We start from the raw sequence: 47,295 nt of genomic DNA, 5'->3' as shown, positions 1-47,295 counted from the left end.
ACGCAAAAACACCTCCGATGCTAGCACTTTTTTTAAGTGTACCACTGCGAAGGTGTTTTTATATTGTCTCAAAAATTTAGGTTAGCCCACTCATCGACATAGATGAGGACTCGTTTTGGTATTAGCGATAACCGTTCGGGTTGCTCGATTGCCAGTTCCATGCGTCGCGGCACATGGCGCGGACGTCGTGTTTCGCTTCCCAGCCGAGCACACGTTTTGACTTCGATGGGTCGGCAAAGCACATGGCGATATCGCCCGGCCGACGTGGCGTCACTTGGTACGGGACAGTTTTTCCACTCTCGGCCTCGAAGGCCTGAACGAGGTCAAGGACGCTATAGCCGGTTCCGGTTCCTAAGTTGAACGCCTCGGCACCAGTATGATTCATGACGTAGTCCAGTGCTTTCAAATGACCTTCAGCCAAGTCGACGACGTGAATATAGTCGCGGACGCCGGTCCCGTCTGGTGTGTCATAATCATCGCCAAACACGCTCAGCTCGCTCAAACGCCCGACGGCGACTTGGGTGATATACGGCATCAAGTTGTTTGGGATGTCGAACGGGTCTTCACCGATTTGGCCCGACTCGTGGGCACCGATTGGGTTGAAGTAACGTAGGAGCGCAATGCTCCACGACGGGTCGGCGACAGCGATGTCGCGCATGATGTCTTCAATCATCAGTTTTGTCCGACCGTATGGATTCGTCGCACTGAGCGGGAATGATTCGTCAATCGGTGTCCGTTCCGGCATGCCATACACGGTTGCAGACGAGCTGAAGACGATTCGTTTCACATCGAACGCGTTCATCACTTCTAACAGGACGGTCGTCCCGACGACGTTGTTCTCGTAATAACGGAGCGGCTCGGACACCGATTCGCCGACAGCTTTCAGTCCGGCGAAGTGAATGACGGCATCAATCGTATGAGTCAAAAAGATTTGTTCGAGCAGTTCGCGGTCGAGGAGGTCACCGAGATAAAACGTGACCGATTTCCCGGTCAACGCTTCGACGCGGTCGAGCGCCTCACGACGGCTGTTTGATAAGTTGTCGAGGACGATGACGTCGTGGCCAGTTTCAAGTAACTGCAAGACAGTATGGGTACCGATATAACCGGCACCCCCTGTGACTAAAATCATGTTCATATAATTAACTCCTTCCAATAAATCCTGTACTGATTATTTTTCTGTCAAGCGTACCCGTGTTTGGCCGTTCGTGCCTTCGAATAAGCGGAGTGAGTACGTTTCACTCTCATATACCACCGCATCGTCCGTCTCAAGCACAGCTTCGCCGAGCGGACTGAAGGCTTCGCGCGTCGTTTGGGTGTTCGTCCAGTCGATAGCGTGTACCTTGTCGTCTTGAATCACGAAAAACCCACCGTTATAGAACACGTAAGCGTTCAACGCATCCGTCTCACGGCCGAACGGGGCGCCGATTGTCTCTGTGAGTGCCGCTTCGTTCATGGCGAAGAAATCAGGAATCGACTCACCGAGCCACTCGTTGTTCAAATTCGTGTTCACCCAGTCGAGTAAGGCACTATCCGTCAAATCACGCGTCGGCCAGTCGGTCGTGACGGCGTCGAGCGGGGCCCATGCTGTCGTCCCGTCCAAATTCACTTCGACGTGCTCATCTTGTTCCTTCACAACTTCGTACCGGTCGCCGATATCTCCTATGTAGGTGACCGTCGCGCCGTTCGGTTCCGAGACGAGATTGACGTTTTTTGAAGCGAGCCACACATAGTTCGTCTCCGGCTCTTGGACGACCGGTTCAGGGTCCGGCTTCGGTGTTTCCTCGACGACTTGGGCTTCTTGTTTTGGTTCTAACAAGTCCAAGACATAGGGATACCCGATATAGCCGCCTCCGATGAATAAGGCAAGGATGAACAGAATACCGATCCATTTCCCGGACTTCCGCCGTGGTCGTGCCGGTTCGATTGTCCGATGGTATTTTGCCCGTTCTGCCCGCGAAGGGACCGGGGCTTCCGGCATATACCTTGGTTTTGTGGCGGGTGGTTTCTCTTCTGGTGTTGGCGTTCTCACTACGGTCGGTTCAGGAGCGGGAATCACGGTTTGATCCATATGCGGTGCCTCATTGACCGATGTCTTGTCAACAGGTGCTGACTTTGGCACTGTCGATTCTTTATGAAATACGTCTTCGTGCATCTCTAGTAAAGACACATAGTATGGAAGGAACGTGGCATCTTTCTTCCCATCTTTAATCCATGCCGCGAAGTCGGCCGCCGATTTGGTCTCGGTCGAAAACGTTGGATTCGTTGTCCCTGTCAATTCTTCGAAGGACACGGTCAACGACTTCCCGTCCCCTAAATTTTGTTTAATCGCATCTTGCAATTTGATACGTGTCGTCGCATTCATATCTGCGTACAACTGGAGTAGGCGCTCACTAACGTGCACTATTGTCTCCTCCTTTTGTTAAGTTCTTCCTAACAAAGTTTATCAGATTTACATACCAAAAACCCCAAATTTTAAAAAATGGGTCATCAACTGTGAGGATTTTTGCTATAATGTTTTGGTATTGGCACTGTTAAATATTATCTGCGGAAATTTTCCAGTAGTGACTTTAAAAAACAGAGGAGAGAACAGACGAAGATGAAAGAAGAAACAATTTCCCTTGGAGAACTATTCTCCATTTTAAAACGGAGCAAATGGCTCATCGCAAGTTTAGCGATTATCGCGGCGCTCATCGCCTTTTTAGTGAGTTCATTCGTCATTAGTCCAACATATGAAGCATCGACGCAAGTTCTTGTCGCACCAAAACAATCTGAACAATCGATTGATTTAGGACAAGTTCAATCTTCGATCAACTTAGTAAACACATACCGGGTCATCATTCAAAGTCCAGCCATCTTAGAACAGGTACAGGAAAATGTAATTGGTGCCCCTGATAATATTGCAAACTTAATCACGGTCAACAGTGAACAAAACTCACAAGTCATCAACATTAAAGTTCAACATACGAACCCGGTGCTCGCCACCGATATCGCCAACGAGATCAGCGATGTCTTCTCGACAGAAGTACCAGAATTGATGAGCGTCGACAATGTCAAAGTTCTCTCGAACGCATCGGTCCCGATGTTCCCGGTTAGCCCGAATATCTTATTGAACACGGCCATTGCGGCAGTTCTTGGGATGATGATTGGCGTGGCTATGGCATTCCTGAGAGTAGTGCTCGATCGTCGAATTAAAACAGAACAAGATGTCGAAACGATTTTGGAACTTCCGGTTCTCGGATCGATTCCTGTCATCGATAAAGGCGAAATGCGTCAACAACGTCAAGCTAACGTGAAAGGTGAACGAGTCCATGTTTAAGTTCGGTAGAAAAAAACAGAAGCATACCCAATACGATAAGTCAGGTCGTGAGCTGATTACAGTGTTGAAACCGAAGTCGCCAATCTCGGAGCAGTATCGGACGATCCGCACGAACTTAGAGTTCACGGCAGTCGATGACGAGTTGCAGACGATGGTCATTACATCAGCCTCGTCCGGCGAAGGGAAATCGACGACTTCATCCAACCTCGCGGTGGTATATGCCCAACAAGGAAAACGAGTGTTGCTCGTCGACTGTGACATGCGTCGTCCGACGGCTCACTTCACATTCCGTTTGTCAAACGGGATTGGTCTATCAACAGTATTGGCCAAAAAAACGACGGTCGATAAAGCGACGCACACGACACAAATCGAGAACTTAGATTTGATTGCGGCAGGACCGATCCCACCAAACCCATCAGAGCTATTGTCGTCGAAGATGATGGATCGTGTGCTAGAAGAATTAAAAGCAAACTATGACGTCATCATTTTAGATGCACCACCAATGATGCAAGTGGCAGATACGCGCCTCTTGGCACGCAAAGTCGACGGCGTCGTCCTCGTTGTCGGTTGTGATAAGTCGGACCGCCAAATGGTCGTCAAAGCAAAAGAACAACTCATTTTGGCTGATGCACATATCCTCGGCGTCGTCTTGAACAAGCGCGAACCACAAGGTAGCGACGATCATTATTACTATTACGCATACGAATAAGAAGGAGAGCACGCTATGATTGATATCCATTGTCACTTATTACCGGCCGTCGATGACGGTCCGGAAACAGTCGAACAAGCGGTCGAAATGGCGAAGCGCGCAGTAAGTGAAGGGGTGACTGCAATCGTGGTCACCCCCCATGCGTTTCAGCCGCAGTTTGATACAAGTCAGCTTGATGTCGCAAGTGCTGTGACAAAACTACAAAACGTACTCAGACAAGAAAACATTAATCTCGATTTGTATCCGGGACAAGAGATTCGGATCTTCGGTGACCTCGTTGAATCGTTAGAGCAAGGAGAAGCACTATCACTTGCCGGATCTCGTTACGTGCTCGTTGAGTTCCCGAGTGACACGGTACCAGCTTATGCGGAACAGCTCTTCTTTGGCCTTCAAACGGAAGGGTATACACCGATTATCGCTCATCCAGAACGGAATAAAGAATTCGCAACGAACCCGCAACGACTGATGGATTTTGTATCGTCTGGGGCGCTGTCACAAATTACAACGAGCAGCTTGACCGGAGCATTCGGAAATAACGTCAAAGACCTCGCATTCGCGTTCCTTCGTAACGGTTTGAGCCATTTGATCGCATCGGATGCGCATAGCACGGGGCGCCGAACGTTTTATTGGACAGAAGTTGAAAAGGTCGTAGGCGATGAACTTGGCGCAGACAAATGGGAGAATTATGTCATCAATGCAGAAGCAGTCATCAAGGATGATTTTGTATTCATCGATCCGCCGACATTGCCTACGAAGAATTGGCGAGGCAAATGGAAAAAGTGAATTGTTCTGGATTTAACTTAAATTCATTGACTTAATAATTTGTAAATAGGCTATTTGTCGACAATTGTCGAACGATTTTAGGTTTATTTTACTCCTCGTATGTTTTTATATTAGGTCTAAAGTGATAATCTTAATTTATAATTTTGAAAAAATGTAAGTTAAATCCTTTTTTCTGTTAATCAGACAGATAATATATATTTATCCAAAGAGGAGTGTAGAAGATGACAACAAAACGAGTAAAAAAAGCCGTAATTCCAGCAGCCGGTTTAGGCACACGTTTTTTACCGGCAACAAAAGCGATGCCGAAAGAAATGTTACCAATCGTTGATAAGCCGACGATTCAATACATTATTGAAGAGGCCGTAGAGTCTGGAATTGAAGACATCTTGATTGTGACAGGTAAAGGGAAGCGAGCGATTGAAGATCATTTCGATTCGGTTCCAGAGCTAGAGCAAACATTGATTGAAAAAGGGAAATCTGAATTTTTGAAACTTGTTGAAGAGACAACGAATATCAATATTCATTTTATCCGTCAGTCAAAACCGATGGGACTTGGACATGCCGTTTTGCAGGCGAAAGCATTTGTAGGGAATGAGCCATTCGTAGTTATGCTCGGAGACGATATTGTTCAGGCTACAGTTCCTTGTACACGTCAATTGATTGAACAATATGAGATTACAAATAGCTCAATCATTGGTGTTCAACCAGTTTCAGATGAAGAGACAGAACGTTATGGAATTGTTGATTTAAGTTCAAGTGTTTCTGAAACGTTACACAAAGTAAAGTCTTTTGTAGAAAAACCATCCCTAGGAACGGCCCCTTCAAATTTAGCGATTTTAGGTCGATATTTGTTTACGCCTGAAATTTTCAAGTATCTTGAAACACAAGAAGTTGGTACAGGTGGGGAGATTCAATTAACTGATGCAATAACAAGATTGAATGAAATGCAAAGAGTATTTGCATTTGAATTTAGTGGTAAGCGTTACGATGTAGGGGAGAAATTGGGCTTTATTAAAACAACACTCGAATTTGCACTAGCAAGAAAGGATTTATCAGATGATGTAAGAAAAATAATGATAGAGTTATTGGAAGAAGAATCTGTAAAAAATTGAATTTTAAGGAGGCTATAAAAGTGAATGAAATTGGTTCAAATGAAGAAATTGCAACTACTGTTTTAGATTTAAAATCAGAAGAGATGATATCCACCAGCGTTGTCGATGTTGGCGAATACAATCGATATTTATCAGAAGGATCGAAATTTTACCGTTTGAATAAAAGAATGTTCGATATAATCTGTGCTTTAAGTGGACTAATTATATTAGCACCTCTCTTTTTGATTACCGCTGTATTAATTAAATTGGAAGATATTCATTCTCCTGTATTTTTTAGTCAAGAAAGAGTAGGGAAAAATGAAAAAAGATTCCGTATGTATAAATTCCGATCGATGGTAACAGATGCTGAAGTTTTACTGAATGATTTACTGCATCTAAATGAAGCTGAAGGTGCAATGTTCAAAATTAAGGGAGATCCAAGGGTTACAAAAATCGGAAAATTTATTCGTGCAACAAGCATTGATGAGTTACCTCAGTTATTAAATGTTTTAAAAGGCGATATGTCTCTTGTCGGTCCACGCCCTCCTCTTGTTAAAGAAGTAGAAGTTTATACAGAGTATGAAAAACAAAGATTAATTGTTATTCCTGGGTGTACAGGATTATGGCAAGCTACTGAAAGAAATAATGTAGGTTTTAAAGGAATGGTAAAACTTGATTTGTTATATATTCAAAAAAAATCTTTAATTTTCGATGTTGTAATAATTTTCAAAACTATTTTGTCTCTAGTTTTTAAGCGAGCCTATTAATAGAGGTGACAAATGTATTATTCAATTAGTTTGAAAAACTATATATATGCAAGTTTCTTTAGTTTAATTTCTTTGGTTCTTTTATTAGTGTCAGGAAAAATTGTTGGAGAGCACTTTTATTACGATAGTATAACATTGAAAGAATTTTTAAATGTTCCAATTAAAGACAACTTTGCGATAATAACTGAGAGTTCTTATGCAGCAACTGCTTTTGTTTATCAACTCGTTGGAATAGATGGTTCCATTTCTAATTTAACTCAGTTGTCTTTGAGTTGGATTATGTATCTAATCGTTATCTTTTCATATTTTAGTGGTAAAACTAGCTATATTGAGAGAATTCATTATTTTGCTTTTCTGGCTCTAATTACATTGTTTTATAGTGTTTATATTGGACAAATCTCTAAAGAAACCCTAGTCGTAGTTATGATGTGGTTAATATTTCGTAGTGGAAAAATAAACCTTCTTTTAGCTACTTTCTTAATAACAGTATATGGACTTTATATTCGAGAATATTGGTTATTAATAGGTGTGTTATTTTTAATTAACTATTTTATATTAACTAAGACAGAAAAAATAAATTTAATTAAACTATTTATTATAAATTTTTTTGGGATTTTTTTAATGTCAGTAATTCATATCATCTTATTTAATGACAATTTAACTTCTTATAGATACCAAGTTAATGAGTATAGAATGTTTACTGGAGATGTGAATACTATATTACTGAATCCATTTACTACTATCAACCCTATTCATGATGTAGGAAATTTTTTATTTGGGTTAGGTAATATATTCATACCACTTGACGGATTAAACTCGATGAATGAGTTAGTCTACTACATCTGGATAGTAATAGTTATTAGTGTGTTGTACTCAAAAGTAAAAAAAGTAGTAAATAGAAATCATCTTATTGCTCCTTTTGCTTTGTTAGTCTCTTTTGTATTTGTTCAAGCAATTTTTGAACCAGATATGGGATCTATTCTGAAACATCAAATAGGGCTCTTTCCAGTGTTTTTAAGTATATTGAGTATTGAAGAGGGATGAAGATATGGGAAAAGTGTTAATGATAACTGAAGCGTATGGTGGAGGAATTAAAACCCATTTTGATTTAATTAGCAAATATAAACAGGAGTTTTATGATTATGAGATTCTGTTTTATATTAGTGAAAAAAGACTTGAAGCTAATCAATCTAATTCATTGGTAAATTGCATTGTAAATAACGAATTAAGTAACTTTAAAAATATCTTTTCTTTCTATAAAAATTTAAAAGAGTTGAATAGAATTATAAATGAAAATCAAATAACCATTATTCATTCACATAGCACTATTGCTGGTATATTATGTAAATTTTATAAAATGATTTATGGAAGAAAGTTGAAATTTGTGTATACTCCACATGGATATTATTCACAAGGCAAACATTCCTTCATTAAAAAGCGCATAATTGTTTTAATAGAAAGATTTATTGAAAAAAAAATCAAACCATTCATGTATCTAAGGGAGAAAATATTCATGCAAGTTTAAATAAAATATCAGATTCTTCTAGTATTATATTTAATGGAACCGAAATTCCGAAGCAAGAGAGTTATAATCTCGCTAACAATGAAGTTATAACTATTGGATATTTAGCAAGAGCGGAAGAGCCTAAGAACGTTGAAAGATTTATAGAGATTGCTCATGCTTTTCGATTAAAGTATAGCAATAAGAATGTGAGATTTATTTTTGGAGGATCCGGGAAAAATATCTCTTACATTGAAGAACAGGTAAATAAAGAAAAAGAAAACAGTAATATACAATTAATGGGCATGGTGAACAAAGAAAAATTTTTTAATCAAATTGATCTTTATATGTCTACTTCAAAATATGAAGGTCTTCCTTTTTCTGTTATAGAAGCGATGTCCTATAAGAAACCTCTTTTTTTAAGTGAAATTAACGGACATATTGATTTTAGACAAAGCGAAGCTACTCAATTATTTAAGCTAAATGAAAGTGATTCAAATATTGTCGATCAAATCAATGAATTCATTTATGACGAAGATTTTCCTAAATATAAAAATGATATTTATGATGAGTTCTTGAACAGTTTTTCAGTATTAGATATGGTTTTTAAAATCAGAAAATTATACGATTCATTATAGGCCTTACTTGGAAATACACTAGTTTTCCTGTGTATATGTTTGTTTATAATCTATGTATATTAAGTGTCGATAAAAAGTGAGTGATATGCAATGGGTAAAATCGCAATTGTTATTTTTCTTAGTTCAATTCTTTCTAAAGTAATCGGTTTTTTTAGAGAAGTACTTATTGGTACTTTATATGGAGCTTCAGCTGTCACAGATGCCTTTTTTATTTCTTTGGCAATCCCCTGGACTTTATTCGGAGTTATTAGTGCAGGTTTATTGTCTGCGTATTTACCTGTTTATAGCACATTAAATGAAAAAAACAAAAATGATGCTGAAATGTTTACTTCAAATCTGATTACGATTGTAACTTTTGTTATTGTACCTGTTTTTTACATTTTAATTTTCCTATTTTCTTATGAATTAATTGGGTTATTTAGTGGGAATTTTAGCGAACAAGAAATAAGGATGGCAGTTTTATTTTTACGAATTACTTCATTTGTACTATTTTTCACAGGGATATTAGCAGTTTGGACTGGGAAATTACAGTACCATAACCTTTTTTTAATTATTCCACTTAGTGGTGTGATCCTTAATTTAATTGTGATTCTTTTCGTTTATTTAAGTAAAAGTTATTCAATACTATTTTTACCCCTTAGTATCGTAGTGGGAAACTTGTTTCAATTTATTATTGTATTGGTTTATATGAGCAAGAAAAAAAAATTGGATTTTAAATTTCATATAAATTTTAGGGACAAAAAATTAGAAGAATTCTCAATTTTGATTATACCGATTATGATTAGCGCTTCAAGTGCCCAAGTAGTTTATTTTATTGATCAGATAATAGCCTCTAAAGTAATTGTCGGAGGTATATCTTTAATTAATTACACGCAAAAAGTAAGCGAAGTTTTCTTACAATTATTTATTGTGACGTTAATCTCATTGATTTTTCCTAAATTAGCTAAAATCAGTAGTGATTATTTATTATTTAATGCTTTTTTAAGGAAATCGATTGATATAATGTCGTTTATTTGTATACCTCTAGTGATTTTTTCTACTATGAATACTGAAAGTATCATTAAAATCATATATGGTAGTGATTCGTTTTCGTTTGAGCAGCGGCAAACTATGTCCCTCTTATTATCACTTTATATATCATCATTAGTTATGATCGGATATAGAGAAGTTTTAAATAAAGCACTTTTTGCATTAAAAAATTCTAAAGTTGCAATGTATCTTTCAATATTAACTCTTATTGTTAACGTATCTCTTAGTTTATACTTATCGAACTATATAGGGATTTATGGAATTCCAATTTCGGGTTTTGTTACAAACTTTATAGCAGTTTTTGTTCTCGGTTACTATCTCAAAAGTAAGAATAATTTTGTTCTCTTGAACAAAAATAGTGTGAAATTATTTGTTAGTATACTGTTAAGTAGTATTGTTTCAACTTATATTTCTAAGCTTTTTGAAGAACTGTATTTGGCTGATAAACATCCTGCGATTTTGCTAGTCTCTAATTTAATCATATTTCTATTACTATTCTTTATTATTAATTTCCTGAATAAAAATATAAAATATGTAAAAAAAATAATTAATGAATAAATGACTGAATTATTAATTGATTTAGTCTAAGAAACTGTTACCTAACTAAATAATAAATTTTAAAAAACGAGGTAATTAGATGTTAAGAAAATACTTTCCAGAATTTATATTGAATGAAATTAAAATTTTGATTTATCGATTTAAGTATCATAACAGTTTTATTCTTTCTTCTCATATTGATAAAATTTCCTCGTTAAATGGCTATAACAAAATTTTAAGGGGGGCAGAAATTCATAGAAGTGAACTTGATAAATATTCTTATATTAACTCTAATTCAATTGTATCTAACGCTTATATTGGAAAATTTACTTCTATTGGCTCTAATTGTACAATTGGCGCACCTGAGCATCCTATCAATTTTTTGAGTACCTCTCCATTTACTTATAATGAAAGTGAGCATGAAATAAATAGAAATATGTTTGGGTATAAATCTACTTTTGAAAGTTACTCTAAAAAGACTTTTATAGGTAATGATTGCTGGATAGGTAATAATGTTGTTGTGATGCAGGGAGTAAAAATTGGTAATGGAGCTATAGTTGGAGCAGGAGCGATTGTAACTAAAGATGTGGACGAATATAGTATTGTAGCTGGAGTACCTGCAAAATATATAAGAAGTAGATTTTCTGAAGAAAAAATTAATTTTTTAAATCGTAATGGATTAAAGGATTGGTGGGATTTGGATGAAAATGAGTTAAGGAGATTACATATTTATTTTGACAAAGGCGAGGATTGGTTTAGATAGTCTGAAACAGCTAAGCTAATTCGAAATAAAATATACGGAGGTATTGTTATTGAAAAAAAAAATCTTGCACCTCTTGAATTCTGGATCTTTCTCGGGAGCAGAAAATGTTGCACTTACAATTATACAAAATACAAATAATGAAGAATATATTAGTTATTACGCTTCTCTGGATGGTAGTATCCGAGAGGTAATGAAAGAAAACCAAGTAAATTTTGTTGCTTTTCAAGAGATGAATATTAGTCAGATAACAAAGGTAATTAATCAAATTGAACCAGATGTTATACATGCGCATGACTTTACTGCAAGTATTGTAGCCTCTCTAGCAACTATAAAAATTCCGATTATCTCACACATACACAATAATGTTCCATGGTTAAAAAAGATTACTATAAATTCTTTTGTGTTTTTATTCAGTTCATTGAGATCTAAAACAGTTTTAGGTGTGTCTCCTTCAATAATAAATGAATACGTTTTTTCAAAATTAATAAAACAAAAATTTACTAATGTAGGAAATCCAATCGATAGAAAAAAAATTATACAAAAGTCAAAATCTATCTCATCTGTTAATAAAGCGTATGATTTGATTTTTATTGGTAGACTAAGTGAACAAAAAGATCCTTTTACATTTATTAAAATTGTAAAAGAGGTAAAAGAATACATTCCAAATATCTCGGTGGCTATGGTTGGAGATGGCCATCTTAAAGATGAGTGTATGAAAATAATCAATGAGTTAGGATTAAACAGTAATATTGAGATGCTGGGTTTCATATCTAACCCTTATATGGTACTAGATGAGAGTAAAATATTATGTATGACTTCGAAATGGGAAGGCTATGGCTTAGTTGCTGCAGAATCATTGGTTTTAGGGAAACCAGTAATAGCGCATCCTGTAGGGGGACTGCCTACAATTGTAAATGATTCGTGCGGACTTTTAACAAAATCAATACCTGATTATATTGAAGAGGTTGTTAAATTATTGCAGAACGATGCTTATTATAATGAAAAAGTCAATCAATCTCTAAAAAGATCAGAAGAGCTAGACAATCTTCAGACTTACATGGAAGTGATTACAACTCTATATAAAAAATATAGTAATTAAGTGAAAATATACAAGGCACATGGTATTGCATTTTTTACTAAGAGGCTTTAAGTTTAGCGTAAAACTCAGTTTTAAGAAGATTTCGCGTGTAGTTTTTCAATTATACATTTACAGGGATGTTCATTGTTTTTTGCGAATACTTTAACGACTTCAGAGTCACGTATCTCAGAGAAGTATTCCTAGAGATTTGTAAAAATATAAAAAATGTGGCTAATTTCGCTCTTTGTATCTGAATCTTTGTGTGCAATTTCATTTTTCACAAGACCGTCCATAGTGACTCTTTGTATTTGCTTTCAAGCATTGTAATAAATATTATGACTGATTTCATTAAAGAAACAGGAGTGCAAAAGTGTGCAACGGAAACGTACACAATCCTGCACTCCTATTTTGCACTACATAGTCAGGTCGAAGTGCGACTGACAGAACAGTTGGTCGAGGCCTGTTTTAACGATATGCGGATGGCCTCACACAAACACATAATCGGACGTTTCGGACAATTATCGACCAACCTTGACCACATGCCTGACAATCATAGGCTTTACGTCGACCAGATCCCGGAGAACGCAAAAGATTGGGCAAATGGGACAGGGTGTGAACGCTAGAATAAAATTGAAAGTTTTTGCTTGATACGATTTTACACTATTGCCGAAAAATCAGAACAGAACTCCGATAGATTAGTTGAGGATATTTTATTTGAAAGGCACGAGTCTGCGTGAAAGTTAGTAATTCGCATCAAGGTTCATCTACTTTCCTTATTCATTCAAGCTATCAATCAACTTACGACTTTGTTCTCTAGACACATGAAGGTAGCGCTCAGTCGTATTGATCGACTTATGTCCGAGGAGTTCGGATACACCGAGAATATTTTGACTCTTATTGTACAATGTCGTCGCAAAACTGTGACGTAACATATGGCTCGTCAGCTTCACGCCGAACTGTTCTTGCGCGATTTTCTTCAAATCATGGTTCACGAAGCCGGGTTGGACGATGCGTCCGGTTGGCATCAAGAAAATACGATTCGAGTTCCCGACGTTCGGTCGGTGCGTGACGATATACTTCTTTAATTCTGTGGTGAGTCGGGGCGTCATCGGGACATGACGTGTTTTATCCCCTTTTCCTTTTCGAACCGTCATCAACCGATCCTCGAAATTGATGTGGTCGAGTTCCAAATTCAGAATCTCACTGATTCGTAATCCGGCATCACCCCCGACGAGATAAATCGTATAGAGGGTGTAGTTGCGGGCGTGATACAACACCGTGTTCAATTGGTCGCGTGTAATGATCGTTGGTGGTTCGCTGACACCCTCCCGTGTGACGATGCGACCAAATGGATTATGTTGCAGCCACTGCTGCTCGATGGCGAACGTGAACAGCCCGCGGATGCGCATGATATAGGATTTGACCGTATTGTCGGCCATCCCGCTGAGGTGTTTCTTGTACGGGATTGCATGGTTCGTCTCGTTAATTTCTTGGATGTACACCGCACCGTACTCGGCTGCATAGAGGGCAAAGCGCAGTAACGAATTGCGCGTGCTCTTCAGCGTCGTCTCGGGTGCTTCTTTTCGTTCTCTCATGTCTGTCAAGTACATGTCAATCGCATCAGTCAGTAACACGTGTTTCATGTCAATCACTCCTTCAAGTTGATTGCCTCTTTCAGTTCCCGTTGGACGTCGGCCTTATATGCCCGCAAACGACTCGGAGAATAAAACAGCGTCTGTTCGGTCCCATCGATCAAGTGGCAGAGGAGTTCGAAATGGCGGGGCGACAGCAACAACCGCTGCTCATCGAGCCAGTCGAAGAGATTGCGCTCGGACGTCATACATTGTTCCGGGATCCGTTCGGCCGCGACCTCGTGCTTTAAATGGCGGGCGTTCTTTTGTTGGTGATTCAGGATGGCGCCCCGGATGCGCTGGAAGCAATACGTCTTGGACAGCGTGCAGCCGCGATTCAACGCTTCCCATAGTTGCGATCCTTGCGATTTGGGCACAGTCTTCCTGTTCGTTCGGGTGAATCGATAGGTGGCGGATGACGTAGTGAATCATCGGTTCCCATTCGTGGATTTGATCATCGATTTGATTCATGTGGCAATTCATTTCCGAGCGCTCTGTTGATTTTCCTAGGTTAATTCGAGTATAGTCATCGATATTCGACGATTGGTTGTTGCTGTACGTTCGCCTTCCGACTCCATTCGTTATTGTAAGCCGATATTTTAATCAAGCCCTAGGCTTACGTGTAATAAGGGCGCTATTCCATCTCGGATATCGATGAATATCCGGTGAATGTGAAACGATACGGACGAGGATAAGGGGGTTCACGAGTTTTACCGCATTCATGAACGCGTTTTTGAGTCACGTCGATAAAGTGGAGTACGGGACGACGACTACGGGAATGAACAGGTAAACGAATCGAAGTAGGTGAGCCAGTTGAGAGAAGCAACGATTGAAAACAAGAACGGCATGCGCTTGTCGGCCATTTTGTACGGATGTGCCATGACCGAGTTGACGGCACCGGACCGTGACGGGAACATGGACTCTGTCATTTTGAAGTATGCCAGTCCCGAGCAATACCTTGAGAACCCGGTCTATCTCGGTTCTGTCGTCGGACGGATTGCCGGACGGATCCGCAATGCGGAGATTGATGGTGTGGCCTTGACCCCAAGCGAGGCCCCGCATCATATCCACGGTGGAGACGACGGCATCACGTCCCGGCACTGGGACATGGACGTCGAGGAGCAGGCGATTACGTTTACTTATCTCAGTCCGGATGGGGAAGAAGGCTATCCCGGTAACGTCACGTTCAAAGTCGTCTATGAGTTGACGGACGACAACGAGCTCGTCGTCACGATGACGGCCCAGACGGACGAACGGACGTGGGTCAACTTGAACCATCACAACTACTTCAATCTCGGCGGACGGCCGACGATTCATGACCATGTGTTGACGCTGCCGGCCGAGCACGTCGCGAAGCTTGATGACGAGTCGTTGCCGACGGGCGAGTTGCTTGAGGTGGATGCGACCCCGTTCGACTTCCGTGACGGGAAGCCAATTGGTGAGGCGATTTCGTCGGAGGACGAAGCGATTGTTCAGGCTGGGGGACTGGATCACCCGTTCATCTTGAAGGACGGGGTGACCCGTTTACATGATCCGGTGAGCGGACGCGTCATGGACGTCGAGACGAACCAACCGGTCATGGTCGTATATACAGCAAACTTTCTCAGTGAAGAGACACCGGTCACGCTCGAGGGACGACAGAAGCATAGTGCAATTTGTTTAGAAGCACAGGCGTTCCCGGACGCACCGAACCATCCAGACATCGCCACATCGATTGAACTGAAACCCGAGGAGTTGTATCACTCGAGGACGGTTTATCGGTTTGGGGTGGAGTCAAAGTAAAGTATTTATGTAACCACTACGCATTATTGCGTGGTGGTTTTCTAATATAAACATTTTAGAAAGGATTACAAATTAGAATCCATGACAAATATTTTTCTGAAACCATAAATCATGCCCACCATTAACAAAAAAAGTAAAGCATACGTCTTTTCAATTCCTTATAATAACAAAGGGAAAGAAAGGGGATAAAAAGTTGCTTTCAATAAGTAAAGAACAAATCAAACATACGATTGACGAGTGGTCGGATCGCTACGCAAATGATCCGTTTATGTCCACTGATATTAGACACATCCAAGAACACTATGCGCATACACGAAGCCAAATCCTCGCGGTAGGTCAATTCAGCGCCGGAAAGTCAGCTTTACTGAACGCATTACTTGGTCATACATACTTAAAAGCCCATACGAATGAAACTACTAAAACCATCACTCGCATCTTTGCCTTGCCAGAGGGTAAAACACCTTCCTTCAAAACGGTTTCTATCCATGGAAACATCATTGAAGAAGGAGACATCGACTTTGAAAAAGTGGAAAAATATACAACTTTTCAAAAAGAGGCGGACGTGCATGAGGAAGTACAGTATTTAGATCTTTATATCGACGTTCCATTTTTAAATGAAGAACTAATTTTAGTTGATACGCCGGGAGCCAACTCAAGAACGATTGAAGCTTTTGAGACGACAGAAGATATCTTATTCGCATCCGCAGCCGTCCTTTACTTATTCCAAGCACCTCGAGGGATTGACGTGATTGACGATGAACTCATTCAACGTTTCCTCAGACAAGGAAAGCATGTCATCCTCGTCGGGACCCGTTATGACACGATTAGTGAAGCTCAATGGGAGGACGTTAAAAGCGACGTGGAAAAACGATTAGCCACCTATTGTGCGGACATCCCACCGATTTTCCCTGTCGCTTCACTTCAAGCGATGGAAGCAAAGCAATCAGCGAATGAGAAGCTTCTCGTCCAATCGGGACTCGCTGATCTTGAACGCGCCCTATCGAAATATATGGAGACGAAAGCGTATGAGAGCGCGGAGTTGAACAGCCTGCGACATGCGTTCGAGGAAGTGGCGTTGCGAATTGAGGCGTACGAGAGTATGAATCAAGTCGCCTCAGTTGAAAAGGAAAAAGAACGTCAATTACGAGAAGGAAGACTTAGACAATTGATTGCCGAAAGCTATGAACATATTGAAGCGTATGGCATCAATATGTTGTCAGAGTTGACGTTTGATACGGACGCAGCAGGCGAACAATTTTTACTTCAGCTCAAAAATATCCAAGTTCAAAAAAATAAAGAGGAGCGACAAATTCGGCGAGAGTTTCAAAAAAGAAGTATAAAATGCCTAGATCAGTCAAACTTCAAAAGGGTCATGACAGAGTATCAAACGTATCAAACCGGGTGTCTTGACTTGCTAGAGCACTGGAATAAAGAAGTTGATTCAATGTTTATGGACCATGTGAATGGACGCCGTTTAAACATTGAAGAGGAGCTGTCTCGATTTTTCCATGCGATGGAAGTATTTGATTTGGAACATAAAGTGGATTGGGATATCGCTCAAATTGAGTTAAAGCGGGATGTACAGCTGATAGAAAAACTAGATCTGATTCAAACGGTCGAAAACCGGACAGAAGAAATGAAACAATTGAAAAGCAGGCGCACTCGGTTGTTCAACTCTTCTAAGCGTACAAGTCTCAAACTTGAAGAGATGCCTGAACAACTCCAATCTAAAATTGCTCATATCGATGAGGATTTAAAGCTTGAAAAAGAATCGCTTGGAACAAAGCCTGAAGTGGAGGAGTACGTCAGTGAGAAGCGGAAATGGCTCCTCTTCAAAGAACGTACCGTACGCAGGGACTCGACTGCTCGAAATGATTGGATACAAAAGCATGAAGAGTTAAAACGAGAGCACGAAAAGACCCGTCAACAACTGATTAATCAATCTGCCAAGCAATTGAAAGAGGCTGAGGATACGCTGGCAAAGCTTGAAGAAGAGATTGTGCTTCATGAAAAGAAAATGGCCGACTACGAGGCGAATACGATTGAAGAAATTCAAGAGTTGCTTCGTTTCAGCTCTGCTGATATTCGATTTATGGATGAACAAGCTGACGATATTCATGCAACCGTTGTCGATGCGTTAGAAGACGTAAAGGAAGCGACGAGTCAAACGTTGAGACAGTTCAAATCAAATTTCAAGGCTTACGTCGATCAAGAAAAAGCGAAGGCGTTGCGTGATTTACACGTGATTCGCTAAAAGGAGAAGCTTATGCGTAAAGAATTCAATGAACAACTTGAAACCATCAGTCAACTTTTTAAAGAAGCCCATCAAACGGCCGAAGAAGCACTCGGATTGTTTCCTGATTATCAAGAAATCAAAGAATGGATTGAATTATTGCAACAACAACAACAACAGTTTTTACGACAGCGGTTTGAAATTGTCGTCGTGGGTGAGTTCTCCACAGGTAAATCGACATTCATTAACGCGTTGTTGCAGAAAGAAGTGTTGCCATCACGTGTCACTCCGACGACGGCTACCATCAATTTCATTCGTCACCTTACAGAAGGACCGGGTAACGAGTGTGCGGTCGTTCATTACTACGATGGTAAAGAAGAGGAAGTATCTTTTGACCAACTTGATCAGTACGTGACGGAGATGAGCAAGTTGCTAGACGTATCGAACGCGATTCGGCACGTTGATTTATTCATTGACTCGCCTTACCTTCAAAACGGCGTCGTTCTTGTCGACACGCCTGGGCTACAGGCGCTCAATCCAGAACATGAACGCATCACGAAAGACAAGATTCGAACGTCGCAGGCAAGTATTTTGTTGTTCAACATGGAGCAACCTGGGAAGCGGACCGAATTCGAATTTTTAAAAGACTTATCAGACTCGATTGACCGTATTTTCTTTGTGGCTAACCGGTTAGACGGTATTCCGAAAAATGAGATTGAAGAAGTGGTTCAGTCACTTGAGACGGCCTTACGACAAAACGATTATTGTCAAATTTCACGGGCTAACGTCTATCCTGTCAGCGCACTCCAAGCTTTGAAAGCACATGATACAAACGTCGAGCCGGACAAATATGCGGATTGGTCGATTGAAGATTTACGGACTGCCTCACGCTTCGAGACGTTTGAAGAAAAGTTAGAAAGCTACTTGTTTGACGGCGAACAGACGAGAGACGCGTTACAATCCCCGTTCTTTGATTTGGAACAATATTATAAACGAATGGGCGGACTGTTGACGAAAATCGAAAATGTATTGAATCAATCTGTTGATGTCGAAGAGATGGCCAAACAGTTCGAATTGCTTAAATTGCGCTATGATGTCCGTCAGACGGAATTGAGTCAACAGGTCAGAGACATCAAGAAGAAGTTCGACCAATCAATTGAAGTGAGTGTTGATCGCTTGAACTCGCAAGCACTTCACCTCGAAGAAGAATTAATTGAAACGTTAAATAATCTTGAGTGGCTTGGTGATTTAGAGGACGTTGAAGAGGATATGGAAGATTATTCGAACCAACTTGAGCAGTTGTTTAATCAATCATTACAAAAACTGACACAAACGTTGAAACGAGATATGAGCGAGTATGTCGAGCAATTTGATCTTCAGTTTACTGAAGAAGTGGCCATTTCATCGATGCCGGTCTCATTGAAAGTAAAGCATCAACAAGTTGATGAACATGTGACTTCCCAAATTGAATTGGAAGACATCGAGCAAAAGTTAGCAGGAATGGATGAAGCTTATCAACAACTGATTGAGCTAAGAAAAGTTAAAGGGACGAAGCATGAAAAGAAAATTCAATACGACATGGAGCGGAACCTTTTAGAGCAAGAACTGAAATACAACGCAGAATTGCTAGGTCAAAATCCGGCTCGTATTGGTAAAACGATTATTCGAGAACGTGTTATTTTATCGGATAAAGTACATACAGTCATGGTCGATAATCCAGAGTATAAACGCTTGGTCGAACAACAAGCCGAACTTCGTAAAGCGCTTCGAGAATTAACGTCTCGTCACCACGACAAGACAGACGGTCTTATTGAGGTAGACAGTCGGTTCGATTCAATGGAGGAGTGGCGAAAAGCGAAAGAAGAGTTGGAGAAAGAAAAGAAAAAAATCCGTTTCGAGCAAATCAAAGCTCAAAATGAAGCAGATAAAAAAATGCTCATGAAAGAAATTAGACGGTTCATTAAACAAGTTAAGAGCAACGGAAGACGACAACGAGCCGAGTTTGAAACGTTCTTTGAAGAATGTGACACCCTTAAAATCGCAAAACAAGAAATCGATTTACATTTAGAAGCTCAAGACCACTTGTTGGCGAGTTTACGTGAAGAACAAACGGCGATGGAAAACCTTATGAAAGAATCATCGGAAGAGAAAAAACGTATCCATCATCAATTAAGCCGTGTATCCACTACCCTTAACGAAGCGAAAGAGAGGTTACAAGAATGCAAGTTGAACGTACTGCTACCTTAATGAATGAATCTTTTATCGAGACGGTGGGGCAACAGCTCCAACTTTTAGAACATGAGCAAAAAGAGTTCACATCACTTCTGCACTCATTACAAGATCATACTGTTCGAGTCGGTGTGTTTGGTTCGTTCAGTGTCGGCAAGTCGGAACTATTGAACCGAGTCATCGGTATGCCGTTGTTGCCCACCCATACGAATGAATCGACGACAATTTTAACGACCATCGGTTATGGAGACGACGTCATCTTGGCTACGACAACGGAAGGGAAAGTTGAATCGGTCAACTCGGAAGATTTCCGTCACTATGTTGCCAGTGGTCAACAGAAGAATTGGTCATCCATTCACATCGCGACGCCGGAACTCGAGAATCAACCGACGCTTCAACTTGTCGATACTCCGGGACGTAATACGAAATATGCTCACCATATCAGTATGGCGGAAGAAGCTATGCTCCGATGTGATGCGGCCATTTACGTTATGTCATGGCAAGGGTTGACGGTAGAAGATATTTTATATCTAAAACAGCTCATGCCGTATCAGCCTAACTTGTACTTTGTCATCAACAAAATCGATCATTTATCCGAGGCATCGCTTCAAGAAGTGATGGAGCATACCACAAAACAACTGTCTGAAGAACTTGGGAAGCGCTACCCGATCATTGCGGTCAGTGCCAAAACAGGAGCAGGTTTGTCACAAGTGACGGACGAGTTAATCCCTGATTTAGTTTCGAATACGTTAGCTCTCAAAGAAAGTCGTTTTGTCCACGCGGTCATCCACTGGTTGGATCAAGTTATCGTCCGTTTAGAGCAAGAGTTGTACCTCCAAAAGATTAGCGCGGATGAGACAGGTGAGCAATTGCAAGAAGCGATGGAGCGGGTTCACCTTCAGCGAAACCAGTTAAATGAGCAAGTTGAAGATGAATTGGCTCAATTCCACCAATCACTTAAACGTGTCTATAAAAAGATGAAAGATAGCATTGCTCAACAGCTCGAACAGACGCAACAACAATTAGAAAAACGGTTGGTTGCTGGGCCAGATGAGACGATTGTACAAGAAGCACTTCTCGATTTGCGGCGAAATGTCCATGATATGGTGAAGCGTGAATTGGAAGGACTGTTAAGCGGTATTCGCTATACGTTACAACCGATTGAAGGGGACGTGACCGTTTCATTCAATGTCTGGTCGTTTGATGAGTTTCAGAACGCCTACGATGAGCGTCGTCAACGTTTAGTGGAAGAACATGATGCAAAATTAGCGGAGCTTGCTAATGTGGAGTCAGATTCTTCTGAAGAGGCAGTCCATGTGTTACGTGACGAACTCGCAAACTTACAAGACATGCTTCATCAGCCTTATGAACCGGTGTACGTCGTAGATGAGTCGTTTGACCCGCGTAAGATGGAGAACACCTTAAAAATAGTAGGACGGGTCGCTGATATTGGTGCAGCGGTCGCATTAGCCGTCATGACAAGTGGTGCGACTGCAGCAGCACAAGTTGGTGGTAAGGTCGCAGCGAAAGAGGTCGGTAAAGCAACAGGGAAGGCAGTTTTGAAAGAGGGCGCGAAGCAAGCGGCCGAGCAAGCAGCCAAAGAAGCGTTGAAGGCAGCGGCTCGTCAACAAGCGAAACAGACAGCAAAAGTCATCTCAACAGCAATAGTAAAAGAAACTGCGAAACGATCGACTACGAAAGATGTAACGATGTGGAAAACACTCGATCAAATTACAAGTCCTCTCGAAACCATTGCTGTTCATATCGGCAAATCGCTTGATGCCGATCGCAAACAAGAAATGCGTCTAGACTATGAGCATCAAGCCCGTTTTAACGCAGAACGTCAACAGGTCATGAGCGCATTTACGAAAAAACAAGAGCTATTGGACGATATGCTTCGCGAAGCTGGAGAAAAAGAAACGTTGACGAAAAAAATTGAGCAGAAGCGTCAACAATTGCAAGAAGAGCGTGAACGACAGCTTGAGCAGTTGAAACAAGAAGAAGTCGAAGAAATGAAAAAAGCAGAGCGCCAATACATGCAAAATCAAGTAGACGAAACCGTGAACGGTTTGATGCGGAAAGAACACGAGGCATTCGAACAATGGTTGCAATTAGAGACGTTAAACATTCAACGTGTCATGGAAGAAGAGTTGCCTCGCCATTATCGTGAAGAGTTAGGTGAGTGGGAAGAACGTCTATCAAAATTAAAAGAAGATGGAGCGGTCAGTCAAAGCGAGCGTGACGAAACACAATCAAACATTGAACGACAGATTACCTACATCGCTCAGTTAAAAGCGGAGATTTTACAAAAGTGAAATGTATGATAATGCTCGGGCAGCGAATTGATGCTGCCCGTCTTACTTCTGAATATTCGTATTGGCAAGCGTTAAGCCGTGAACCAAAGCAAGCCTTCACGTTTCAAAAAGTTAAATTGGTCGTCACCGGGGAACCGCACCTCGTTTCTGGATTATTAGGAATGCCTGTGACCGAGACAGCAGCACTTATCTCTCAAGAGGAATCGACTTTCACGTTGACTAAATTTTATGATGTTTATTATGTGACCCCTTCTGATTGGAATCATAGTTCATGGCCGACAGATCAACCTGTCAGTGTGGTCGCAGATGACCGATTAGAACTGTGGATGAAACCATTATTTGATCGTAGACAATGTCAGACCATCATAGCAAATCGAACATTGCTGCAAGGGGAAATGTGGTCATGGATTCATCAAGTCACCTTTGAGGCATTTACTTACTCAGATTTGTTACCAAAAGAAATGACATATATGAATCAAACACTACCGTCGATTGAAATGTCCTATATGAAACATGCAGGTCTGCGTATTGAAGAAGCTGCCGTTTCATATGAGCATTGGCAAACAGAGTGGTTGCAACTCGGAATGGATATGTTGAATGAGATTTGGCTCTATCAAGCGTACCCTCCTCGTGCTTACTTCAAAGAAGTCGTGAAACGATTGATTCAACTGGAACGGCTAGGGACAATCAATCTTTACGAGAGACGTGATGTGACGGAATGGTTAAACGTATTAAGAAAGTGGGGACGAGCAGATGATTCATCAGCTTGATGAAAACTGTCGGAACATCGAAGTAAACCTTTCAGAGTTTATAAGAGCGTATCGTCCTGAATGCTTCAAAGAATGGCACCAATACTGTGAAACATTGGAGCAATTATCTGTCGTCGAACGGACGAAGCGACTAGATGATATGGCGACGATTTTGTTAGATATAGTCTATCCACAAGAAGCTCTTGAAAAATGGGAGCGAATTAAACAACACATGAATGGAAGCGTATCAATCGAAACGATTGAACTTTTCTATGAGACGCTTCCAGAATGGTATGACGCAGTCGAAATGGAGGAATTAGTATGAAGAAATATCAATTGCCAGCAACCATGGCAGTAGCAGCAGGGTCCTTTGCGGCGATGATGCAGACAGCAGACTGGGTGAAGTGGGCGTTGACAGCGCTGTTCGCCATAGCGGTCTTCGCGATGGGAAGTACCGTTCTTAAAATGTTGGAGCAGTATGTAACAAGAAGACAAGAACATCAGCAATTGTTAATGGAAGAATTGAATCAATGGCAGAAAGTTTTTTCAAATCAAGCGGAACAAGTACAAACGGAAGTGGTTACTTCAATACAAAGTGTTCAAGCAGAACTCGTTGTTAGGTTTGATGAGCTATTGACATCCGATGAAAAACGACAACAGAAGAATGAACGTCGACTTCAGGAAATGCAAGAGCGTCAGGAATTTTTCCAGACAGAACAAACGAAACAATCTCAATTGAATCAAGAGCAGCTATCACAATTTGTCCAACGTCTCCTTGCTTCGTTAAATGAACAGCAGGAACAGACAGGAGATATGGGTCATCGTGTCTTATCCTCACTTAATTTGCATCAAGAGAAAACAGAACAAATCCATAAAAGTCTGCATTGTCACTTTGAAAAACAAAACACATATATGGATGACCAGTCTGATCTTGGTCAAAAATTAACACGAGCATTAAAAAATCAATACTTATTGCTTCAAGACATGAATGAGCAAATTGATACTGTGAATGACAATGTGGAGGAATCAAGCGAGGCGTTCAGTTCGTCTCAAGAAGATATGAAAGCTATGTCTAACCATTTCAATGATCGAATTGGCTTGTTCCAAGAAGCGATTTTAAAGCTGTCTGATGTTGTAGAAGAATTATTGGAATCGAGAGCTGTCGAGCGTCAGGAAGCGTTGCAAGTTCAAGAAGGTTTGATTGAAAAATTAAAGCGGTATCAGAAAGTTGACGCCTAAATATAATTAGCATTTGCAAGGTGGTAAAAAATCGAGTGAACGATGTCTTGCATAGGAGAAGAGGAGTAACATGACGACGTTTGAATTGAAAAGCATTAATGAAATCGGCGTGGACGCGCATTTTTTCATTCCGTCCTATCAACGAGGTTATCGTTGGGACGAGACCCAAATATTGAATTTGCTTGATGACTTACATGGATTTATGGAAAACTCGAGCAATGAAGATTTTTATTGTCTTCAACCCGTCGTCGTACGAAATATTGGAGAAGAGCGATTTGAAGTCATTGACGGACAACAACGATTGACGACGATTGCGATTTTATTAAGGAGTCTCAAACAACCGGCTTACCAAATCACATATGAATCACGACCGGATAGCCAAGACATGCTTGAACGAATCGATTACTATGCGACGCAGTCTGCCTCCAATGTTGACCACCATTATTTTAAAGAGGCTTATGTAACCATCCAAACTTGGATCAAAGAAAATAGTCGGAAAAACATGTCGCTTAGTATGAAGTTATTCATCACCCTCGCTGAACGAGTCAAAGTTATTTGGTATGAAGTTGATCAGTCTGCCAACGCATACGATTTATTTTTAAAATTGAACGTCGGAAAGATTCAATTGACGAGCGCAGAATTGATTAAAGCCGTCTTGCTTCAACCATGTAGTGAACATGAGCGAATCGAGCTGTCCATAGAATGGGAAGCGATGGAACGCAGGCTACAAGACGACTGGTTCTGGTATTTCTTAGAGTCTAAAAAGATGTATGAAAATCGAATCGAATGGTTATTTGACGTACTTGTGGACAATTTGGACAAGCACCATGACCGTTATTATACGTTCTACCAGGTCTTGAATCGACCAACTTTTTGGCAAGAGGTGCGTGATTTATACGCTCGTTTAAATGAATGGTATGAGGACCGCTCAATCTATCATTTCATCGGCTATTTGACGCATACTTCTAAACAAAAACAAAAGGTACCAGAACTATTAAATCTCTATCATTCGGAAAACGTTGAATCAAAGACGGACTTTATAAAGGCACTTCGGGGAATCGTCAGAAAGACTTTGCCTGAGGACCTCGATGAATTGAATGAATTTGACTATGAATCAGACAAAGATGCGATTAAACAAGTGCTGTTATTGTTTAATTTAGCTGAAGAAATGCAAACGGACCATGGATCGAGTCGGTTCCCGTTCCATTATTATAAACAAGAGAAATGGTCGCTCGAGCACATCCATGCCCAAAACACAGCTGAATTGACATCGAAAGAACAATGGGATGCCTGGTTACATGAGACAGAGCGTTTATTAGGAAACCACAAATTATATGATGACCAAAAGTTAATTCGTGAGTTACTGGCTCAAGATTATTCAAAGCGTGAATTCTTTATGTTTGTCAGCAAGTTAGAAGAGCGCATCATCAGTCGAAACGGTGAATCACTGATTTTGAATCGAGACAGATTGCATAATATAGGAAATTTGGTGCTTCTAAGCCAAAGCTTGAACTCATCATTGAGTAATCACTACTATCCAATCAAGTTTGACGCATTAAAAACGTTTGAACGAAACGGTGGCTATTTACCGGCTGCGACACGAAAAGCATTTTGGAAATATTACACGAATAAGCCGACAACTTATGAATTTTGGACGTCGGAAGACCAAGAGGCTTACGTGAATCAAATCATTCAGTCGATTCATACGTTTACCGAAGAGGAGACGCCACATGCATACGCTTAAAACGTTACTTGGTAACTATTCCATTGTGATTCCAATGATTCAACGCGATTATGCGCAAGGACGATTGAGTACTGAGGTCACAACAATCCGTAAATCGATTGTCGGGAAATTGAGAGCGGCAACAATCGATGGGACACCCGTAGACTTAGATTTTATCTATGGTGCAATCAAGGATGGCACGTTGCGGCCGTTAGATGGGCAACAGCGTCTTACGTCACTATATCTGCTTTACTGGTACATCGGTTATCGAAGAAGAGAATTTCCGGAGTATTTAAAGCGATTCACGTATGAAACACGAATCACGGCTCGAGACTTTTTTCACGCTTTAGTCGAGTTCCCGATTTTAGGTGGAGAAGCTCAGACCATTCATGAACGAATTTGCAATCAAAAATGGTTTCGGACGAACTGGTTGCTTGACCCAACAATCGCAGGCGCGCTTGTAATGTTGAACGAGCTAGAACTTGCATTTCGCGATGTCGAAACGGATTTGTTACCAGATTTGGTTAATCAAGAGCCTGACGTATCGTTTCACTTCCTTGACTTGGACAAATACGATTTAGACGAATCGCTATACATTAAAATGAATTCGCGCGGAAAACCGTTGAGCCCATTTGATAACTTTAAAGCGCAATTCGAGCAACACCTTTTTGAAAGCGATATGAAAGACGAGTGGGAAGCGTATAAGCAGAAAGTCGAGATACAATGGGGCGATTTGTTGTGGCCATATCGGGATAAGGCGTCACAAACAATCGATAATGTGTTTTTAAATATTTTTCGATACTGGACGAGCGCGATCGTACTCAAAGAGATGGACTTTGAAAGACGAGAAGAGCAGAAAGAATTTCTGGACAGCCTGACTGTTCCCTCACGGTTCACGTCAATTTATCAGTCCCCTCAAAATGTTCGCGATTTATTCTCTGTGCTCGACATGTGGACAGACAGTACTGACCTTGAGACGACATTTAAGTTTTATACGAGTCAACTTACACACATTGCGCCCGATTTATTAGACCGGTTGTTGAAAGTAGACCTGTTTAAGTTGTCTTACGATGACCAAATCGTGATTTACACCATCTTACGAATGAAACAACATGGAGTTGAGGAGCTTGACCTTGTGCGTGTGGTGCGCAACTTGGCAGAAGGTGTTCGTCAAAAGAAGCAAGGCGGGTATACTTCGAACATCCGCTTTGAGCGTCTTGGTTCCATCTATCAGGCGATTGATGCATTGATTGCAGATCATGGTTTGTTGTCGAAACGGATTGAACGGTCTATGATGTCCGTTTTTCCTACCCGTGTAGTTCAGCATGAGATTGACAAACGCCGTTACGTTGAAGCGCATGAAACGATGAAAGAAGCCCTCCATCAGCTAGAGGACCTGGATATGTTGAAAGGGATGACACATCGCGTGTTTCCTGCTTTTAAGGTGTATGGCGAGCCGTTTGTGAAACGATTCAAGGAATTGCTCGGAACACGGCCATCCCTATGGACACGAGCCATGTTAGCGATTGGAGATTATGGTTTGATTGACGGATACTCGTCTCATAGTGAGCGATACATATTCGGCGGGGAAAAATACGCCCGATTCGTATGGACACATCAACTCGTAAGTGAGAAAGAAGAGTTCAAAAAAAACTTACAGCCCGTTTTGGACACATTATTTGATTCCGTGATGAATGAAGGAAAATCAATCGAAAATTGTCTTGAGGATCTCATAAAGAATTGTACGTTGAGCGCCAACGAGTGGCGTTATTATTTTCTCAAGTATGACGGAACTTTGACGGATGAAGGTCATATGTTTACTTTCCCGGACGAAGATAACTTGATTGTCGAGCGGTTGTCGGGTTCAAGAGTCGGTAAATACTTTATCAATCCAATCTATGCGGAAATGCATCGACAGCTTGGTGATGCAGTTTATCCTTTCACAGAAGCGTTCAGTAAGTTGGAGACGGCAGACGGCGTCATACTATTCTTACAAGAAGGAAAGTGGACTGTCGAAGGAGATGTCGACCGAGAGCAGTTACACACTGAACTTTCACGATGGTCATATTTGGATCGAGTCGAACAAGGCGTGAACTTAGTAAATTGGCTTAGTCAAAAGAATCAAATTGTTACACCATAAAAAAGACGTCGTTCCTCATCATCGGATGAAGGACGATGTCTTCATTTACTTTGAAAAAGAAACAATTTCTGGGGGATGGAGTGCTCGATACGTTTTTCCACTTGTTGGACTGGGAAACATTCTAAAAACTTGCGTTTAAATATCGATGGTGTCCACGATGAAGCGAGAGTTCAAAAAATAAATGAATCATGTCGCCTTAAAGGCGACATTGGATAACGTAGCATGCGTTGGAATGTCATTTCATCCTCATGAAAAATACAAAAGTTAACAAACTAACCTATCAGTAGTGCAATGAAAAACAACAGTACGAGTCCGATGACAATTATTGTTCCGACAGCTTTAAATGCACGAGCGAATCCCATTCCTACTGCTATGCCTAAAGGGATAGCAATAACTGGCGTGAACATAAATGAACCAAAAATGGCGATAATCCAGCCGAGTGTAGGGTAACCGTCACTCTCTTCATCATATTCAGGAGCTGAGTGAGTCTCGGTTGATCGTTCGGACTGATGATTAGAAGTGGTAGGATTTAACTCATTTAAGTAGTTCTTCCGTCTTACAGGGTCTGATAAATATTCGTACGCCTCTTTGATGAGAAGGAAATGCTCAGGAAAAACTTCGTTATTAAAACGTTTGATTTGCTTGTAGTAACTTTCTTTTATTTTTTCAGTCGATGCATAAGGATTCACATTTAGTCGATCGAAATAATTCATTCTTTTCAGTTTTGCTAAAGAAATCGGTGCGGTTGAGTCAGGTGAACGATGTCTTTGGTTTTTGGACGATGATTGATGTGAGTGTCCACCTTCGATTTGTGCTCTGTATTTCTTTCGTTCTTCTGGGTCAGAGAGTACATCATAAGCTTCGCGAATCAGAATGAAGTGGTCCGGATATAGTTCATTCGAAAAAACATTAATCTGCTCGTGATACGCTTTTTTGATATTCACTTGAAGGGCGTTCTTATTGATGTTTAAACGCTCGTAATAGTTCATTTTTTTTAACTTTTCTAATGAGATGGGTGGACGTGATGATGTAGATTGATGGTCCTGGTTCTTAGATGACGACTGAGTTGATTGTTCCCGTTCAATCTGAGATGAATATCTCTTGCGTTCGATTGGATCAGACAAAACCTCGTAAGCTTCACGAATCAGAATGAAGTGGTCTGGATAAAGCTCATTCGAAAAGATTTTAATTTGTTCATAATACGATTTTTTAATGGCTTCTTGATTTGCATATGCATTGATTTTTAGACGTTCATAATAGTTTAACTTTTTTAATTCATGTAAAGGAAAAACTGACGAAGTCGTCTGTTCGGATGCAAGGACACGATCATACTGAATACGTGATAACGGATCGGTCAAGATCAGTAGAGCTTGTTTCATTTCTTTAGAAGGCTGATTTCCATTGTTTTGACCTTTGATTACATAAGCTCGTTTAATTTCATCTTTCGATGCGGTTTCTTCGACTCCTAAAAGCTCGTAATAGTTCATAGAATTCATCCTGTCTACTAAAAAGTTTTAAATTGGGTAAATAGGTATAAAAAACTTATTATTTGTAAAATGTAAGGTAAAAAATAGTTACTTTTCCTTTTATTTATACTATAAATGAAGTAGAGAACATTATAAAAGTACTAATTTTGTTTATAGGTCCATAATCACAAAAATATTGCAGATGTGAGGATAAACAGATGAATCATTATGAAATGCTGGATGTGAATCAATCCGCTACACAAGACGAAATCAAGCGGGCCTATCGTAATAAAATGCAGAGTCATCAGAACGAAACAGACCCTGAAATGTTCATGCAAATTCGAGCTGTTTATGAAGTGCTCATCGATCCATTAAATCGTAAATCATATGATGAGGGTTTAGCGTTAGGCGATCGACGACTTAACTTATTGGAAGCACTTGAATCAAAAATTAATACATCTCCAGATGAGGTGGTTTGGAAAGACGTCGAACCGTTAATACCATTTGCCGACCAATCGGAACGTGTAGCGGCAGCGGCTTTACAGTCCTGCTATTTCTTAGACCGATTTGAAGAGGCGATTGATTTAGCTAAACATTTAGAGCGTTCCAACAGCCTCACCGCCCAATTACGAGAATACTATGCGTACAATTTAAGAGCTGTTTCAAAATATGATGAAGCGATTCGTCAATTCAAATTGATTGTATTTGAGCAAAATGAAGAAGTGTTAGATACGCTTCTTTCATATGGTCGCCTCCTAATGCAAGCGAAACAATATAACGAGTCTAAGGTACGGTTTGAAAAATGGATGTTAGTCCACCAAGAACGACGAATGATTGTGTGGAAAGAGTGGATGGAATGTACGATTTTCTTTGGACGACGCGAGGATTATGAGTTGCCGCTTCTTTGGCTCCAAAATCGTTTTAACAAAGAAGAAGATGCTCAAGCTCGGGACTATTTGACCAGTATGTGCATTCGTGCAGAAGAATATGAGCGGCACGACGCCATGCAAATATTATTAGATGAGTGTACGGAGTGGATTCGGTTAGATGGAATCGATCCTGATTACTTAAATGCGGTGCGTGAACTAGGTGGCGTTCATGAGGAAATGGACGTAGCCTATCAAGCAAAAAACATTCCGTTAGAGTTTTTCTATCCGGTCTACACCTACATAAAAGAAATCAAAGGAACTGCTAAAGAGGACGAGAATCATGTGAACGATTTTGTGTTTTTAGAATGGTGGTTGAACGAAGACGAAATTAATAGAGCGTACGTGATGAAATTTAAGTTACTTTATCCGAAGACGTATCAATTTTTAAAGAAAAAGTATGATCTTTGTTTCGAACAAATAGACTGGAGGTGAGGGGATGGGCAACCAAATTTCAGCGTATGAATGGATGTCAAAATCGATTAATCAAAACCTTTCCCAGTATGAAGACAACGATATTGAAGATGCGATGATTCGACTGCTACGAATTAAAGTAAAGAAAAATCTACATACATTGGATGAACGAATGGATCGAGATTACAGTCGACTCATTGAAAAAGCAGGAGACCTCGAGATTGTACGAACGCCACTGACTTATTTGAATAGTTTTTATTTGTGCTTAGATGGTGACGTAGCGATGAAATATGTCCAAGCCACGTTGGCTGAAAAAGGTATTCGTGTCGGTGATGATGTCGAACTAAACACCGTTTCAGACTTAAAGGATTTGTACGATACGTTACAGCGAACCTATAAAATAACGGAATTGGCATCTCAATTAAATGTGGACGTCCAGAAAACCTTGGAATGGCTTCATCTTACAATCCGCGAGTTTGAAAAAATTGAGCATTTTGACCAACAGAAAAAAGACACGAAAGAGTCCATTTTGAAAGAACTGGAGCAAATGATTGGATTAGATTCAATCAAACAAGAAATTTATGATTTGTTGGACTGGATTGAATTTAGCAAGCTGAGAAAACAGGCGGGATTCAAGACACAACCTCTCACTCTGCACACGGTTTATTCAGGTAACCCGGGTACAGGCAAAACGACCATCGCCCGTTTAGTAGGTCGTTTGTTGAAAGCGATGGGGTTGCTAAGTAGTGGTCATATGGTTGAAGTATCGCGGCAAGATTTAGTTGCAGAATATGTGGGTCAGACAGCCGTGAAGACTCAAAAGCAAATTAACCTGGCACAAGGTGGTGTACTCTTTATTGATGAAGCCTATTCATTGGCTAGAGGTGGAGACACTGATTTTGGAAAGGAAGCAATCGATACACTTGTAAAAGGGATGGAAGACAAACGCGACCAATTCGTCATTATATTGGCAGGGTACCGACACGAAATGAAGGAATTGATTAAAATAAACCCTGGTCTTGAATCGCGCTTTACCCGTTATTTTGATTTTCCGGATTACGATGTGGACGAACTAATGCAAATTGCTGAGCTTCAATTGAGACAGTCCCAATACGTGCTCGAGGACCGAGCTAAGAATAAGATGCTTTTATTTTTAGAGAGAGGTCATCAAGGAAACGGACGTCTCGTTCGAAATTTTGTGGAAGCTCTGATTATGCGTAAAGCGGTTCATTCTGTGACGCATGCCTCAACTGATCTGCAACTGATAACGGAGGATATGCTCAGTCAGGTGATTAGGGACTGGAAGCGATGAATATCATTAAAAATATCAACATCTTTACGACTGATAAGTCTACTAAAATTCCTACAGAAAAAAAGTCTCGTAAACTTATAAAAAAACCTTTCCTCAATCTAATGAAAGAGTTGACAGATATGTGGTCGATTCCAAATGATTCATCTGATCGTTACTACAACTCAATGTATGGTCGAATCAATAGTCATCGCAAAGGAAATTACATCATTGATTTCTCATCAGTCAGTCAACTGAGTCAAAAGGCGACGGATATTACCCTAAAGCATCTGGAAACCATTACTTTAGATGTGTGTACAGTGACATCGAAATCAGAAAATCTTTATTTGCAAGCGAGGAAAGCATTATCTATTAGTCCCAAGTTGGAGAACAATCTTTTTGACGAAATACCTTTCAGCACTCCTCGTCAACTAAACGCGCTATTGATAGCGGTTACGGAAAGAGCAGAAATCACATTTTTCAACGATATTGTCTCTGTTTCGATAAAGCTTATTGAGCTCGAACCTCAGCTCGAGAATGAAATCATGCGTTATCTCTTAAATTTAATACCACCTTCACTATATTCATATTATCTAAGTCAGAAAGGACAAGTTAATGACATGAAATCATTATCTCCTGCGCAAAAACTACGAGAAGTGTGCCAAAACTATTTGGAGATGAGCATGCAATCACCTCCTGTTATTCATCGTTCCTCTTCCGTCGATCAAGACGTTGTCGAAAAGCTCGAGCAACTTATCAATGAGACAAAACAAGCAAAACGAATGACGTTCAAAACAGCGGAAGAAATCAAACAAGTGGTGTTAGAAGCATCTGGAGTTGAAGAGGAAGTTGCTGTCTCTGAAGACCGTGAAACGTTCGTGAGTACAGTTATTGAATTATACGACAGCATGTTCCATCTCGTTCGGATGTTCAGAACAAATGGGGACGGAGAGTTATTTGCAGCGACTTCAAAAGAATTAAAACGTATGGAGTTCATGTTAAGAGAAATTGATTTAGAGGCACTTCATGCGATTGGTAAAAAAATTGATCCTACTTTCATGCAAGGTGTCGCTGTAGTTTCATCTGTAGAAGCAAATGGATTAGATCAATACATTGTCTACGACGAAATTCGAAAAGGCTTTAAAGATTTAAAGACAAATCGCATCATCAGAGAAGCGCAAGTCATTACAGTACTTAACTAAGGAGCAAACATCATGGGAATTAAAGTAGGAATCGATTTAGGGACAACGAACTCGGCCATTTCGTATATCAAGGATGGCAAGCCGGTTATCATTGAAAATAAAGAAGGGCAACGAACGACTCCATCCGTGATTTATATCGATGACAAGGGAAATACGACAGTCGGAAAACAAGCTAAAAACATGGCCGTATCTATGCCAAAAAACGTCGTTAATGAATCTAAACGATTGATGGGTACAGATACAAAAATTGAAGTGAATGGCAAGATGTTACGACCTGAAGAGGCGGGGGCTCGTGTACTCGAGTATCTCGTTCGAAGTGCCGAAGAACGGACTGGCCAAAAAGTAGATGAGGCAATTATTACTGTCCCGGCGTATTTTAACGATACGCAGCGCCGTGCGACACAAAAAGCTGCTGAGATTGCAAAATTGAAAGTAGAGCGACTCGTCAACGAACCGACAGCAGCAGCCATCGCATTCGCATTCGAAAATTTAGATAAAAACTCAACGATGCTCGTTTATGACCTAGGTGGCGGAACGTTTGACGTTTCGATTGTCGAAGTGTTTGACGGGATGGTCGAAGTCAAAGCGAGTGCCGGGAACAATAACCTCGGCGGGAAAGACTTCGATGAGATGCTCGCAAAATATATCATTCAAAAATATGAACAAGATCAAGGAATCGAATTATCAAGTCTACCGGACTATGAAGCTATTTTCCTTCGTATTAAAGAAGCATCTGAAAACTTGAAAATTCAGTTATCACAACAAGAGATTGGTTCAGCCGTCTTGCCGTTCATCGGACTTCATAATAATGTGCCGCTTTCTTTAAATGTAGACGTATCACGTGCAGAATTTGAGTCATTGATTAAAAAATCAGTCGAATCCACTATCAATGAGGTTAACGAAGCACTTAAAGATTCCAAACTTGAATTAACAGACATCACAGACGTCATCATGGTCGGTGGATCGACTCGAATTCCACTTGTACGCGAAACAGTTCAAAAATATTACGGCCGTCCACTTCGTGTCGATATTAACCCTGATGAAGTTGTAGCGCTCGGTGCATCTGTACAAATGGGATTAAAAGCCCAAGACGAGACGTTAAAACGTAATACGAACGGCGGATTGATGGTCATCGATGTCTGTCCTTACTCACTTGGAACGGGAGTTTTACGGGGGCATCATGATTCGACGACTTATTACGATGAGATCATCCCACGAAATACGACCATTCCGACAGTGAAAAATAAAGTCTATTACACGATGCATGATAATCAAGAGATGGTTGAGATTGACATCTATCAATCGGAGAAGTATACAGGCACGGAAACGATTCATTCTCCTGGAATCGTTCAATTGAGCAATCGCCCTCTCATTATCGAAGGGTTACCGCCTCGTCGTGCCGGAGAAGTGAAAATTGAGATTGGCTTCAAATACAACATGAACGGTATTTTGGAAGTGACCGCGGAGATTCTAGGTTTTGGAATCAAAAAAGAGATGACGGTCGAACCGAAGAGTGGAATGACGTATTTCGAAACGCAGGAAGCAGCAGCTACGCTCGAGACAGATGTCACGAAAACCGAGCTATATACTAGAATGAAGCCAATTATCATCCGGGCTGAGCAAATGTTGAAGACTGCTGTCGGGAATGACCGTGAAAAAATTGATACGTTGTTGAGACAGTTAAAAGATGCGATGTTCAGTAACGACGCTGATCGAGCAGAGCAACTTGAGATGCAGTTGACAGATGTCTTGATTGACTTGATGTAAGGGGAATCTACCATGTCGAGTGAGACACATTCATTATTTTATTTACAAGAAGCTTCGAGATTATCGCTGTCTGGGCAGCCGTTTCAAGCGTACGATTTGTTGCGTCGGAATGAATTAAAAGACAGCGACTTGGGGCAGGCTATCACGCAAACTCTTGCAGAATATGAACGGGCGCTACCGATGCTTGATGAGTTTCAATCTCATCTTTCTAGTGATTTAGGAAAGGCGCAAGCAATTTCGAAAAAATTGCCTGAATTGATCTATCCTGAATCACTTCAAATGCAACGTCTTGCTGTCGCAGTATTAGAAAATGACGAGAAGATGGTTGAACATCTATTGTACCAATTACCGATAAAACATCCGTTTCGGACTCAAGTTGAAAGTCTTTTAACAGCCCCAATCGAAAAGCGGAAGAAGTCAGCGGCTATCTTGCCTGTCGCTGCCGCGCTACTTTTATCGATCGGAGCCGGTTACTGGATTTATCAAGAGGGACAGAGCGATGTGTTGTCGATGGCTTCTCAAGTTGAGAAAGCGCAAGCAGAGGGTGCCGCTAGTACTTTAGAAATTGAACAATTGAAACAAGAATTGAAAGATAAAGAAGATGCGATTCAATCATTAGAGACGAAGTACGAGCAAGAGCTCGCTGCGTTGACAGCTGAAGAAGAAGTGTCACTGTCTGACGGTGAATTGTCCGGGTTTACCGCTTACTCGGAGGGGAAATATGAAGAAGCCGTCAAATTGCTGGGGAAAATGGAGCCAATCGGTTTATACAATCAAGAAACCATCGACTTCTATAAATTGATGGCCGAATATAAGACCGGTGCCCAATCAAGAGATGTTCTGAATGAATTCGAATCCCAGTATCCAACTTCAGATTATTTAGGCGATGCGTACTTCTCATACTACGTGGTATCCGTAAAACGTAACGGTACTGCTGACCAACTTGCTGCAGAAATCCAATCTCGTTTCGCCAGTCACTGGTTTATCAATGCATTGTAAAGAAAGGAGGATACTATGAACCCCTATGAGTTATTAAATGTGACGCCTCTCTCTAGACAAGAGGAACTGGAAGCGGCCTATCGAGAATTATGCAATCGCTATCCAAAAGATACGCACCCAGAAGAACGCCTTCTTGTCGACGAAGCTTATAAAAACATCATGGCGGAGCGTGATGCGATTGGTAGCAAAGTCAGTGCTTCACCGGTAAATGAAAATCACCAATCAGAAGAGACACCTTCTACCGCTGATCCAATTGCTCATCAAGAAATCGATGAAAAGACGGCGGAAGTGATTCCTTTTAAAAAGAAAAGGAAATGGCCAATCGTCTTAGGCTTTATTGCGACACTTTTACTAGGAATGTGGCTAAGTGATTGGATGAACTCGGATACGGAATATAATGAGTATGTCTATGAGTCAGAAACCGATGCCTCGGCAGATGAGTCATCAGAGTCTAGCGAACCGATTGAAGCTGTCGACGAAGAGACAGAAAATGCTGAGGTCGCTAAAGAAGAAGCGGAAGCTAAAGAAAGAGAAGAACGGGAAAAACGCGAAATGGAAGAACGTCAAAAAGAAGAAGCCATTGAGCTCGTCAATGAGTGGAGTCCGACATTCTTTTATGAAGTCCAGTATGCATTAGCAAATCGTTCAACGAGTAACATGGAAATGACCACAGCAAAATTCAGAAATGAGTTTCAACCAACTTTGACAAAGATGGTAGATACGAATGTCATTTTTGAAGGAGAGATTGAGACGGCTCCGATTCATAAAGGGGACTTAGTTGAAGTAGGTCAAAATCGAATTGTCGCAAAAGTGAACACAGACTATTCCTCGCTATCGTATTCACCATATTTAAGGGACGAGCCTGAAGGTGCTCGAATTGAGTGGCAATTAACATTTGTTAATCAAGGCGGGGACTGGGTAGTGGATGAGCGGAAGTTGTTGTCTGATACATCGAAAGGGAGAATCGACCCTGTACGTGATGAAGTGAAAGAGGATATTGTCGACACAATCGATACAAATGCGAGCGACTGGCTCAATGCATATCGCAACAAGGATACAAGTTATTTTTCAAAAATCCGTTTCTCTGAATACTATGATCGTCAAGAGTCGTACTATAAGACGCTTGATAAAAACAATTGGTATTGGGAAGGTGACTATCTAGGTCTCGATTATAGTTATGATTCGATTGTCATTGAGGAAACTAACCCTTTAAAAGCGACGATTGAAGCAAGAGCTTCTTATCAAGGCGATTACTATGATGAAGATACTCAAGAGTTCGCGGAGCTTGATGACTCAGAGCCAAGTGTATTCCGTTATTCTCTCGAATACGATTATGATGATCAATCATGGTACATCGTGAACACCAAATTGCTTAAAAAGTTTTCAAAAGGTGACGTCAGATCTTACAGCCATTACTGATTTAAAGTGAAAGAGGTATAGGTAGCTTCAGCAGTTTGCTTGGAGCTACTTTTTTAATGTGTCTAGCTGTTATTAGCAATTGTGAGTCAAATTTATTTCACATAATTTAAAAGTACGAAAGGAGAGCAGGATGATGGATTTCTTAATTTCGATTTTAATCGTTCTTATCACTTCGCATATATCCTGGAATCTATGGAAAAACTATCGAAATGTCCGAATTGTGAGACGAACATTAAGATGCGAGATTAGTCTTATTGAGAAAAAGTTAAGATTTTGGGAAGGTGAACCAGATCGACAATTTCAATTATTGAAGCCGATTTATACCACTGCTTTGTTTGAACTCTATCCGAAACTGAAAATGAAGCGTAGTAAATTGGAGCAATTGATTAATGATGAAATCAATCGGATAGTTAAATATCCAATTCGAGCGAGAGTCCATCAGGTGTTTCAATCTTTTAAAGTGATTATGATTGTTGCAATGCTCTTTATTTCGATATACGGGGTTGAACAAGTCATAACAGAGTTCAAGAATTTATCTGTAGAAAAATTGACTCAAAGTTTTAAAGGGACGCTAGATGACGAGGCAGTACGTGATCTTGTGGGTGGTGTTCCCAAGGTGCAAGGAAAGGAAGAAACGCAAGAAGAAAAGAGTCCTGAACCTAGTCCGAAAGAAGAGCCTGAAGAAGTCAAAACTCCAAAAACTAAAAAGAGTGATGTACAAGCCGAATCTATTCATTATCTACTCCCTATAAATACGTACCCAACTCAAGTAGCGACGACTGAAGAATTAGGTGAGGCCATAGCCTATCATATGGAGTTATTTGACGAGTCGTTTACAATCCAATTTACTGGAGATCCAGCAATTTTTGATCAAGCGACAGACGATGTTTGGGAATGGTTAAGTCAGCATGAAAGCGTATTTTATGAGTTTTTATGAAGATGGCTTTCTACAATACATGGATTATGGCACACATATTGAACTTGATGTCTCAATGACTTATTCAATTACGGCTGACCAAGCAAATGATATTTATCAAAATGTAGAGACTATTCTCAGCAAAATGCCTCAAAACTTATCAGATTATGAAAAAGTCAAATTTGTGAATGACTATGTCGTAGACAACACTGTTTATGAGCTAGAGAGCGAAGAAAGTCCTTATACTGCTTATAGCGTTTTAATGAATGGGGAAGGTGTGTGTAATGGTTACACACTTGCAACGTGGTTACTCTTATATGCATTGCAAATCGAAAATTTATACGTGACAGGCGAGGTAGGAGACGAATTACACGCTTGGAACTTGGTTAAGTTAGAAGATAAATGGTATCACCTCGATACAACGTGGAACGACCCCGTGTATATGGGACCGTTTAAGTGGTTGGGAGAGCCGACTTACGATTACTTTTTAATTTCTGATGCTGAGATGAAAAAAGACCATAAGTGGGAGTACTCTCAGTATCCGGTTACAGCAACAAAAAATTATCAATAATTAAGTATTAGAAAGTAAACAAGGAGAGATAATGAATAATGAGAGGAATATATTGTAAAAATTGTGCAAGAATTATTCGATATGATGCTAATTATTGTGAAACATGCGGACAACTAATCGAAAGCAATGAAGGAAAGAACAAAATATCTTTCTCATATAACAATGGTAAAAGTAAGAAACTTAATTTAATAGTGAGTATCATTCTTGGCTTAATTCTCATTATGATAGGAGCATCAGCAGGAAATGCATTTTATAATGAAATAGGTTTAACAGATGTTTTGATTTTTTTCATATTGATATTCATATTTCAATTATTGCTTTTTTATTTGCAAAAAAAGAATAAAAGTTATTACCCATTAATTCCGATAGTGATTTCATTCTCTATGATACATGATTATAGAAATGAAATAGAGTCATTATCTAATGCCAATGCAGAATATGGTATTAGTTTTATTCAATATAATATTACCTTTATGCATTACACGATTTATTTTTTCTCATTTGTGATTGCTATTAATTTAATATGTTTATTTGTGAAAAGTAAATCGTTTAGACAGACAAGAAAAAATAAGATTACTCGAATCTATTAATTTTTAAGGTATGGAAACTATTCTATTTCAATCGAGTGGCTTGCTTTCATTAGAATTATCCTTATCAATTTAAGCCCAAAGTTGAATGTTTTTTGTCTCGTTGCGCGCAGTAATCTGACTAATGGAAGTCTCAATATGTCAACACCGTAAGGGGAAAACCATAAAATTATATGCGAGCGTTTACGGTGAAAATATTTTTAACAAAAAATCGAACCAGTCAACGGGACCGGTTCGATTCGCATGGTTATGTGGTTTTAAGGGGAGGGGTCACTTCTTCACCATTCGTCGCGATGACTTGCTTGTACCAATCAAAGCTCTTCTTCTTCGAACGGGTGAGGGTTCCGTTACCCTCGTTGTCTTTGTCGACGTAGATGAAGCCGTAACGTTTCTTCATCTCACCGGTCGAGGCACTGACCAAGTCGATCGGGCCCCAGCTCGTATAGCCGAGAATCTCGACGCCGTCCTTGATGGCCTCATGCATCTGTTCGATATGTTTCGCCATATAGTCGATGCGATAGTCGTCTTCGACGTAGCCGTTCGCGTCTGGCATATCGACGGCACCGAGTCCATTCTCGACGACGAACAACGGCTTCTGGTAGCGGTCGTACAGCTGGTTCGCCGTAATACGGAAGCCGGTCGGGTCGATCGTCCAGCCCCATTCCGACTTCTCGAGGAACGGGTTCTCGAGCGAGCTGAAGATGTTGCCTTGCGTCGTCTTATTGATTTCCGGGTCCGTGCTCGTCGTCCGGCTCGCATAATAGCTGAAGCCGATATAGTCGACCGTGTACTGTTTCAACAGCTCAAGGTCGCCGTCTTCCATCTCGAGCGTGATACCGTTTTCGTCGAGGAAACGTTTGGCATAACCTGGGTATTCGCCACGCGACTGCACGTCGATGAAGAAGAACGATTCACGGTCCTTGCCCATCGCGTCCAAGACGTCGTCCGGGTTACATGAGTAGGCGTACGTCTGGCCGGCCGCGAGCATGCAGCCGACTTGCATGTCGGGGTTGATGGCGTGCGCCGCCTTGACTGCTTTCGCGCTCGCGACGAGCTGATGGTGGGCAGCCTGATATTTTGACTTGCTGCTTGTCCTCGCCGTCTTCGAAGACGAGTCCAGCGCCGATGAACGGCAAGTGCAGCAGCATATTGATTTCATTGAACGTCATCCAATACTTCACTTTGCCGTTATAGCGGGTGAACAGCGTCGTCGCATACGTCTCGAAGAAGTCGACGACACGGCGGTCGCGCCAACTGCCATAGTTTTGGATGAGGCTGACCGGCACGTCGAAGTGGGCGATTGTGACGACCGGCTCGATGCCGTGCTTCAACAGTTCATCGAAGACGTCATCATAAAACTGAAGACCGGCCTCGTTCGGCTCGGCGTCGTCACCGTTCGGGAAGATACGGGCCCATGAGATTGACAGACGGAGCGCCTTGAAGCCCATCTCGGCGAACAGCGCGATATCTTCTTTATACCGGTGATAGAAGTCGATTGCTTCGTGTGACGGATAAAACTCGCCTGGTACCGGCTCGAGTGACGGTAAGTCGCCGAACATGACGTCGAACCGCTTCTTGCCGGTCGGCAACAAATCGACCGTCGTCAAGCCTTTGCCACCTTCTAAGTACGCACCTTCAGCTTGGTTCGCGGCGATGGCGCCGCCCCATAAAAATCCGTTTGGAAAACTCATCAAATCCATCCTTTCTAAGATAGGGGAGGGACGATCCCTCCCACATTTTATTCGTTAATGACAAACAAGGCTTCGCCTGAGCGAACGTTTGTGGCGCGGCTCGGTGAAATCACTTTGCGGTTCGTGACGATGACCGGTGTCGTGAGGGCACGGCCAGAGCGTTTGATCGCGTCGAGGTCGAACTCGATCAACAGCTGTCCTTTCTCGACAAATTCGCCTTGCGTGACGTGTGCTTTAAAGTGTTTGCCTTCGAGTTGAACCGTGTCCATACCGATATGGATGAGCACCTCAGCGCCCGTCTCGGTCGTGATGCCGATGGCGTGATGCGTTGGGAAGAGAGCGGATACCGTCCCAGATACCGGGGCGACGAGCTTGCCTTCCGTCGGTTCGATGGCGACGCCTTGACCGAGTGAGCCCGATGAGAAGGCGACGTCCGAGATGTCTTTCAAGCTGACGACGTTCCCGGCGAGCGGGCTGAGGATCTGTTCTTGACCGACTTTTGTCGCTGATACTTCTTGTGAGACCGGTGTGACTTCTGGTTGTGGCGTTGCGGCGACCGCTTTATTGACGCCACCGAACAAGTACGTCAAGACGAAACCGACGACAAAGGCGGCGGCCGTCCCGATGAGTGAACCGTAGAAGCCGGTCGTGATGCCTTCCGGTGAGATGTTCGACGGGTAACCGAAGACGCCGAGTCCACCGATGATATACACTTGCGTACCCATGACACCCATGATGGCACCACCGACGGCACCACCGATACAGCTCATGATGAACGGTTTTTTAAGTGGGAGCGTGACCCCATAAATGGCTGGCTCAGTGACACCGAAAATGCCTGAGATGAAGGCCGGAATCGAGAGCGTTTTGATTTTTTGATTTTTGATTCGGAGGAAGACTGCGAGTACGGCACCGATTTGCGCGAATGAGGCCGCGAAGACGAGTGCGAGTACAGGGTCAGCCCCGAGTGACGTTAAGTTGTTGATGGCGACCGGGACGAGTCCCCAGTGCAAACCGAAGATGACGAACACTTGCCAGAGACCGCCGAGGAAGATCCCGGCGATGAGCGGGCTCAAGTTGTAAACGGCGACCGTGGCGCTACCGAGCAACATACCGGCCCAAGTCGCGATCGGTCCGATCAAGATGAACGTGAGCGGCACGATGATGAGTAATGTCAATAATGGAACGATGAACATTTTGACGACGTCCGGGATGACCGTCTTCAAGAACTTCTCGAGTTTCGCTGCGAAGAACGCTGCGATGATGATCGGGATGACGGATGTCGAGTACGTCATCAAGATGACCGGGACACCGAGGAACGTGATATGAATCGGTGACTCGAACATCGTGCCGGCGAAGACGGTGTAGAGCGGGTCGCCGGCCGTGAGTGTCGATAGCGTCGGATAGACGAGCGCCGCCCCGATGGCCATCCCGATAAACGGGCTGCCGCCGAACTTCTTGATGGCTGTATAGCCGAGGAAGATCGGGAAGAAGTAGAACAGCGAGTCGCCGATGGCGTTCAACAGTTGATACGTACCGGATGTGGCGTCGAGCCAACCGACTGCGACGAAGAGGGCGTTGAACCCTTTGATCATCCCGGTCGCGGCTAAGACACCGAGGACAGGAGTGAAGATGCTAGAGATGATATCGATGAATCGGCTGAACAATGAGCCTTTCGGGCCGTCCTCTTCTTCGACAGGTGACTGGTTTTGGAAGCCGCCGACCTCGACGACCGCTTTATAGACGTCCGGGACGTGGTTGCCGATGACGACCTGGTATTGACCGCCACTCTTCATGACGGTGACGACACCGTCCATGTTTTTGATGGCTTCCGTGTTGGCCTTGCTCTCGTCTTTCAATTTGAAACGCAAACGGGTGATACAGTGGACGACGCTGTTGACGTTCTCTTTGCCGCCGACTTGCTGGATAATGTCGCGTGCGAGCTGTTCATACTTCATGTCCATACCTTCCTTTTCATTGGATTTTTGGTTTGCGTCAAATAAAAAACCTGACCCGTGTCAGATGAAATACGTGAAATCACGTCTACCATCTGACTCGAGTCAGGTTATGCCCACTAAAGGTAACATTCCTGCGCAGGAGACCGTTCAGTTGTTATTTGATACTTGAAATGTAGCACGTGCCAAAACAAAATGTCAACGCTTACATTTAGGAATTTTCAGATTTCTTTAATCTGTCACAAATGAGATTTTTTTACTTCTATAGACGGGGATTATTTTGAATTGAAACCAACGTAGGGAAGGATTCGTACATACATTAACACTAACTAAAGGAGCTTTGACCATGAGACGTGAACAACATATCCGCCGCCTCGTCGATTACGCACGGCAAGGAAATGCAAAGACATTCATCATTGGGGCCGCTTCGGCCATCATCACGGGAACGCTCGTCCAGTACGTGTCTCAATACGAATTCGTCGTTCTCGGTATCGGATTTCTAGGCGTCATTCCGTTGGCCATTCGCGAATGGAAACTTGGCACGATCCGAGCCTCGTTCAACGACAATTCGACGTATCAACGGCTCGTCCGGTTGCCGTTTTGGCTGACGTTGTGCGGATTGATCATGCTGTACGCGCTCCTCGGCTGGTACGATTTCGGCTCGGCGGATTCGTCCTTCTTTATCTTGTTCGCAGCGCTCTGCATGGGGATGTTTGGTTTCCAGCGTGCCTTCGACTGGGTCATCTTGAAACTCGAACCGGATTATATCACCGACCGCGAACTGCATCGCGAGTTGAAATGAAAAAACGAGGTCACCCGGCGCGGGGTGACCTCGTTTTTGCTTACAGATAGCGTTCGTTCATGACCCGCCCCCGAATTGGTTTAGCGGGTGATCCATAAGCGACGACGTGGTTCGGGATGTCCTTGACGACCGTGGCCCCGGCCCCGATGACCGTATCGTGCCCGATGTGGGCGTTGTGGATGACAGTTGCGCTCATACCGATGAACGTCCGGGTGCCGACATGGACGTTGCCGCCGAGATGCGCGCCCGGGGCGACCGAGGCGAACGGGTCGAGCACACAGTCATGATCGACCGAAGCCATCGTGTTGATGATACTGTGCGGGCCGATGACGGCGTTCGGATTGATGACGCTACCAGCCATGACGGCCGTCCCTGCGCCGAGGGTGACGTTCTTGCCGATGACGGCGCTCGGGTGGATGGCGTTGATGAATTTGAAGTCTGGGTAATGGTACTTAATTTTTTCGGCAATACCCTCACGATGGACGTTGTCTCCGACACCAATGATTCCTCTTTGAACCACTATCTTCGAATCCATGAATCCCAACACTGGGTATCCTGCGATGAACTTTCCTAAAAGAGATGGACTATCATCATAGATCCCTGCGATGCGATAGACGCCCATCAATTCGAGAATATCAATCAACACTTGCGCATGACCGCCTGCACCAAATATTACAATCCATTCCATGATTGGCCACCCCTTTTTTTGCCGAAACGTGTCGAATTTTATCTTGTACGTTAGTTATTTCCGATTCTCCGCATTTAAAACAAAATCAAAAAGAAGTTGCGAACATAGTTTGATATCAAAGTATATTCGAAGTGAAAACGAATGCCTTCATATAATGACGCACGTTCTAAAATTCGAAACAGCGTGATTTGGATTGCAAAAGGATTATCTACATTTCCGTTTTGTTGTTTATTAGACGGGCTATTTTCCTAAAGTAATCTATCTACGGAGGGAGTGCTCGCCATGCCTTTGAAACTGATGTATATCACGAACCAGCCGGAGATCGCGCTGCTCGCTGAACAGAACGGGGTCGACTGGGTGTTCGTCGATTTAGAGTTGAACGGGAAAGAGGAACGGCAAGGTCATCTCGATACGGTCATCTCACGCCACGCGATTCGTGATGTAGGCCGGTTGCGTGCGGTCTTGAAGCATGCCGAGCTGCTCGTGCGCGTCAATCCGATTTTTCAAGGCTCGCGCTATGAAATCAATAAAGTCGTCAATCGCGGCGCGGACGTCATCATGTTGCCGTACTATAAGACGGTCGACGAAGTCGCGATGTTCATCGAACTTGTCGATAAGAGGGCCAAGGTCTGTTTATTGTGCGAAACGAAAGAGGCCGTCGCCTGCATGCGGGACGTTCTCAAATTACCAGGCATCGATTATATCCATATTGGCTTGAACGACCTCCATTTGAGTTACGGTCAAAGTTTCCTATTCGAGCCGCTTGCCGATGGGACAGTCGAGGCAGTCACTCGTCAAATTCAAGCATCGGGAATCCCATACGGATTCGGCGGCGTCGCTCGCGTCGGGGAAGGAAAGCTTCCAGCCGAGAAGGTGCTTGGGGAACACGTGAGGCTCGGTTCGTCGCTCGCCATCCTATCGCGCAGTTTTTGTAATATTGGGGCAATCGGGAAATTTGATGCTAAACAGGCACAAATCTTCCAAGAAGGGGTATGGAAAATTAGAGCGTACGAGCAACAGCTCGAACACGCGACTCCGGAGTGGCTGGAATTGAACCGGTTGAACCTTGTCTCGACCGTGCTCGCCATCACGACGGAAATCCAGAACCGGAAAGGAATTTTGTCATGAATTTGCTGTCGACAGGAGTGCGGTTGGCTCCTGAACAACTCGCAAAACTCGAACAACTCGGCTATTCGGTGACGACGCTCCGCGAAGAGGCGGACGTGACGGACATCGACGTCTCCGAAGTCGAGGGCTTGATTTGTAATAATGTGTTTCAGTATTGTCACGTCGACGATTTTGAACGGCTACGGTTCGTCCAAGCCGTCAGCGCCGGACTCGATCGTCTCCCGCTCGACGAGCTCGAGGAGCGAGACATCCGCATTTATAATGCCGGTGACACGTACGCCGTGCCGATGGCCGAATGGGTCGTCTGGCAATTGCTCGACTTCATGAAGCACGGGGCGGCGTTCCGGGAGAAGCAGGCAAACCGGCATTGGGAGAAAGAGCGCCGATTGCGTGAATTGACCGGAAAGACCGTGGCCTTGCTCGGACTCGGTCATGTCGGAGAGGCGGTCGCGACACGGCTCCGGGCGTTTGATATGAAAATCATCGGTGTCGGGCATCGTGAGAAACAGGTGCCGTTCGTCGATCGTTACGTGCTGATGGATGAACTGCACGACGTCTTGGCGGAAAGCGATGTCGTCGTCGTCGCCTTGCCGCTCACCGATGACACGTATCATGTGATTGACGAAGGGGCGATTGCGTCGATGAAGGAAGACGCCGTCTTATTGAACGTCGCGCGCGGATCAATCATCGACGAGGAGGCGCTCATCGCCGCACTCGAAGAAGGTAAGTTTTTCGGGGTCGCCTTGGATGTTTTCGAGACGGAGCCACTACCATCCGATCACGCGCTCTATAACTTCGAATGGGTGTCGCTCACCCCACACAACTCGTACGTGTCGGATCGAGTAAACGAGCGACTGTTCGACAACATCTTTCACAACTTGCGACAAGAACAGTTACAGTAATTTGCAAAGCTGACCGGAGGGTCGGCTTTTTTCGTTTTTTATACTTCACAAAAAGATTATCCACGGCTCATTCCGTTTGTGAGTTACCTGAAAGAGCTTACGGGAACAACGATGATAGAATCACACCCGCTTTTCACTCACATCATGAAACGACAACCTAGAAGGAGTGACCCACATGCCAAGCCTTACCCCCCTCATCAGCCTGGTCGTACCCATCTACAATACAAGCGCCTTTTTGAGACAGTGTCTCGATAGCCTTGTCCACCAAACGTATCCTCATCTCGAAATCATATGTATCGATGACGGCAGTACGGACCACAGTCT

39 protein-coding genes and 1 pseudogene (1 of these 40 only partly in view) are annotated in these 47,295 nt (G+C 42.2%); 32 read left to right on the top strand and 8 right to left on the bottom strand.

The annotated features are described in order from the left end of the window. Positions 1-121: 121 nt before the first annotated feature. Together galE and KNP81_RS03115 are read right to left on the bottom strand one after the other, a co-directional pair. On the bottom strand, positions 122-1,135 hold the full coding sequence (galE, locus tag KNP81_RS03120) for a UDP-glucose 4-epimerase GalE (protein WP_214718327.1): 1,014 nt from the start codon (positions 1,133-1,135) through the stop codon (positions 122-124). Positions 1,136-1,168: 33 nt separating this feature from the next. Then, positions 1,169-2,401, bottom strand: a complete 1,233-nt coding sequence (locus tag KNP81_RS03115) for a hypothetical protein (protein WP_214718325.1) — start codon at positions 2,399-2,401, stop codon at positions 1,169-1,171. A gap of 195 nt (positions 2,402-2,596) precedes the next feature. On the opposite strand from KNP81_RS03115, the gene KNP81_RS03110 reads away from it, so the two are divergent. From KNP81_RS03110 to KNP81_RS03060, 11 genes are all read left to right on the top strand, one after another. Next, entirely contained in the window at positions 2,597-3,316 is a 720-nt protein-coding gene (locus tag KNP81_RS03110) for a YveK family protein (protein WP_214718320.1), read from the top strand. Continuing rightward, complete coding sequence (locus tag KNP81_RS03105; RefSeq protein WP_214718318.1) at positions 3,309-4,025, top strand: CpsD/CapB family tyrosine-protein kinase; 717 nt, start codon at positions 3,309-3,311, stop codon at positions 4,023-4,025. The genes KNP81_RS03110 and KNP81_RS03105 overlap by 8 nt, the downstream gene beginning before the upstream one ends. Positions 4,026-4,040: 15 nt before the next feature. Continuing rightward, the gene (locus KNP81_RS03100; RefSeq protein ID WP_214718316.1) at positions 4,041-4,808 is read left to right on the top strand and encodes a tyrosine-protein phosphatase; all 768 of its coding nucleotides are present in this window, start codon (positions 4,041-4,043) and stop codon (positions 4,806-4,808) included. Positions 4,809-5,029: 221 nt separating this feature from the next. Continuing rightward, a complete protein-coding gene (gene galU, locus KNP81_RS03095) occupies positions 5,030-5,920 on the top strand; it encodes a UTP--glucose-1-phosphate uridylyltransferase GalU (RefSeq protein WP_214718314.1) in 891 nt (296 codons plus the stop codon). An 83-nt stretch (positions 5,921-6,003) separates the two neighbouring features. After that, positions 6,004-6,666: a sugar transferase gene (locus KNP81_RS03090; protein ID WP_214718370.1), complete on the top strand. Its 663-nt coding sequence runs from the start codon at positions 6,004-6,006 to the stop codon at positions 6,664-6,666. 12 nt (positions 6,667-6,678) lie between these two features. Then, a complete protein-coding gene (locus KNP81_RS03085; RefSeq protein WP_214718312.1) occupies positions 6,679-7,710 on the top strand; it encodes a hypothetical protein in 1,032 nt (343 codons plus the stop codon). A gap of 4 nt (positions 7,711-7,714) precedes the next feature. Continuing rightward, on the top strand, positions 7,715-8,191 hold the full coding sequence (locus KNP81_RS03080; RefSeq protein ID WP_214718310.1) for a glycosyltransferase: 477 nt from the start codon (positions 7,715-7,717) through the stop codon (positions 8,189-8,191). After that, positions 8,152-8,805, top strand: coding sequence for a glycosyltransferase (locus KNP81_RS03075; protein ID WP_214718363.1), 654 nt, complete (start codon positions 8,152-8,154; stop codon positions 8,803-8,805). The genes KNP81_RS03080 and KNP81_RS03075 overlap by 40 nt, the downstream gene beginning before the upstream one ends. Positions 8,806-8,895: 90 nt before the next feature. Then, the gene (gene murJ, locus KNP81_RS03070) at positions 8,896-10,392 is read left to right on the top strand and encodes a murein biosynthesis integral membrane protein MurJ (protein WP_214718309.1); all 1,497 of its coding nucleotides are present in this window, start codon (positions 8,896-8,898) and stop codon (positions 10,390-10,392) included. Between the two features lie 79 nt (positions 10,393-10,471). After that, positions 10,472-11,134 (top strand): CatB-related O-acetyltransferase, encoded by a 663-nt coding sequence (locus KNP81_RS03065; RefSeq protein WP_214718307.1) that lies wholly within the window; start codon positions 10,472-10,474, stop codon positions 11,132-11,134. A gap of 49 nt (positions 11,135-11,183) precedes the next feature. Further along, positions 11,184-12,233 carry a glycosyltransferase gene (locus KNP81_RS03060; protein ID WP_214718305.1) on the top strand — a complete coding sequence of 350 codons (1,050 nt, stop codon included), beginning with the start codon at positions 11,184-11,186 and terminating at the stop codon, positions 12,231-12,233. Between the two features lie 752 nt (positions 12,234-12,985). Here the strand turns inward: KNP81_RS03060 and KNP81_RS03055 are convergent. After that, entirely contained in the window at positions 12,986-13,855 is an 870-nt protein-coding gene (locus KNP81_RS03055; RefSeq protein ID WP_214718303.1) for a tyrosine-type recombinase/integrase, read from the bottom strand. 5 nt (positions 13,856-13,860) lie between these two features. After that, complete coding sequence (locus tag KNP81_RS03050) at positions 13,861-14,220, bottom strand: sigma-70 family RNA polymerase sigma factor (RefSeq protein WP_251130237.1); 360 nt, start codon at positions 14,218-14,220, stop codon at positions 13,861-13,863. A 436-nt stretch (positions 14,221-14,656) separates the two neighbouring features. On the opposite strand from KNP81_RS03050, the gene KNP81_RS03045 reads away from it, so the two are divergent. From KNP81_RS03045 to KNP81_RS03005, 9 genes are all read left to right on the top strand, one after another. Further along, on the top strand, positions 14,657-15,625 hold the full coding sequence (locus tag KNP81_RS03045; protein ID WP_214718301.1) for an aldose epimerase family protein: 969 nt from the start codon (positions 14,657-14,659) through the stop codon (positions 15,623-15,625). Positions 15,626-15,818: 193 nt separating this feature from the next. After that, the gene (locus KNP81_RS03040; RefSeq protein ID WP_214718299.1) at positions 15,819-17,879 is read left to right on the top strand and encodes a dynamin family protein; all 2,061 of its coding nucleotides are present in this window, start codon (positions 15,819-15,821) and stop codon (positions 17,877-17,879) included. Positions 17,880-17,891: 12 nt separating this feature from the next. Next, a complete protein-coding gene (locus tag KNP81_RS03035) occupies positions 17,892-20,105 on the top strand; it encodes a dynamin family protein (protein ID WP_214718298.1) in 2,214 nt (737 codons plus the stop codon). Further along, entirely contained in the window at positions 20,078-22,402 is a 2,325-nt protein-coding gene (locus KNP81_RS03030) for a dynamin family protein (RefSeq protein ID WP_214718296.1), read from the top strand. The genes KNP81_RS03035 and KNP81_RS03030 overlap by 28 nt, the downstream gene beginning before the upstream one ends. A 5-nt stretch (positions 22,403-22,407) precedes the next feature. After that, positions 22,408-23,172: a hypothetical protein gene (locus KNP81_RS03025; protein ID WP_214718294.1), complete on the top strand. Its 765-nt coding sequence runs from the start codon at positions 22,408-22,410 to the stop codon at positions 23,170-23,172. Beyond that, positions 23,156-23,476 (top strand): hypothetical protein, encoded by a 321-nt coding sequence (locus KNP81_RS03020; protein ID WP_214718292.1) that lies wholly within the window; start codon positions 23,156-23,158, stop codon positions 23,474-23,476. Before KNP81_RS03025 ends, KNP81_RS03020 begins: the two co-directional genes overlap by 17 nt. Continuing rightward, a complete protein-coding gene (locus KNP81_RS03015; protein ID WP_214718290.1) occupies positions 23,473-24,390 on the top strand; it encodes a hypothetical protein in 918 nt (305 codons plus the stop codon). Before KNP81_RS03020 ends, KNP81_RS03015 begins: the two co-directional genes overlap by 4 nt. A 70-nt stretch (positions 24,391-24,460) precedes the next feature. After that, a complete protein-coding gene (locus KNP81_RS03010; protein ID WP_214718288.1) occupies positions 24,461-26,134 on the top strand; it encodes a DUF262 domain-containing protein in 1,674 nt (557 codons plus the stop codon). Then, entirely contained in the window at positions 26,121-28,253 is a 2,133-nt protein-coding gene (locus tag KNP81_RS03005) for a DUF262 domain-containing protein (protein ID WP_214718286.1), read from the top strand. Before KNP81_RS03010 ends, KNP81_RS03005 begins: the two co-directional genes overlap by 14 nt. Before the next feature lie 272 nt (positions 28,254-28,525). On the opposite strand, the gene KNP81_RS03000 is transcribed toward KNP81_RS03005, so the two are convergent. Continuing rightward, positions 28,526-29,740 carry a DnaJ domain-containing protein gene (locus tag KNP81_RS03000; RefSeq protein WP_214718284.1) on the bottom strand — a complete coding sequence of 405 codons (1,215 nt, stop codon included), beginning with the start codon at positions 29,738-29,740 and terminating at the stop codon, positions 28,526-28,528. Between the two features lie 197 nt (positions 29,741-29,937). Between KNP81_RS03000 and KNP81_RS02995 the strand changes: the two genes are divergently transcribed. The 8 genes from KNP81_RS02995 to KNP81_RS02960 all read left to right on the top strand — a co-directional run bounded on the left by KNP81_RS02995 (position 29,938) and on the right by KNP81_RS02960 (position 39,221). Continuing rightward, the gene (locus KNP81_RS02995) at positions 29,938-31,080 is read left to right on the top strand and encodes a J domain-containing protein (protein WP_214718280.1); all 1,143 of its coding nucleotides are present in this window, start codon (positions 29,938-29,940) and stop codon (positions 31,078-31,080) included. 4 nt (positions 31,081-31,084) lie between these two features. Then, positions 31,085-32,371 carry an AAA family ATPase gene (locus KNP81_RS02990; protein WP_214718278.1) on the top strand — a complete coding sequence of 429 codons (1,287 nt, stop codon included), beginning with the start codon at positions 31,085-31,087 and terminating at the stop codon, positions 32,369-32,371. Continuing rightward, positions 32,368-33,549 carry a nucleotide exchange factor GrpE gene (grpE, locus tag KNP81_RS02985; protein ID WP_214718277.1) on the top strand — a complete coding sequence of 394 codons (1,182 nt, stop codon included), beginning with the start codon at positions 32,368-32,370 and terminating at the stop codon, positions 33,547-33,549. Before KNP81_RS02990 ends, grpE begins: the two co-directional genes overlap by 4 nt. A 12-nt stretch (positions 33,550-33,561) precedes the next feature. Beyond that, positions 33,562-35,316: an Hsp70 family protein gene (locus KNP81_RS02980; RefSeq protein WP_214718276.1), complete on the top strand. Its 1,755-nt coding sequence runs from the start codon at positions 33,562-33,564 to the stop codon at positions 35,314-35,316. 12 nt (positions 35,317-35,328) lie between these two features. Continuing rightward, complete coding sequence (locus KNP81_RS02975) at positions 35,329-36,315, top strand: outer membrane protein assembly factor BamD (protein WP_214718269.1); 987 nt, start codon at positions 35,329-35,331, stop codon at positions 36,313-36,315. Positions 36,316-36,330: 15 nt separating this feature from the next. Next, positions 36,331-37,734: a hypothetical protein gene (locus KNP81_RS02970; protein ID WP_214718267.1), complete on the top strand. Its 1,404-nt coding sequence runs from the start codon at positions 36,331-36,333 to the stop codon at positions 37,732-37,734. 133 nt (positions 37,735-37,867) lie between these two features. Next, positions 37,868-38,671 carry a hypothetical protein gene (locus KNP81_RS02965; protein ID WP_214718265.1) on the top strand — a complete coding sequence of 268 codons (804 nt, stop codon included), beginning with the start codon at positions 37,868-37,870 and terminating at the stop codon, positions 38,669-38,671. Then, positions 38,658-39,221 carry a transglutaminase domain-containing protein gene (locus KNP81_RS02960; RefSeq protein ID WP_214718264.1) on the top strand — a complete coding sequence of 188 codons (564 nt, stop codon included), beginning with the start codon at positions 38,658-38,660 and terminating at the stop codon, positions 39,219-39,221. The genes KNP81_RS02965 and KNP81_RS02960 overlap by 14 nt, the downstream gene beginning before the upstream one ends. Positions 39,222-40,055: 834 nt before the next feature. On the opposite strand, the pseudogene KNP81_RS02955 reads toward KNP81_RS02960, so the two are convergent. Together KNP81_RS02955 and KNP81_RS02950 are read right to left on the bottom strand one after the other, a co-directional pair. Next, positions 40,056-41,508 (bottom strand): annotated as a pseudogene (locus KNP81_RS02955) (6-phospho-beta-glucosidase). A gap of 38 nt (positions 41,509-41,546) precedes the next feature. Then, the gene (locus KNP81_RS02950; RefSeq protein ID WP_214718262.1) at positions 41,547-43,454 is read right to left on the bottom strand and encodes a beta-glucoside-specific PTS transporter subunit IIABC; all 1,908 of its coding nucleotides are present in this window, start codon (positions 43,452-43,454) and stop codon (positions 41,547-41,549) included. 343 nt (positions 43,455-43,797) lie between these two features. On the opposite strand from KNP81_RS02950, the gene KNP81_RS02945 reads away from it, so the two are divergent. Continuing rightward, positions 43,798-44,253 carry a hypothetical protein gene (locus KNP81_RS02945; protein WP_214718258.1) on the top strand — a complete coding sequence of 152 codons (456 nt, stop codon included), beginning with the start codon at positions 43,798-43,800 and terminating at the stop codon, positions 44,251-44,253. Between the two features lie 40 nt (positions 44,254-44,293). On the opposite strand, the gene KNP81_RS02940 is transcribed toward KNP81_RS02945, so the two are convergent. Next, complete coding sequence (locus KNP81_RS02940; protein WP_214718256.1) at positions 44,294-44,941, bottom strand: acetyltransferase; 648 nt, start codon at positions 44,939-44,941, stop codon at positions 44,294-44,296. Positions 44,942-45,223: 282 nt separating this feature from the next. Between KNP81_RS02940 and KNP81_RS02935 the strand changes: the two genes are divergently transcribed. The 3 genes from KNP81_RS02935 to KNP81_RS02925 form a co-directional block, all read left to right on the top strand. Then, positions 45,224-46,069 carry an aldolase/citrate lyase family protein gene (locus tag KNP81_RS02935; protein ID WP_214718254.1) on the top strand — a complete coding sequence of 282 codons (846 nt, stop codon included), beginning with the start codon at positions 45,224-45,226 and terminating at the stop codon, positions 46,067-46,069. Continuing rightward, entirely contained in the window at positions 46,066-46,971 is a 906-nt protein-coding gene (locus KNP81_RS02930; RefSeq protein WP_214718252.1) for an NAD(P)-dependent oxidoreductase, read from the top strand. The genes KNP81_RS02935 and KNP81_RS02930 overlap by 4 nt, the downstream gene beginning before the upstream one ends. Positions 46,972-47,146: 175 nt before the next feature. Further along, positions 47,147-47,295, top strand: partial view of a glycosyltransferase family 2 protein gene (locus KNP81_RS02925; RefSeq protein ID WP_214718250.1) — the 5' end (the start) only. The gene runs 904 nt beyond the window's last position; only the first 149 of its 1,053 coding nucleotides appear in the window; its start codon is at positions 47,147-47,149; the stop codon falls past the right edge of the window.

This window comes from Exiguobacterium sp. s149 (assembly GCF_018618395.1).
Taxonomy (GTDB): Bacteria; Bacillota; Bacilli; order Exiguobacteriales; family Exiguobacteriaceae; genus Exiguobacterium; species Exiguobacterium chiriqhucha.
Note: the sequence above shows the minus strand (reverse complement) of the source record. Positions and strands in the feature narration are given on the sequence as shown.

Bases quoted from the DNA above. Each gene is read 5' to 3' on its own strand.
- KNP81_RS03020 (WP_214718292.1), top strand. From the start codon at position 23,156: ATGATTCATCAGCTTGATGAAAACTGTCGGAACATCGAAGTAAACCTT.
- KNP81_RS02975 (WP_214718269.1), top strand. From the start codon at position 35,329: ATGTCGAGTGAGACACATTCATTATTTTATTTACAAGAAGCTTCGAGA.
- KNP81_RS03000 (WP_214718284.1), bottom strand. From the start codon at position 29,740: ATGAACTATTACGAGCTTTTAGGAGTCGAAGAAACCGCATCGAAAGAT.
- KNP81_RS03030 (WP_214718296.1), top strand. From the start codon at position 20,078: ATGCAAGTTGAACGTACTGCTACCTTAATGAATGAATCTTTTATCGAG.
- KNP81_RS03105 (WP_214718318.1), top strand. From the start codon at position 3,309: ATGTTTAAGTTCGGTAGAAAAAAACAGAAGCATACCCAATACGATAAG.
- KNP81_RS02965 (WP_214718265.1), top strand. From the start codon at position 37,868: ATGGATTTCTTAATTTCGATTTTAATCGTTCTTATCACTTCGCATATA.
- KNP81_RS02930 (WP_214718252.1), top strand. From the start codon at position 46,066: ATGAATTTGCTGTCGACAGGAGTGCGGTTGGCTCCTGAACAACTCGCA.
- KNP81_RS02960 (WP_214718264.1), top strand. From the start codon at position 38,658: ATGAGTTTTTATGAAGATGGCTTTCTACAATACATGGATTATGGCACA.
- KNP81_RS02935 (WP_214718254.1), top strand. From the start codon at position 45,224: ATGCCTTTGAAACTGATGTATATCACGAACCAGCCGGAGATCGCGCTG.
- KNP81_RS03100 (WP_214718316.1), top strand. From the start codon at position 4,041: ATGATTGATATCCATTGTCACTTATTACCGGCCGTCGATGACGGTCCG.
- murJ (WP_214718309.1), top strand. From the start codon at position 8,896: ATGGGTAAAATCGCAATTGTTATTTTTCTTAGTTCAATTCTTTCTAAA.
- KNP81_RS03025 (WP_214718294.1), top strand. From the start codon at position 22,408: ATGATAATGCTCGGGCAGCGAATTGATGCTGCCCGTCTTACTTCTGAA.
- KNP81_RS03010 (WP_214718288.1), top strand. From the start codon at position 24,461: ATGACGACGTTTGAATTGAAAAGCATTAATGAAATCGGCGTGGACGCG.
- KNP81_RS02940 (WP_214718256.1), bottom strand. From the start codon at position 44,941: ATGGAATGGATTGTAATATTTGGTGCAGGCGGTCATGCGCAAGTGTTG.
- KNP81_RS02950 (WP_214718262.1), bottom strand. From the start codon at position 43,454: ATGAAGTATGAACAGCTCGCACGCGACATTATCCAGCAAGTCGGCGGC.
- galE (WP_214718327.1), bottom strand. From the start codon at position 1,135: ATGAACATGATTTTAGTCACAGGGGGTGCCGGTTATATCGGTACCCAT.
- KNP81_RS03085 (WP_214718312.1), top strand. From the start codon at position 6,679: ATGTATTATTCAATTAGTTTGAAAAACTATATATATGCAAGTTTCTTT.
- KNP81_RS02995 (WP_214718280.1), top strand. From the start codon at position 29,938: ATGAATCATTATGAAATGCTGGATGTGAATCAATCCGCTACACAAGAC.
- KNP81_RS02990 (WP_214718278.1), top strand. From the start codon at position 31,085: ATGGGCAACCAAATTTCAGCGTATGAATGGATGTCAAAATCGATTAAT.
- grpE (WP_214718277.1), top strand. From the start codon at position 32,368: ATGAATATCATTAAAAATATCAACATCTTTACGACTGATAAGTCTACT.
- KNP81_RS02980 (WP_214718276.1), top strand. From the start codon at position 33,562: ATGGGAATTAAAGTAGGAATCGATTTAGGGACAACGAACTCGGCCATT.
- KNP81_RS03080 (WP_214718310.1), top strand. From the start codon at position 7,715: ATGGGAAAAGTGTTAATGATAACTGAAGCGTATGGTGGAGGAATTAAA.
- KNP81_RS03035 (WP_214718298.1), top strand. From the start codon at position 17,892: ATGCGTAAAGAATTCAATGAACAACTTGAAACCATCAGTCAACTTTTT.
- KNP81_RS02945 (WP_214718258.1), top strand. From the start codon at position 43,798: ATGAGACGTGAACAACATATCCGCCGCCTCGTCGATTACGCACGGCAA.
- KNP81_RS03055 (WP_214718303.1), bottom strand. From the start codon at position 13,855: ATGAAACACGTGTTACTGACTGATGCGATTGACATGTACTTGACAGAC.
- galU (WP_214718314.1), top strand. From the start codon at position 5,030: ATGACAACAAAACGAGTAAAAAAAGCCGTAATTCCAGCAGCCGGTTTA.
- KNP81_RS03110 (WP_214718320.1), top strand. From the start codon at position 2,597: ATGAAAGAAGAAACAATTTCCCTTGGAGAACTATTCTCCATTTTAAAA.
- KNP81_RS03065 (WP_214718307.1), top strand. From the start codon at position 10,472: ATGTTAAGAAAATACTTTCCAGAATTTATATTGAATGAAATTAAAATT.
- KNP81_RS03090 (WP_214718370.1), top strand. From the start codon at position 6,004: ATGATATCCACCAGCGTTGTCGATGTTGGCGAATACAATCGATATTTA.
- KNP81_RS02970 (WP_214718267.1), top strand. From the start codon at position 36,331: ATGAACCCCTATGAGTTATTAAATGTGACGCCTCTCTCTAGACAAGAG.
- KNP81_RS03005 (WP_214718286.1), top strand. From the start codon at position 26,121: ATGCATACGCTTAAAACGTTACTTGGTAACTATTCCATTGTGATTCCA.
- KNP81_RS03015 (WP_214718290.1), top strand. From the start codon at position 23,473: ATGAAGAAATATCAATTGCCAGCAACCATGGCAGTAGCAGCAGGGTCC.